Source organism: Hyalangium sp. (assembly GCF_045802625.1).
Classification (GTDB): domain Bacteria; phylum Myxococcota; class Myxococcia; order Myxococcales; family Myxococcaceae; genus Hyalangium.
Genome location: NZ_JBJMQP010000251.1, coordinates 1 through 44,867, shown reverse-complemented (window position 1 = coordinate 44,867; position 44,867 = coordinate 1). Strand labels below are relative to the sequence as shown.

Annotated in this window: 29 protein-coding genes and 1 pseudogene; 17 read left to right on the top strand and 13 right to left on the bottom strand. The window is 68.1% G+C overall.

The genetic code is table 11. The annotated features are described in order from the left end of the window. The 3 genes from ACJ8AT_RS39135 to ACJ8AT_RS39125 form a co-directional block, all read right to left on the bottom strand. Positions 1-776, bottom strand: a 776-nt coding sequence (locus ACJ8AT_RS39135; RefSeq protein WP_407743098.1) for a molybdopterin cofactor-binding domain-containing protein, incomplete at its 3' end; no start/stop codon positions are given. Positions 777-780: 4 nt separating this feature from the next. Continuing rightward, entirely contained in the window at positions 781-2,232 is a 1,452-nt protein-coding gene (gene xdhA, locus ACJ8AT_RS39130) for a xanthine dehydrogenase small subunit (RefSeq protein WP_407743097.1), read from the bottom strand. A 66-nt stretch (positions 2,233-2,298) separates the two neighbouring features. Then, on the bottom strand, positions 2,299-2,712 hold the full coding sequence (locus ACJ8AT_RS39125) for a DoxX family protein (RefSeq protein WP_407743096.1): 414 nt from the start codon (positions 2,710-2,712) through the stop codon (positions 2,299-2,301). A gap of 116 nt (positions 2,713-2,828) precedes the next feature. On the opposite strand from ACJ8AT_RS39125, the gene ACJ8AT_RS39120 reads away from it, so the two are divergent. After that, positions 2,829-3,920 carry an AI-2E family transporter gene (locus tag ACJ8AT_RS39120; protein WP_407743095.1) on the top strand — a complete coding sequence of 364 codons (1,092 nt, stop codon included), beginning with the start codon at positions 2,829-2,831 and terminating at the stop codon, positions 3,918-3,920. A 33-nt stretch (positions 3,921-3,953) separates the two neighbouring features. Here the strand turns inward: ACJ8AT_RS39120 and ACJ8AT_RS39115 are convergent, their stop codons facing one another. Then, positions 3,954-6,152: a dipeptidyl-peptidase 3 family protein gene (locus ACJ8AT_RS39115; RefSeq protein ID WP_407743094.1), complete on the bottom strand. Its 2,199-nt coding sequence runs from the start codon at positions 6,150-6,152 to the stop codon at positions 3,954-3,956. A 543-nt stretch (positions 6,153-6,695) separates the two neighbouring features. Between ACJ8AT_RS39115 and ACJ8AT_RS39110 the strand changes: the two genes are divergently transcribed. Next, a complete protein-coding gene (locus ACJ8AT_RS39110; RefSeq protein WP_407743093.1) occupies positions 6,696-7,877 on the top strand; it encodes an OprO/OprP family phosphate-selective porin in 1,182 nt (393 codons plus the stop codon). 75 nt (positions 7,878-7,952) lie between these two features. On the opposite strand, the gene ACJ8AT_RS39105 is transcribed toward ACJ8AT_RS39110, so the two are convergent. Next, positions 7,953-8,459, bottom strand: coding sequence for an ureidoglycolate lyase (locus ACJ8AT_RS39105; protein ID WP_407743092.1), 507 nt, complete (start codon positions 8,457-8,459; stop codon positions 7,953-7,955). 188 nt (positions 8,460-8,647) lie between these two features. Here ACJ8AT_RS39105 and ACJ8AT_RS39100 point away from each other — a divergent pair, with 188 nt between their 5' ends. Then, positions 8,648-9,577: a DUF2381 family protein gene (locus tag ACJ8AT_RS39100; RefSeq protein WP_407743091.1), complete on the top strand. Its 930-nt coding sequence runs from the start codon at positions 8,648-8,650 to the stop codon at positions 9,575-9,577. 9 nt (positions 9,578-9,586) lie between these two features. After that, the gene (locus tag ACJ8AT_RS39095; RefSeq protein WP_407743090.1) at positions 9,587-10,090 is read left to right on the top strand and encodes a serine/threonine protein kinase; all 504 of its coding nucleotides are present in this window, start codon (positions 9,587-9,589) and stop codon (positions 10,088-10,090) included. A gap of 126 nt (positions 10,091-10,216) precedes the next feature. Here the strand turns inward: ACJ8AT_RS39095 and ACJ8AT_RS39090 are convergent, their stop codons facing one another. Next, on the bottom strand, positions 10,217-11,926 hold the full coding sequence (locus ACJ8AT_RS39090; protein WP_407743089.1) for a lamin tail domain-containing protein: 1,710 nt from the start codon (positions 11,924-11,926) through the stop codon (positions 10,217-10,219). A gap of 326 nt (positions 11,927-12,252) precedes the next feature. Between ACJ8AT_RS39090 and ACJ8AT_RS39085 the strand changes: the two genes are divergently transcribed. From ACJ8AT_RS39085 to ACJ8AT_RS39075, 3 genes are all read left to right on the top strand, one after another. Continuing rightward, positions 12,253-13,398: a hypothetical protein gene (locus ACJ8AT_RS39085; RefSeq protein WP_407743088.1), complete on the top strand. Its 1,146-nt coding sequence runs from the start codon at positions 12,253-12,255 to the stop codon at positions 13,396-13,398. Between the two features lie 44 nt (positions 13,399-13,442). Beyond that, complete coding sequence (locus ACJ8AT_RS39080; protein ID WP_407743087.1) at positions 13,443-14,477, top strand: serine/threonine-protein kinase; 1,035 nt, start codon at positions 13,443-13,445, stop codon at positions 14,475-14,477. A gap of 77 nt (positions 14,478-14,554) precedes the next feature. Continuing rightward, positions 14,555-14,965 carry a TfoX/Sxy family protein gene (locus ACJ8AT_RS39075; RefSeq protein ID WP_407743086.1) on the top strand — a complete coding sequence of 137 codons (411 nt, stop codon included), beginning with the start codon at positions 14,555-14,557 and terminating at the stop codon, positions 14,963-14,965. Here ACJ8AT_RS39075 and ACJ8AT_RS39070 read toward each other — a convergent pair. Then, the gene (locus ACJ8AT_RS39070; RefSeq protein ID WP_407743085.1) at positions 14,952-16,595 is read right to left on the bottom strand and encodes an AMP-binding protein; all 1,644 of its coding nucleotides are present in this window, start codon (positions 16,593-16,595) and stop codon (positions 14,952-14,954) included. The genes ACJ8AT_RS39075 and ACJ8AT_RS39070 overlap by 14 nt on opposite strands. A 138-nt stretch (positions 16,596-16,733) precedes the next feature. On the opposite strand from ACJ8AT_RS39070, the gene epsC reads away from it, so the two are divergent. Together epsC and cysK are read left to right on the top strand one after the other, a co-directional pair. Next, complete coding sequence (epsC, locus tag ACJ8AT_RS39065) at positions 16,734-17,579, top strand: serine O-acetyltransferase EpsC (RefSeq protein WP_407743084.1); 846 nt, start codon at positions 16,734-16,736, stop codon at positions 17,577-17,579. A 40-nt stretch (positions 17,580-17,619) separates the two neighbouring features. Next, complete coding sequence (cysK, locus tag ACJ8AT_RS39060) at positions 17,620-18,531, top strand: cysteine synthase A (RefSeq protein ID WP_407743083.1); 912 nt, start codon at positions 17,620-17,622, stop codon at positions 18,529-18,531. 10 nt (positions 18,532-18,541) lie between these two features. Here cysK and ACJ8AT_RS39055 read toward each other — a convergent pair whose 3' ends face one another. Beyond that, positions 18,542-19,804: an FAD/NAD(P)-binding oxidoreductase gene (locus ACJ8AT_RS39055; protein ID WP_407743082.1), complete on the bottom strand. Its 1,263-nt coding sequence runs from the start codon at positions 19,802-19,804 to the stop codon at positions 18,542-18,544. 254 nt (positions 19,805-20,058) lie between these two features. Here ACJ8AT_RS39055 and ACJ8AT_RS39050 point away from each other — a divergent pair, with 254 nt between their 5' ends. The 3 genes from ACJ8AT_RS39050 to ACJ8AT_RS39040 all read left to right on the top strand — a co-directional run bounded on the left by ACJ8AT_RS39050 (position 20,059) and on the right by ACJ8AT_RS39040 (position 22,248). Continuing rightward, positions 20,059-20,757 (top strand): MBL fold metallo-hydrolase, encoded by a 699-nt coding sequence (locus ACJ8AT_RS39050; protein ID WP_407743081.1) that lies wholly within the window; start codon positions 20,059-20,061, stop codon positions 20,755-20,757. Positions 20,758-20,830: 73 nt separating this feature from the next. Then, the gene (locus ACJ8AT_RS39045) at positions 20,831-21,433 is read left to right on the top strand and encodes a rhodanese-like domain-containing protein (RefSeq protein WP_407743080.1); all 603 of its coding nucleotides are present in this window, start codon (positions 20,831-20,833) and stop codon (positions 21,431-21,433) included. Further along, positions 21,430-22,248 carry a sulfite exporter TauE/SafE family protein gene (locus ACJ8AT_RS39040; RefSeq protein ID WP_407743079.1) on the top strand — a complete coding sequence of 273 codons (819 nt, stop codon included), beginning with the start codon at positions 21,430-21,432 and terminating at the stop codon, positions 22,246-22,248. Before ACJ8AT_RS39045 ends, ACJ8AT_RS39040 begins: the two co-directional genes overlap by 4 nt. Here the strand turns inward: ACJ8AT_RS39040 and ACJ8AT_RS39035 are convergent. From ACJ8AT_RS39035 to ACJ8AT_RS39020, 4 genes are all read right to left on the bottom strand, one after another. Further along, positions 22,235-24,715: an ELWxxDGT repeat protein gene (locus ACJ8AT_RS39035; RefSeq protein ID WP_407743078.1), complete on the bottom strand. Its 2,481-nt coding sequence runs from the start codon at positions 24,713-24,715 to the stop codon at positions 22,235-22,237. The genes ACJ8AT_RS39040 and ACJ8AT_RS39035 overlap by 14 nt on opposite strands. A 181-nt stretch (positions 24,716-24,896) precedes the next feature. After that, on the bottom strand, positions 24,897-32,927 hold the full coding sequence (locus ACJ8AT_RS39030; protein ID WP_407743077.1) for an immunoglobulin-like domain-containing protein: 8,031 nt from the start codon (positions 32,925-32,927) through the stop codon (positions 24,897-24,899). A gap of 540 nt (positions 32,928-33,467) precedes the next feature. Further along, on the bottom strand, positions 33,468-37,883 hold the full coding sequence (locus ACJ8AT_RS39025; protein ID WP_407743076.1) for an immunoglobulin-like domain-containing protein: 4,416 nt from the start codon (positions 37,881-37,883) through the stop codon (positions 33,468-33,470). A gap of 265 nt (positions 37,884-38,148) precedes the next feature. Continuing rightward, positions 38,149-39,696, bottom strand: coding sequence for a sigma 54-interacting transcriptional regulator (locus ACJ8AT_RS39020; protein WP_407743099.1), 1,548 nt, complete (start codon positions 39,694-39,696; stop codon positions 38,149-38,151). Positions 39,697-39,951: 255 nt separating this feature from the next. Between ACJ8AT_RS39020 and ACJ8AT_RS39015 the strand changes: the two genes are divergently transcribed. From ACJ8AT_RS39015 to ACJ8AT_RS38995, 5 genes are all read left to right on the top strand, one after another. Continuing rightward, a complete protein-coding gene (locus ACJ8AT_RS39015; protein WP_407743075.1) occupies positions 39,952-40,506 on the top strand; it encodes a peroxiredoxin in 555 nt (184 codons plus the stop codon). A gap of 6 nt (positions 40,507-40,512) precedes the next feature. Beyond that, positions 40,513-41,037, top strand: a complete 525-nt coding sequence (locus ACJ8AT_RS39010; RefSeq protein WP_407743074.1) for a carboxymuconolactone decarboxylase family protein — start codon at positions 40,513-40,515, stop codon at positions 41,035-41,037. A gap of 398 nt (positions 41,038-41,435) precedes the next feature. Next, positions 41,436-42,260: a class I SAM-dependent methyltransferase gene (locus ACJ8AT_RS39005; RefSeq protein ID WP_407743073.1), complete on the top strand. Its 825-nt coding sequence runs from the start codon at positions 41,436-41,438 to the stop codon at positions 42,258-42,260. A 207-nt stretch (positions 42,261-42,467) separates the two neighbouring features. Further along, positions 42,468-43,754 carry an AHH domain-containing protein gene (locus ACJ8AT_RS39000; RefSeq protein WP_407743072.1) on the top strand — a complete coding sequence of 429 codons (1,287 nt, stop codon included), beginning with the start codon at positions 42,468-42,470 and terminating at the stop codon, positions 43,752-43,754. Between the two features lie 15 nt (positions 43,755-43,769). Beyond that, positions 43,770-44,342: an imm11 family protein gene (locus tag ACJ8AT_RS38995; RefSeq protein WP_407743071.1), complete on the top strand. Its 573-nt coding sequence runs from the start codon at positions 43,770-43,772 to the stop codon at positions 44,340-44,342. 303 nt (positions 44,343-44,645) lie between these two features. Here ACJ8AT_RS38995 and ACJ8AT_RS38990 read toward each other — a convergent pair. Next, positions 44,646-44,867 (bottom strand): annotated as a pseudogene (locus tag ACJ8AT_RS38990) (IS630 family transposase); the annotation flags it as partial.

Genomic DNA, 44,867 nt, shown 5'->3' with positions numbered 1-44,867 from the left:
GCCTGCGTCTCCTTGCCGCCGAAGCCGCCGCCCATGCGCGGCACCTCCACCGTCACCTGGTGCCGCCCCACGCCCAGCACGTCCGCCACCTTCTCCTGCACCTCCGAGGGGTGCTGCGTGGAGGACCACAGGCGCACCGCTCCGCCCTCCTCCGGCACCGCCAGCGACACCTGCGTCTCCAGGTAGAAGTGGTCCTGCGCTCCCGTCATGCACTCGCCCTGGATGCGCACCGGCGCGGAGAGGAGCGCCGCCTCCGGCTCGCCCCGGCGGATGACGTGCGGCGCGGGGTGGTTGCTCGGGTGCGGCAGGAAGGCGCCCTTCTCCAGGGCCTCACGGAGGGTGAGGCAGGCGGGCAGCACCTCGTACTCCACCGTCACCAACGCGGCGGCCTGCCGGCACAGCGCCGCGCTCTCGGCCAGCACCAGCGCCACGGACTGCCCCACGCAGTGCACCGCGTCCGTCGCCAGCAACGGCTCGTCATTCACGCCCTTCACGGGGCAGATGTCGTTGTGGCCAGGAATGTCCTGGGCAAAGAGCACCGCATGCACCCCCGGCAGCGCCAGGGCGCGCGTGGCATCCCGGCGCACCACTCGTGCATGAGCGTGGGGCGAGGCGATCACCCACCCCGTCAGCATGCCCGGCGGCGCGGGCAGATCGTCCACGTAGAGGGCCTCGCCGCTGGTGTGCTTCAGCCCGCTCTCGTGCAGGGCGGGGGCGTGCAGGGGGCTCTGGGACTCGGAGGGCTTCGGGGCAACTTCAGAGGGTATGGCGACCATCACATCACCTCACCTGGACCGTGGCGGCGTGGTGCTCCTGGAGCCGAGGGGCGGACTCGCTGAGCGTCTCCTGGAAGAACCCCCGGAGCAGGTTCTTTGCTACCTGCCCCCGGTACCAGGCCGAGCCACGATGATCCGTTCTCGGAGTGAAATCCTCATCGAGCCGGGCGAGCACCGCCTCCACGCTCGCCTCCGTCCAGGGCTGCCCCACGAGCCCCTCCTCGGTGCGCCGCGCACGGGCCGGCCGGGCACCCATGCCCCCGTACGCCAGCCGCGCCTCGGTGACTCGCCCCGCCCCGTCCACCACCACCCGGAAGCCCGCGGACACGGAGCTGATGTCCAGCTCGCGGCGCTTGGAAACCTTGTACGCGATGGTCCGCGCCCCCGAGGGCTGCGCCGGCACATCCACGAAGGCGAGGAGCTCCCCGCGCTTCAGCGCCGTGCGGCGGTAGTCCACGAAGAACTCCTCCAGCGGCATCCTCCGCTCGCCCGCGCGCGAGAGCAGCACCGCCTCGGCGCCCAGGGCGATGAACACCGGCGCCAGGTCTCCAATCGGAGAGGCCGTGCACAGGTTGCCGCCCACCGTCGCGCGGTTCTTGATCTGCCGAGCGCCAAAGTAACGGATCATCCGCTCCAGCGCCGGGCTGGCCTTGCGTGAGTAGTCCTCCAGCTCCGTGAGCCGCACCGTGGCGCCCACACGGTGTCCGCCCAGGCGCGGCTCCAGCGCCCGCAGCTCGGGCAGCGCCTCCAGGGACACGAGCAGCGGCGGCTCGGCGTAGCGCTTCGTCACCTCCAGCGACAGATCCGTCCCGCCCACCACGAAGCGCGCCTCCGGGTGCGCATCCAGCACGTCCCACAGCGTCTCCAGCGTCGCGGGGGTGAAGAAGCGCTGCGCCCCCGCCGAGTAGGCCAGCTCCATGGACTCGGGCTTCGTCTCCGCCAGGGCGCGAGCGAAGCGATCCTTCGGCTCCAGGCCCGCCACTCGGGCGGCGGCCTCGCGGATGGGGCGGTAGCCGGTGCAGCGGCAGAGGTTGCCGCACATCTGCGCGTCCAGCTTCCAGGGCTCGTCGAAGTCCTTGCGGTGACAGGCCTCCAGCAGCGCCATGGCCACCCCCGGCGTGCAGTAGCCGCACTGCGAGCCCAGCTCGGTGGCGAGCACCTTCTGCACCGTGTGGTACTCGCCGCGCTCCTTGAGGGCCTCCACGGTGTAGACGCGCTTGCCCTGCACCATGGGCAGCAGCAGCAGGCACGAGTTGATGGCCCGCAGCGCCTGCCCGCCCTTGCCGTCCTCCTCCAGCACCGCCACCGTGCAGGCGCCGCAGTCTCCCTCCGCGCACCCTTCCTTGGTGCCCGTCAGGTGGGCGCGCTCGCGCAGGTAGCGCAGCACCGTGGTGGTGGGAGAGAGCCCCGACTCCTCCACGAGCCGGTCGTTGAGATAGAAGCGCAGCCGATCCATGTGTCTCCTGGCCGCCCCGGAGCGGCGGGTGCGGCGCAGTCTACCCCGGAGGCGGCTGCCTCCTCACTACCGGGTGAAGTAGATCGCCGCCAGACTGACCAGGAAGTAGGGGGCAATGCCCGCCGCCCCCGCGTAGTCCTTGGCCACGCGCTGGCCGAACACGAGCGACAGGAACGTCACCCCCGCCAGCATGCTGCCCGCGCAGGCCACCTGGGAGCTCCCGGTGGCCACCAGCAGGAGGACTCCCACGGCGCACAGGGCCCCGGCCACCACCTCCATCACGGTGAGTGTGAGCAGCAGGGGCTTCCCCAGCCCTCGGAGCACCGGCACCTTGGAGAAGAGCTGGGTCTGCCAGCTCAGGTTGCCCTTCCAGTCGAACACTTTATCCAGGCCGGACTGGAGGAAGGTGATGGCCAGGTAGGCGACAGGCAGGACCTGCAGCATCCACAGGTGGAACCGGGGCGAGTCGAGCGGCGGCATGGCCTGACTCTACCCGGCTCGCGTCCATTCCCAAGCCTCTCGTCACCGTAAGGAAGTCACCGTTTGCGGCGCTCTCCCCTTTCGCCTGGGGAAAGGGCCCCTAATGTCGTCCCCCTATGGCTTCGGACATCGTCGCCCGGCGCGTCTTCGCAGGCCTCATCCTGCTCTCCATCGTCCTGCTGGCGATCATCGTCCAGCCGTTCGCCAAGGGCTTCTTCCTGGCGGCGGTGCTCGCCGGGGCGCTCTATGGGCTGCACAAGAAGCTCACCCGCGCCTTTCGCGGACGGGCCAACCTCTCCGCGGGGGTGATCTGCTTCGGCGTCATCATCGCCCTGCTGCTGCCGCTCACCGGCTTCACCGCCTTCCTCATCAGCGAGGCCGCCGACGGCGTGCGCTTCATCCGGGAGACGCTGCGCACGGAGGGCGTGGAGGGGCTCAAGGAGCGCCTGCCCCAGCCGGTGCGCAAGCTCGCCGACACGGTGATGGACCGGCTCCAGGTGCAGGAGGTGCAGCTGGACGAGAAGATCCAGGAGCAGGTCAGCTCGCAGGGAGGCACCGCCGCCAAGGCCGTCACCGGGGCGGTGGCGGCCACCGGCTCGCTCGCCTTCCAGACGGTGATGATGCTGATCGCCTTCTACTTCTTCCTGGTGGAGGGCCGGAAGCTGGTGCTGTGGCTCGAGAGCGTGTCACCCCTCAAGCGCGGGCAGGCCGAGGAGATCCTCCGCGAGTTCCGCCTCGTGGCCACCTCCGTGCTGGTGTCCTCGGTGGCCACGGCGGGAGTGCAGGCGGTGGCCGCGCTCGTGGGCTACCTCATCGCCCGGGTGCCGGTGCCCTTCTTCTTCGCCGCGGTGACGTTCTTCCTGGCGCTCGTGCCCGCCGTGGGCGCGGCCGTGGTGTGCTTCGCCGCCGCGGGGCTGCTGCTGCTCACCGGCCACCAGTGGATGGCCCTGTTCCTGGCCGTCTGGGGCGTGCTGGTGGTGGGCCTGGTGGACAACATCGTCAAGCCGCTGCTCGTGAAGCGAGGCCTGGACATGCACGGGGCCATCGTCTTCTTCGCGCTGCTGGGAGGCCTGGCCGTCTTCGGGACGGTGGGCCTGCTGCTCGGCCCGCTGATCGTCTCGTTCTTCCTGGCGCTCATCCGCATCTACGAGCGCGACTACGGCCGGCCCTCCCCCCGGCCCGCGGATCCGCCTACCCCGCCCGTCTGAGCCGGGAGTGGGACGGACCGGAAGCCTTGGGCCTCAGTGGGCCGCGCCCGCTTTCTTGAGCGCGCCGCGCTTGGCGGGGGCGGGCTTCGTCGCGGGTGCCGCGGCGGCGGGGGCCGTGCGCCCCAGCATCTTGAAGGCCTCCTTCAAGGCATCGGGTGAGCTGGCCAGGCGCGCGGCCGTCTTCGTGGCCTCGGCGGGAGACAGCTTCCCGAGCACGCTGCGCTCCAGGTTCTGCTCGATGAAGCCCTGCGCCGGGTCCACCTTCAGGTCCGTCACCTGCCCCTCCGCGTCCACCACGGGCACCAGGCGCGACGCGTTGATGAAGAGCACGGACGGCACATCCGCGGCCTTCACGCGCTGGGCCACCTCGTCGCGCAGCTTCGGATCGAACTTGATGCCCTTCTGCGTCACCAGCTCGCGGATGCCCTCGTAGTCGCCGGTGGCCTTGATGACCATCAGCCGGGTGAGCAGCTCGCCCACCGCCTCGCGCATCTTGTCGTAGTCCTCCACCACCCAGTAGGCGCGCCCATCCTGCGTCACCTGCTTCACCGCGCCCTTCTCCATCAGGAAGTTCACCGTCATGTGGTGGCCGCGCTGGTGGTCCTCCTCAATCTCGTCGCCCTTCTCCACGCGCGACAGATCCGTGAGCCCCTCCACCAGGAAGTCCCGGTACATCTGCTGGGCGATCTTCAGCGCCTCCGGAGACAGCTCCACCAGCGCCGGATCAAACGCATGCCAGAGCGCCACGAGATCCGCGCGGGCCTCCTCCAGCGTGTTGTCGTACTCCTTGAGGTAGAACTCGGGCGGGTTCTTGCCCAGCTTCTTCTTGTCCACCTGCCCCGAGGCGTGGCCCAGCACCTCGTGGAAGGCGACCAGCCACTTGCGCGCGGTGACGGAGTACTTCTCGGCCTGGGCGCGCTCGTCGGGCGTGCGGGAGAACTCGAGCGCCAGCGGCAGCCGCCGCAGCGCCGACGCCGCGTCCATCACGTTGGCGACCAGGATGCTGGTGCTGCCGTACTTCTCGCGGATGTTCTGCTCGTTGGGCAGGTTGATGCCCGCGGGCGGATTCGGGTTGGTGGCGACCAGGTCCACCGCCTTGGCCACCGGCAGCGCCACCTTCTTGCGCTTGTACACATCCGGCCAGGGCAGCCGATCCTCGAAGTACTGGGCGCGCTGGGCCAGCAGCTCCATGATCTTGTTCTCCGCGGCGTTGCGGTAGTTGATGAGCGCCTCCCACTGGCCCTTCTGCCCGCGCGCATCCACGTACGTCTCGATGAAGCCCAGGTTGCCATCCACCACCGCGTCCACCTTCAGCCAGGCGATGTTGTAGGCCTCCCAGTCCTTGGGGTTGCCCGTCTCGAAGTAGTGGATGAGCTTGGCCAGCACCGGCTTCTGCTTCGGGTTGGCGGACTTCATCGCCTCGGTGAGCGCGGCGTTCACGCGCGACAGCGGCTCGGCGTAGAGCCCCGGGGGGATCTTCTTGCCATCCCCGGCGCGGAACACCTGCTCCACCAGCTTCCCGTCCTCCTTCACCACGCGCGAGTTGAGCGGGTTCTTCTCCTGGAAGTGCTCCAGATCCTTCAACGTCACGCCGGGCCCGTAGGCGGTGTTGGACGAGGCGGTGAGCAGATCCTGCCCCGGCGGCGGCGACTTGGAGGTGAGCGAGGGCTCGAAGGACGCATCGAAGAGCGTCGGCTTCAGCCCGCTGACCCAGGTATGCAGGGCGAGCTCGTCCTTCACGCTGAAGGGAGCCCCCGCGCGGAAGGCCCGGACGGCGGCGGCCTCCAGCTCGCCCGCGGTGAACTCGGGGACGAACTTCTGGCCCGTGATCTGATCGTGGTTGCCCATCTGCCCATAGAAGCGCGTGAGGTACGCGGTGAGCCGCTTGTCGAACAGGCCTGGGCCCCCCGCGCCCTCCTGGCCGAAGAGGTAGACGCCCTCCAGCAGCCGCTTCGCATCCACCAGCTTCCAGCCGAGCTGATCGTAGGCAATGTCCTCGCCCGCATGGGCCGCCAGCGTCATGTACCACGCGACGCGCTTGTCCTCGGCGGACAGCCCGGAGATCCCCGGCGCGAAGATCTGCGCGATGGCCTGGTTTCCCGTGCGCGCCTTGAGGAACTGGGTGGCCCCCGCCGGGGTGCTCGTCTTCGAGGGCTCGGCGGGCTTCGCGGGCTCGGCAGGTTTGGCCGGCGGCGCAGCGGAGAGCACGGAGACCAGGAGGAGGAGGTACATGCAGGCTCCCAAGGAAGGACGGACCTTCGCAGTTAGCATCCGTCCTCCTCGGGTTCCAGTTTGAGGCCACACAGAGGGCCTCGCGGTCCTCCGCGGTGGACCGTCGAGGCGCGGGCCGCTGCTCCCTTGACAGCGAGCGAGCCCCCAGGCACCGTGAGGCACGCTCATGCACTCCACCGCCTTCGCCATGTGTTGCTGTCAGGCACTCCCGGTGGGCGCACGTGCGCCGGTCGCCTGACACTGGACGACCGAGCTGACTCTGCAGAGCCCACCATCCGCGAGGAGAGGTGGGCTTTCGAGTCTCTGGACCCTGATCTCACCTGACACCTCGCGGTCGCTTCCTGGCCGGGCACTTCCCCCAGGAGGCGTGACTTCCCCACCCGACGAGAAGAGGTCTTCGTGAGACGCCGCATTCCTACCGAAGTACGCCGCAGTTCCTGGTTCAAGCGCGCAGCCTTGGGTCTCTGGCTGTTGTCCGCCGGAGGAGCCTGGGCCCAAGGGGAGCCCGCGCCAGCACCGGCACCCTCGGCTTCCTCTTCCGGGGTGATCGCCCGCGCCTCCTCGGAGGGCTTCTCGCTGTCCTCCGAGGACAAGTCCTTCCAGATCAAGCTCCGCGGCTATCTCCAGGCGGATGGCCGCTTCTTCCTGAGCGACACCGATCGGCCCGGCACCAGCACCTTCCAGCTCCGCCGCGCCCGGCCGTTGCTCGAGGGAACCCTCTTCGGGGCCTTCGACTTCCGCCTCCTCACGGACTTCGGCGGAGGCACGGCCACCGTGCAGGATGCGTACCTGGACATCCACCCCTGGCGTGCGCTGCGGCTGCGCGTGGGCAAGTTCAAGCCGCCCGTCGGGCTCGAGCGCTTGCAGTCCGCCACCAACACCCTCTTCATCGAGCGGGCCCTGCCCACCAATCTGGTCCCCAACCGCGACATCGGGCTGCAGCTCCACGGAGAGCTGCTGGAAGGCACGCTCACCTACGCCCTGGGCGCCTTCAACGGCGTCCCCGACGGAGGCAGCGCCGACGCCAACTCCGACAACAGCTTTGATCTCGCCGGGCGCGTCTACACGTACCCGCTGCGACGCACCTCGTTGCATCCGCTCCAGGGGCTCGGGCTGGGCTTCGCCGCGAGCCATGGCAGACGGCTGGGGACCACCGCCGCCCCGGCACTCGCCTCCTACCGAGCCACCTCCCAGCAAGCCTTCTTCAGCTACCTGACGAGCACCACGGCGGCGGATACGGTGTTCGCCAGTGGCGAGAACCTCCGGCTCTCGCCTCAGGGGACCTGGTTCTGGGGGCCCGTGGGGCTGCTCGCCGAATACGTCTCCTCCGCTCAAGAGGTGAGGCGCGGGACGGAGCGGGCCCGGCTGCGGCACCAGTCCTGGCAGGCCACCGCCGCCTACGTGCTGTTCGGGGGGGATGCCTCCTACGAGGGAGTCCGCCCCACCCACCCGGTGAATCCTTCCGAGGGAGCCTGGGGAGCCGTCGAGCTCGATGCCCGGTACTCGGATCTGCGCGTCGATCCCAACACCTTCCCCACCTATGCGGATCCGGCGAAGTCCGCACGTGAGGCGAAGAGCTGGGGCATCGCCGCCAACTGGTACCTCAACACCAACGTCCGCATCGCCCTCAACTTCGATCGCACCACGTTCGAGGGAGGAGCCGCCGACGACGGCAATCGCATCCCCGAGAACCTGCTCCTGTCCCGCTTCCAGGTGAGCTGGTAACGCGCGCCGAATCCCGGGCTGCCACCCTCGAGCGTGCGAGGGTGGCAGCCCCTCGGAGAGCGGTCGCGCCACATATCAATCGCTGGTCACCCGCAGGGGCGTTGAGAGGGGGCGCTCCTCGCAGTCGAGCGCGGTGCCGTCCTCCCACGCCAGCATGAGGAACTCCGCCGGCCCATCGAGCGCGATGATGGGGTGGTGCCAGACGCCCGCGCGGTAGTTCACGCCCTGCCCCGGGCCGCACACGAACGCGCGCAGCTGGGAGAGCTCCGGCTCGCCGCGGGCGTCGCTCGGGCACACGACGACCAGGAAGCGCCGGCACGCCATGGGCACGAACATCTGAGTGGAGCACGGGTGGCGCTCGACCAGGCGCACCTCGAAGGGCAGCGCCTTGGCCACCGAGCGGAACACCGCGAGGTTCGGCTTCGCCTCGGGCCGGGTGCTGGCGAGCTGGGCGATGTAATCGTAGCGGGTGGCCGTGCCCTGGTTGGCGCTGGTCCCGCCTCCCAGGTCCAGCCCGATGACATCACCGAACGGTGCGAACGCCTCTTTCGTGAGGGGCTGCGCCCGAAGTGCTTCGCGCATGCTCGATACTCCTACAGCAGTAGATCCGGGCGCAGCATACGACACAGTGAGCCCCCCAAAGCCCGTGGCTGCAAAGATCGCGTGTCTCTTCCGCTACGCCGCGCTTCCTGAAGATCGTCTCCAAAGCCGCCCAATGCCACCCTCTGAGGTTGTGCGCCTGCCGCCCTTCCTGCTAGGTTAGGAGCGTTATGCGCGACTTCCCATGTTCCCGCCTCATACTGCTTGCTGTGCTCGTGGCTTTTGCCGCCAGTGCCGGGGACCGAGAGCCTCAGATCCGGAATGTCACCTTTCCCTGGCGGCCAGACCGGCTTGCTCGCCTCGTGTACGTCGCGGGAGAAGTCGCCACCGTTCTGCACTTCGAGAAGGACGTCGACCTGGCGCGCACGAAGATGGAGGGTTGGGAGGGTCGCTTTGAGCCCCTCGCGGTGGCCGGTAAGGTGGTGGTGCTGGTGCCGCTCTATGATCTGACTCCAGAGGACCGCCTGCCGCTCGTGGTCACGTTGGTGGACGGAACGCAGGTCCCGTTCACCGTCACGGCGGACAAGGCGACCGTGGACCATCAGGTGAACCTGTTTTGGGACCCGGAAACCATGAAGTACCTCCGGGCGGACTTGGACAACGCACTGAAGAGGGAGCAGGGCTACCGGGAAGAGAACGAGCGTTACGCACGAGAGGAGAACTCACCGGATCATGCTCTGGCCGCACTCCTCGCGACAGGCTCTGCCCAGCAGACGCTTTTCCGGCGTTGGCGGACCTATGTCTTCAAAGACACGGAGTACTTGGACTCCGAAGCCGTTGCCACCGTCTATTCCGGCAAGGGGAAAGTGGCCGTCGTTGTGAGGATCGAGAATCACGGCACCCGTGCTTGGAACCTGGATGAGGCGCGATTGACGTCAGCGGATGGCTTCTGGTTGCCCGAGACGAAGAAGCTCAACTGCGCCGTGCGAATGACGCCCCGGTCAATTGCTCCCGGTGCTACCGGTGCGGTGGCCGTTGTCGCGGATAGGAGCGCGTTTGTCTCGGAGTCCGGGCTCGAAACCTTGGCGCTTCAGCTCATTCGCGACGACGGGATCGTGCAGGTCTTCGTGAAGTTGGACCCGTCGCTCGCCCGCGAGTAAGAGCCCGACATGCGGATCATCAAGCGCACCCCGTTGTGCCTGTGCGGCGCCCTCCTGCTTATGACGTCCGTTGGCTGCCCGGCCACCGGAACTGGGCGGGTAGCCCTTCGTCCAGACGGGACCCCCGGCCACGAGGAGTGCCCCGAGGAAGCCCTCAAGGCGATGCGGTATCTCCAGATCTCTGTAGGTGACGGCGGCCTTGTGACACTCGATGTGAACCAGACCGACACCACTCCCGTCACTCTCTATGAAGGGCCGGTTGAGAGCATGCTGGATGAAAATCTAGGTCCTCTCGAACCGCCAACGCGGCTGTACGGCCGGGTTTGGACCGGTGGCCCCCAGGTCGTCATTCGCTACTACGCAGCCCAGCCCCCCGGGGGAAACAGGGTGCCTATCTGCGCGGTAGCCCGGCTCGCGAAGGGCCAACTCAAGAAGCGCCCTGACTCCAAGCCGGGGACAGCGATCCTCGAATTCTCCGTGGCAGGGGTCTACGTCGTCGATGAGTTCCGGTGAGATCTACCAGCAGTTGAAGAGAGCCCTGTGAGTTGGAGCAACCGCTCGTGAAGACAAGAACGCCCGGGGCCACTGCCCGCCCCGGGCGTCCTCGGCACTCACACTTCACTCAGGAGCAACAGACCGTCAGAAGGCGGTCCCGTTGGCGCGCTTGCCCGGCGAAGACGTGAGGCTCGACACGGAGGTGTGCAGCACGAAGCTCGCGCCGCTGGTGGCGTCCGGGCTCCGGTTGGCCGACACGCCATCGGTCCCGCCGAGCGTCGAGCTGAACGTGGCGCTGTCCACCGTCGTCCCCGCCGAGCTCTTCACCGTCACGCTGTCTCCGGCGTTGGCCAGGTTGAGCATCCCCGTGGACGCGGCCACCGCGTTGGTCAGCCCCACCGGGATGGCCGAGGCCCCGCCGAAGACCACGATGGCCTTGCCCGCCGCCAGGCTCGTACCGCTGGCGAAGGTGTGGCGCACCGCCGTCCCGTCGGAGATCGTCCACCCGGACAGATCCACCGCCGTGCTGCCCGAGTTCACCAGCTCCACGAACTCGCCGTTCACGTCCGAGCCCGGCTCGTTGATCATCACCTCGTTGATGAACACGCCGCCCGAGCCGCCACCGCCCGAGGTGGTGATGGTGAACGCCGCGTTGCTCGTGTCGGTGACGGCGGAGTTGGACGCGTCACTCACCCGCACCTTCGCGGCGGTGGTGGCGCTGCTGGGCACCGTCCACGCGTAGCTGCCCGTGGACGCCGCCGTGCTCGAGGTAATGACCGTCCAGGTGCTGCCATCCAGCGTGTACTCCACCTTCACGTTCGTCACGCCCGAGGACGTCCAGGTGATGCTGTGGCTGCTGCCCCCCGCCCAGCTCTCGCCGCCGTTGGGCGAGCTCACCGTGACGCTCGCGCTGGTGGTGTCCCCGGGGATGAGGAAGTCCTTGATGATGCCCATGTGCTGCATGTTGGTGGCGCCGCTGTCGGTGCTCAGCGCCGGGGAGATCTCCGAGAGGGGCGAGTACACGCGCGTGTCCGCCACCAGGCCCCCCGAGAAGCTGCTCGCGCCAATCACCGTGGCCGTCTTGTACGCGCTCAGATCGCCGTCCACGATCACGTGATCGTACGGCTTGGCTCGGGTCGCGTTGGTGTTGTCGTTGCCGTTGCGGTCCGCCGGGTAGGGGCTGCTCTCGGAGGCCACCGAGGAGAAGGTGGTGAGGCACGCCTCGGTGCGGGTGTCGGTGTTGAAGTCACCGCCGATGGCCAGGAAGTCCCCTACCGGCACGTTGGCCTTGATGAGGTTGACCAGGTTGGTGGCCTCCGTGTTGCGCACGCTGCTGCTGCTGGTCAGCAGGTGCACGCTCACCACCCAGAGATCCTTGGGGCCCGGCACGTCGATGCGCGCCCACGTGAAGGCGCGGTTGGACACCTGGGTGTCCGTCCAATCTCCCGCGGCGAGGATGGGCCAGCGGCTGATGACGCCGTTGGGGATCTGGTACGTCGTGCCCGCCGCCCGGTAGTACGAGAAGCTGGTGCCAAAGGCCGTGTTGACGAAGCCGCGGATGGCGGTGGCCGAGTTGTCCCCGTAGTTGAACTCCTGGAGCATCACCACGTCCGGGTGGGTGCCCTGGAAGATGCGGATGCCCTCTCCCGGGTCATAGCTCTGCAGGTTGCCGCTGGTGATGTTGGCGGCCATCAGCCGCATCGGCACGCTCACAGCCTGCTGGGCCGACAGGGTGTCCGTGTCCGCCCGGTCCACCTCCGTACCGCCACAGGCCACCAGGGTCAGTGAGAGCAGGGCCGCCAGAAATCGGCGGTCCAGGAGCGTGTGCCTCGACGAGGGTTCAGTGATTCTCACGATGGATTGAGTCCTGCCCCGGAACCGGAGCGATGGGGGGGTGCACGGAGAACAGCTTTCTCCGGGTGGAGGGGGAATTCCTACTCCACCGCTCTTCTTTATCACCACGGTCCGACTTGACGTTGCGTGCCGCTCTGGTGAATTCGTGACGCACGGGGGTGAGGTCACCCAGGACCCCGCCCGCCTGAGGCGGCGCAGGATTTTCACGGCCTTGTCCGTCCGGGAACGCTTCGCGCAAGCCTTGCGGGTTGGATGGGACCTTTCGGGAAGGTGCCGGCTGGCATCGCCATTGCTGTGTCCAGGAGCAAACCCCCCGTCCCCCCTCTATGAGCCCGCCCCCGCCCGTCCATCCGAGTCCTGATCTGCGTCTGGTTCCTGTCGAGATTGCTCCCGAGACCTTCTGGGTCGGAAAGCGCGAGCCCGGCAGCATCTTCTTCGCCAACCCGTTCCTGCGCCGCTTCCGCGGCATGGATCCCAAGACGCAGCGGCAGAACGAGTTCAACCTCCTGATCGATCCCGGCTCGAGCAGTGACTTCTCCACCATCCACACCAAGGTGGTGTCGCTGATCGGCGGAATGGATCGCCTGTCCGCCCTCTTCATCAACCACCAGGATCCGGACGTGGGCTCGTCAGCGGCCATCATCTCCGCACGCTACTCGCCGCGCGCGGGCATCGTCTGCTCGGAGGACACCTGGCGGCTCATCGTCCACTTCAACCTGCCGCGCAACCGCTTCATCGCCACCGAGAAGTTCGCCCGGGGGCTCAACGTGCCCACCGGGCACACGCTGCTGCCGGTGCCCTCGCCCTTCTGCCACTTCCGCGGCGCGGTGATGCTCTATGATCCGGAGACCCGGGTGCTCTTCTCCGGCGATCTGTTCGGCGGGCTCACCGACGCGCACGCCCAGGGCCTGTGGGCCGAGGAGTCCGACTGGAAGGGCATCCGCGCCTTCCATCAGATCTACATGCCGGTGAACGCGGCGCTGGCGCGCGCGGTGGCCGCCATCCGCCAGCTCCAGCCGGCCGTGGAGCTCATCGCTCCCCAGCACGGGCGCATCGTGCGCGGGGCGCTCGTCCAGCAGTTCCTGGAGCGCATGGAGCGGCTGCAGGTGGGGCTGGACATCATGGACGAGGCCCAGGACCGCACGCACCTGCAGGCGTGGAACTCGGTGGTGGACCGGGTGCTGACCCTGGCGCGCGGCTACCTGGGCACCTCCGTGGAGAGCAAGCTCTCCAGCAGCTCGGAGCTGGCGGACACGGCCGCCTTCGATGGCAAGAGCCTGAAGGTGAACCGGATGGGCAAGTGGACCCTGGAGCACGTGGTGGCGCTGCTGTGCCAGGGCGAGCCGCCGGAGATCGCCGGCCCCATCCTGGTCGAGGCCACCAGCGCCGCCGCCGAGTACAACCTGCCCACGCCCCACGTGGACATCGAGGGAGACGCAGGGCACGGCCGGCTCTCGCCGCTCAATGGCTGACGCGTGCCACTCCCCCGGCTTCAAGACATGACGTCCCCACGGAGATGCCTGTGAAGGCCACGGATGACAACTCGGCAGTGAGCTACCTGGGTGGCGAGGAGACCTGGCCGCGCCCCTCCTTCGCTCGCACGCCTTCCGGCACCCTGCTCCAGGGCGCGGTGACGCCCGTTCCTCCCGAGCCGCCCCCGGCCGTGCGCGGCCTGGTACCAGGGCAGGTGCTGGCGAGCCGCTACCGCGTGGAGCGATGGCTGGGCGCTGGCGGAAGCGCGGCGGTGTACGCCGCCACGGACCTCAAGGTGGGCACGTCCGTGGCCCTCAAGCTGCTGACAGCCTCCAGCCATGAGTTGGCGCTCGTGGCCCGCTTCCGCCAGGAGCTGAAGCACACGCAAGTGCTCGAGCACCCCAACATCCTGCGCCTGCGCGAGGTAGGGACGGATGGTGAGCGGCACTTCCTCATCTCGGAGCTGCTGCAGGGGATGGATCTGCGGCACGTGCTGCTGGCGCGGCGCCCCACGCTCGCCGAGTCCCTGCGCTGGCTCACCCACGCGGTGTGCGCGCTGGAGCACGCGCATGGGCGCGGCGTGCTCCACCGGGACGTGAAGTCCGGCAACCTCTTCATCACCCACACGGGCGTGCTCAAGCTGGTGGACTTCGGGCTCGCCAAGAGCGCGCACGTGGCAGGCCTGACGACGCAAGGCGCGGTCTTCGGCACGCCCGAGTACATGGCCCCGGAGCAGGCCGTAGGTGAGCCCGTCTGCCCCGCCACGGACCTGTACGCCCTGGGAGTGGTGGCCTACGAGTTGCTCACCGGCCAGCTCCCCTTCCGTCACACCCAGCCGATGGCGCTGATGTTCCAGCACGTGCAGCAGCAGCCCGCGCCCCCGCGCACCCTGAACCCACAGCTGCCCGAGCCCTTCGAGCGGATCGTCCTCAAGCTGCTCGCCAAGGCGCCCGAGGCGCGCTACCCGAGCGCCTCGGCGCTGCGGACCGCCCTCCAGGAGCTATGGCCGCTGGTGCTTCCCGCCACGTCCCAGGCCGGACCCACGCGCACCGCGGCGCCGCGGCTCGAAGTGGCGTAAGCACCATCACGAGGGAGCTTCCCTACCCGCCCGGTAGGGCTATGGTGCGGGCCTTCTCAGCCGTGGAGGACTGGCACATGCCGAAGATGGACAGCCTGGTGGAGTACACCCTGGAGTTGCTGGAGCCGCTCGGGCCGGTGCAGGCGCGCTCGATGTTCGGCGGGTGGGGCTTCTATTCGAGCGGGTTGATGTTCGGGGTCATCGTCGATGGCCGCTTCTACCTGAAGGCGGATGAGCTCACGCACCCGCTGTTCGAGGCGGCGGGCTGCGAGCGCTGGTCCTACGACAGCGGCAAGGGCAAGGGCGCCACCCGCATGCCCTACTGGACGCCCCCCACGGACGCCAGCGACGACGCCCATGCCCTGCTGCCGTGGGCCCGGCGCGCGGTGGAGGCAGCCCAGCGCGCGGCGGCGAAGAAGGCGCCTCGCGCAAAGAAGGCCGCCGCGAAGAAGAAGGCAGGCGCCCCCCGCTCGCTCAAGCGGTCTTGATGGCGGCGGCGGACTGGAGCCCCAGCTCGCTCACGGACACCTCTCGCATCCGGAACTTCTGCACCTTGCCCGTCACGGTGAGGGGGAACTCCTCCACGAACTTCCAGTAGCGAGGAATCTTGAAGGTGGCGATCTTCCCGGAGCAGAAGGCCACCAGCTCCGCCTCGGTGAGCGCCACGCCCGGCCTGGCCTTCACCCACGCCATGACCTCCTCGCCGTACTTCTCGCTCGGCACGCCGATGACCTGGGCCTCGCTCACACCCGGGTGGGTGTGGAGGAACTCCTCCACCTCGCGCGGGTAGATGTTCTCGCCGCCGCGGATGATCATGTCCTTGATGCGGCCGACGATCTTCACGTAGCCCTCCGCATCCATGGTGGCCAGATCCCCCGTGTGCATCCACCCGGCGGCGTCGATGGCGCTCTGGGTGGCCTCGGGGTTGTTCCAGTACCCCAGCATCACGCTGTAGCCGCGCGTGCACAGCTCGCCCGGCTCCCCCCGAGCCACCACCGCGCCCGTCTCCGGGCTGACGATCTTCACCTCGATATGCGGGTGCACGCGGCCCACCGTGGACACCCGCCGCTCCAGCGGATCCTCCAGCCAGCTCTGGGTGGACACCGGCGAGGTCTCCGTCATGCCGTAGCAGATCGTCACCTCGCGCATGTTCATCCGCGACTGCACCTGCTTCATCACCTCCACCGGGCACGGCGAGCCAGCCATGACGCCGGTGCGCAGCGTGGACAGGTTGAACTCCCCGAACCGGGGGTGATCCAGCTCCGCGATGAACATGGTGGGCACGCCGTAGAGCGAGGTGCAGCGCTCGGCCTGCACTGCCTGGAGCACCGAGAGCGGCTCGAACGCCTCGCCCGGCACCACCATGCACGCGCCATGGCTGGTGCACGCCAGGTTGCCAATCACCATCCCGAAGCAGTGGTAGAAGGGCACGGGGATGCACACCCGATCCGCCGGGCCGTAGCGCAGCGTCTCCCCGATGAAGAAGCCGTTGTTGAGCACGTTGTGGTGCGACAGCGTGGCGCCCTTGGGAAAGCCCGTGGTGCCGGACGTGTACTGGATGTTGATCGGATCATCGAACTGGAGCGAGGCCTCGCGCTCGGCCAGCTCGCGCTCGCTCGCCTTTGACGCCTGGGCGAGCAGCCTCTCCCAGTCCTCCTCCAGCACCAGCGCCTGCCGCAGCTCCGGGCAGCGGGGGCGGACCTCCTCCACCATCTTCCGGTAGTCGGACTGCCGGAAGGCTCGCGCCAGCAGCAGCACGCTCGCGCCGGACTGGCGCAGCACGTACTCCAGCTCCGCCGTCTTGTACGCGGGGTTGATGTTGACCAGGATCGCTCCCAGCCGCGCCGTGGCGTACTGGGCCACCACCCACTCGAAGCGGTTGGGAGACCAGATGCCCACCCGGTCTCCCTTCCCCACGCCCAGCGCCAGCAGCCCGAGCGCTGCCTGCGTCGTCAGCTCCCAGAGCTGCCGGTACGTGGCCCGGAAGCCCTGCGACAGCACCACCAGCGCCTCCTGGCCGCTGTAGCGCTCGACGGTGCGGCGCAGGTTCTCGCCGATGGTGTCTCCCAGGAGCGGGGTGCCGCTGGTGCCGTGGACATACGAAAGGACGGAGGACATGGCGGATCCTCCCCACGAGCCACGAGCGCTCGCAAGGCACCTCCGGACCCGGGTGAGCAAAGCAGAGCGGAGGTTCGTCCGTTATAGTGGAAAAACCTCCGCCACTTCCACTGTCCTTGGGTTAAGGTCCGCTCCCCCATGGTTGCCCCTCACGACAAGTTGCTCGCGGTCCTGCTGGAAAGCCGCCAGCGGCAGTGCTTCCCCACGGAGATCCGCAGCGCGGCGCCCGAGTTCGTCCAGCACGTGCTGGGGCTGCTCTTCCCCCACTTCGCCAGCCAGCTCGAGCGCAACGCGGCCGCCATCCAGCGAGACGTGATGGCGGTGGAGGCCCACCTCGTCCGGCTGCAATCGCTGCTGGAGCCCCTCTACCCGGAGATGGACTCCACCATCCCCCAGCGCTTCATGGAGCAGTTGCCGGACATCTACACCTGTCTGCGGCAGGACGCCGAGGCCATCCACGAGGCGGATCCCGCCGCGCGCAGCGTGGACGAGGTGATCCTCACCTACCCGGGCTTCTACGCCATCGCCATCTTCCGAGTGGCCCACGCCCTGTACACCCTGGGCATGCCGCTGTTGCCGCGGCTGCTCACCGAGTTCGCCCACCAGCGCACCGGCGTGGACATCCACCCGGGCGCCACCATCGGCCGGCGCTTCGTGATTGATCACGGCACTGGCGTGGTGATTGGCGAGACGACGGTGATCGGCGACGGGGTGAAGATCTACCAGGGCGTGACGCTGGGCGCGCTGGTGGTGCAGAAGAACCTGTCCGACAAGAAGCGCCACCCCACGCTGGAGAATGACGTGGTGGTGTACGCCAACGCCACCATCCTCGGCGGAGACACCGTGGTGGGCCGAGGCACCGTCATCGCCGGCAACGCCTGGCTCACCCAGAGCGTGCCACCCCAGTCCATCGTCACCCGCCGCACCGAGGTCCGCCACCGCAACAACGACGCGGATCTCGGCGAGATCGAGTTCCACATTTAAATAACCCCTGCGCAGTCACCTACCCCGCGAGGCCCACCCCATGAAGGCAGCCAACATCCTCCAGACCATCGGCAACACGCCCCACGTCCGCATCAACCGGCTCTTCCCCTCGCGCGTCGAGGTGTACATGAAGCTGGAGCGCGCCAACCCGGGCGGCAGCATCAAGGACCGCATCGGCCTGTCGATGATTGAAGACGCCGAGCAGCGGGGCATCCTCAAGAAGGACAGCGTCATCATCGAGCCCACCTCGGGCAACACGGGCATTGGCCTGGCCATGGTGGCGGCGGTGAAGGGCTACAAGCTGATCCTCGTCATGCCCGAGTCCATGAGCCTGGAGCGGCGCCGACTGATGGCGGCGTACGGGGCCCAGCTCGAGCTGACGCCGCGCGCCGGGGGCATGAAGGGCGCCATCGCGCGCGCGCAGGAGCTGGTGGCGCAGACGCCGGGCGCGTGGATGCCGCAGCAGTTCGAGAACGAGGCCAACATCACCGTGCACAAGCGCACCACGGTGAAGGAGATCCTCGCGGACTTCCCCGAGGGGCTCGATTACATCATCACGGGCGTGGGCACCGGCGGCCACATCACCGCGTGCGGCGAGGAGCTGAAGAAGGTGTGGCCCAAGCTGAAGGTGTACGCGGTGGAGCCGTCCAAGTCGCCGGTGATCGGCGGCGGCGCACCGGGGCCGCACCCCATCCAGGGCCTGGGCGCGGGCTTCATCCCGAAGAACCTGCACACGGCGGCCATTGACGGGGCCATCGCCATCCCCGAGGAGGAGGCGTTCGACTTCGCCCGCCGCGCCGCCAAGGAGGAGGGCATCTTCGTGGGCATCTCCTCGGGCGCGGCGCTGGCGGCGGTGAACCGCAAGCTCTCGGAGATCCCCGACGGCAGCCGGGTGCTCACCTTCTGCTACGACACGGGCGAGCGCTACCTCTCCATCGAGAACCTGTTCTGAGCGGGGCGCCTCACGCGCGCCCGCGCAGCATGAGCCCCCAGTAGAGCCGCGGCAGGCCGTACTTCTTCATCAGCCACATGTCGCGCCGCTCCTGGAAGGTGTTGATGAGCGGGAAGCTCGGAGTGGGCTTCCCCTCGTAGTCGAACTCGGCCAGCAGCAGCTTGCCGTACCCGGTGGTGAGCGGGCACGAGGCGTAGCCGTCATAGCGCGCCTGGGGCTCGCGGCCCGCCATCACCGCCAGCAGGTTCTCCACCAGCACCGGCGCCTGCTTGCGGATGGCGGCGCCCGTGCGCGAGGTGGGCAGATCCGACGCATCCCCGAGCGCGAACACCTCCGGGTAGTCTGGGTGCTGGAGCGTGAACTTGTCCGCCTTCACCCAGCCCTTGTTCGGACCCTCCTGCCAGGCCAGCGGCCCGCGCTGGATGAAGTCCGGCGCGCTCTGCGGCGGCGTCACGTGGAGGATGTCATAGGGGATAACGGCCTGGGCCTTGCCTCCGTCCTCCCGAGGCACCTCGAAGAGGGCCTCGCGCTGCGGCCCGCGCACCTCCACCAGGTTGTGCTGGAAGCGGGTGTCGATGCCGTAGCGCTCCACCACGCCCTGCAGCACCTGGGCGAACGGCTGCACCCCGAAGAGGGCCTTGCCGCCCGAGCCGAAGATGATCTTCGAGCGCTCCCGCTTCCCCGTGCGCCGCAGGTAGTCGGCCGCCAGGTACATGATCTTCTGCGGAGCCCCGGCGCACTTCACCGGAGTGCTCGGGTGCGTGAAGAGCGCGGTGCCACCCCGGAAGTCCTGGATCATCCTCCACGTCTTCGGCGCCAGCTCGAAGTCGTAGTTGCTGGAGACATGAGGCGTCTTCAGCGCCTCGCGCAGCCCGCGCACCTTATCCCAGTCGAGCTGGATGCCCGGCGCGACGACCAGGTAGTCGTAGCTCACCCGCAGCCCCGAGGAGGTACGCACCTCGCGGGCCACCGGGTCCACCTCCTCCGCGCGCTCCTGGATCCAGCGGGTGCCCTTGGGGATGAAGTCCGCCTCCTCGCGCACGCTGTCCTCCGCCCGCGCCGCCCCCGCGCCCACCAGCGTCCAGAGCGGCTGGTAGTAGTGCTTGCGGGAGGGCTCGATGATGGCCATGTCCGTCACCCCCTGGCGCCGCAGCCGGGCCGCCACGGTGATGCCCGCCGTGCCGCCTCCAATCAGGAGGACGCGGAAGTGTTCGCGCGCTCGCACCACGACCAGCGGCGCGGCGGGAACCAGAGCAGTCTCTACGGTCGTCATGGGAGCTCCAACTCCGAAGCCGTGCGGGTTCGTCCTCGACCCCTTCGCTGGAGCATGGCGCGTGCCAAGGGACTCCCCGGGGCCATGCCCTGGGGTGAGCCACGGACGCCCTGGCAAGAAACGTTGAAACGTTTCACGAAACGTTCCAGCAACGGGGGCGTGTCACTTCCACCTGGAGCGTCTCCCCCTCGGCGCCGAGCTTGGGCACCCTGGCACGCGGCTGGCACTGAGCCCGCGGCAGGAGGCAAGACCCCATGCTCTTCCGTCAGCTGTTGGACCCTGAGACCTCGACGTACACCTACCTGGTGGCAGACCCCATCTTCGGCGAGGCCGCTCTCATTGATCCCGTCCTGGAGCAGGTCGACCGGGATCTCACGCTGGTGAAGGAGCTGGGGCTGACGCTGACCCACGTCCTGGAGACGCACGTGCATGCGGACCATGTGACGGGCGCGGGCCTGCTGCGCGAGCGGACGGGCTGCCAGGTGGTGGCCAGCATGAAGGGGGCCTCCTGCGTGAATGTCCACGTGCGGCACGGAGAGCAGGTGCGGGTGGGCGGACTGGCCTTCTGGGTGCTCGCGACGCCGGGGCACACGGATGACAGCTTGAGCTACCTGGTGGGCGACTGCCTCTTCACCGGCGACGCGCTCCTGGTGCGCGGCACGGGGCGGACCGACTTCCAGAACGGGGACGCGGGGCAGCTCTACGACTCCATCACCCGGGTGCTCTTCCTGCTTCCGGACGAGACGCGGGTGTACCCCGCCCACGACTACCAGGGCCGCATGATGACGACCCTCGGCGAGGAGAAGCGCTTCAATCCGCGCCTGGCCGGCAAGGATCGCGCCGCCTTCATCCAGCTCATGTCGGGGCTGCACCTGCCGCCTCCGAGGAATCTCGAGCTCGCGGTGTCCGCCAACCGCGCCTGCGGCCTGCCCGCCGAGCTGTCCCAGCACTGAGCCCCAGCGAGCCCCCTTCCACCGTCTACCTGGAACCGGCCCGCTCCACGGGAGCGGAGCCCGGGAGGTCCTCATGCACGCCGCTTCCATCCACTCCGTTCACCCCCGAGCGCTGGGCACCCTGCCCCCCTCGGTGCGCCGCATCGATGTCCGCGAGCCCGCCGAGTTCCAAGGAGCGCTCGGGCGTCTGCCACGCTCCGAGCTGATCCCGCTCGCCACCCTTCCCGGCACCGCGGCGGTGTGGCCTCGCGGCGAGCCGCTGCTGCTCATCTGCCGCTCGGGCGCACGCTCCATGAAGGCGGCGCAAATCCTGGCCGAGCTGGGCTTCACCTCGCTCTACAACCTGGAGGGGGGAATGCTGGCGGCGCTCGAGGCGGACGTCGAGGTCGAAGGGCAGGCCATCACCCTGCGCATGAGCCCAGGACAGGCGCGCGACGCCCTGTGCGCCGCGGTCCGCGAGCTCTATGGCCCGCGCACTCCGCCGCCCTGCGAGAGCCTCTTCGAGGTCCCCTCCGGCTTTCCCGCCCCGGATCGCTTCGCGCTCCTCCAAGCGCTCAACCGGCTGGGCGCGCGAGCCCGGGCGGACGGGCTGTCCCCGGAGGCCATCGAGCACACCGTGCGACGGATGAGGGAGTTGGTGGCGCTGATGGAAGACTGGAGGAGCCCGGCCTCATGACGACGCTCCTGCTGGGCGCCGTGCTGTCACTGCTGGCGGGCGTCTCGCTCGGGTTGCTGGGCGGCGGCGGGTCCATCCTGACAGTGCCCATCCTCGTGTACGTGCTCGGCATGAGTGCGCGCGGCGCCATCGCCACCTCCCTGGTGGTGGTGGGGGTGACGAGCGCCATGGGCACGCTCTTTCACGCCCGGGCCAGGCGCGTGGAGTGGCGGGTGGGCCTGCTCTTCGGCGGGGCGGGCATGCTGGGCGCGGCCATGGGGGGCCGCGTGGGGAAGTTCGTCCCTCCGGCGCTGCTGCTCGTCGCCTTCGCGGCCATGGTGCTCGCCACCGCCCTGGCCATGCTGCGCAAGCGCTCGGCTCCGGCAGCGGCGCCAACGCAGCCCGCGGTCCAGCGCCTGCTCGCGGTGCTGCGCAACGGCTTCGGCGTGGGGCTGTTGACGGGGTTGGTAGGCGCGGGCGGCGGGTTCATGGTGGTGCCCGCGCTGGCCCTCTTCGGTGGGCTGCCCATGCCGAGCGCGGTGGCCACCTCGCTGCTGGTCATCACGCTCAACTGCGCCTCGGGCGTGTTCAGCGCGACGCTGGGCGGTGCGCCCGTGGACTGGGCGCTGGCGGGAGGCATGTCCGTGGCCTCCGTGGTGGGCTCACTCGTGGGAGCCCGGCTGGGCCGCGGCCTCTCCCCCGAAGCGCTGCGCAAGGGCTTCGCCTGCTTCATCGTGGCGCTCGGCGCCTTCATCCTCGTGCGCGAGCTGGCCACGCTCCTACATGGGCCCTCCCTGCGAGCTGTCGCCCTGGCTGGCAGCCTCACCCAGCCGTGAGCCTCCGCGCCCGCCGGCGAGCCCACAGCGGCAGCACGGCCAGCCCCAGCCACCACAGGCTCCCGCTGGAAGCTCCGGCCTGACAGCCACCCGCCGCGCTGCTGCCGCCCTCCAGCACCGTGACGGTGAAGGTGCAGCTCGCCGTGTTCTGCCCCGCGTCCTTCGCCGTGGCGGTGACCACCGTCTCTCCCACCGGGAAGGTGCTGCCGGGCTCCTGGCTGTAGCTCACGGTGGTCGCGTCCAGGTTGTCCGTCGCGGTCGCCTCGGGGAAGTGCACCACCGCGCCCTCTGGCTTGGAGGCCACCCCCTGCTGAGGCCCCGGGCAGGTGATGACCGGCGCCTCCGAGTCCACGTTCCTTACCTGGAAGCTGCACGTGGAGCTGTTGCCCGCCGCATCCTTGGCCGTGATCTTCACCTCCGTGTCCCCCACCGGGAACAGGCTCCCGGGGGGATGCTCGGTGATCACCTCGGGGTTCGGGGTGACGGCATCCTCCACCGACAAGCTGTAGTTGAGGGGAATAGGCTCCGCGCTCGTGGCCGGGAACACCATGTCTCGCGGGCAGGTGAGGCGCGGCGCCACCGTGTCCTGGACGGTGAGCGAGAACTGGCACGGGGTGGAGTTCTTCCCATCGCTCGCGGTGACGGTCACGAGCGTCGTGCCCAGCGGGAAGATGCCCCCGGACCGGTGGTTGTAGTTCAGCGTGACGTCCGGGGACACCGCGTCGCTGGCCACCACGAAGTAGTTGGCCAGGGCCCCCGCCGGCCCCGTGGCCTCCTGGACCACAGCCTTGGGGCACAGCAGCAGCGGCGGCGTCTTGTCCTGCACGTTGACGTGGAAGGTGCACGCCTGACTGTTGCCCGCCGCGTCCCGCGCCGTGATGGAGACCACCGTGTCCCCCATGGGGAACAGGCCCTCGGGCGGCCAGCTGAAGCTCATCGCGGGCGGCGTCACCGCGTCATCGAACACCTTGGAGGGCGGCAGGGAGAAGAAGGCGCCCTGCGCGCTGATCGCCTCCACCTCCTGGTTGCTCGGGCAGGTGATCACGGGCGCGAAGCAGTCCACCTCGTTGAGCGGGATGACGAACAGCTCGTCGCCGAGCGTCGGGTGCGTAGCCACGAAGAAGAGCTTGCCCCCCGAGATGGTCATCAAGCGCGGCTCCGAGCTGGCGCTCTGCGGGTTGATGTCCGTCAGCTGGACCGTCCCCGCTCCATCGCTCTTCCACAGCTCGCTGCCCGAGATGCCATCATTGATCTGCGCCAGCAGCCCCCCGGGCCCGGCCGTCAGCACCGGGTTGAGCGGGCCGCTGGAGCCGGGGATGAAGTCGCGCACCAGCGTCGTCCCCGCCGCCGTCCCATCGCTCTTCCAGGGCTCCAGCCCGCTCTGCCCGTCATTGGCCAGGAAGAACACCCGGTCTCCCACGGCGGTGAGCTGCTGGGGATCCGAGTCGAAGAAGCCAGCCTGGAGGTCCTTGACGAGCTGCGTGCCCGCCGCTGTCCCATCGCTCTTCCACAGCTCGGCGCCGTACACATTGTCCCGGAGCCGGAAGAAGAGCGTGCGGCCCGCCACGGTCAGCTCCTGGGGCGCATCGTGCGAGGCGTCGAAGGCCATGGGCGCCACGGGCCCCGTGCCCGCCGCCGTCCCATCGCTCTTCCAGAGCGTCGCGTTGAAGTCCGTCCCATCCGTGGCGGTGAAGTAGAGCACGCCCTCCATCACCCTGAGCGAGCCCGGCAGGCTGCCGTTGACGCCGGGGCGGATGTCCTTCACCCGCACGGTGCCCGCCGCCGTCCCATCGCTCTTCCACAGCTCGGCGCCGCTGGAGCCGTCATCCGCCGCGAAGAACACCTGCCCGTTCATCGCCGTCAGCCCGGACGGAGAGGAGCTCCCGGCGCCGGCGACAATGTCCCGCACCAGCCGGGTGGTCGCGGGCGTCCCGTCACTCCTCCACAGCTCGAAGCCCGAGCTCCCGTCGCTCGCGCTGAAGAACAGCGTGGGGCCCACGGCGATGAGCTCGGCCTCGAGCGCCAGCCCCTGGCTGGGGAAGCTCTTGAGCGGCAGGGTGCCCGCGGCCGTCCCATCGCTCACCCACAGCTCCACCGAGTTGGACGAGGTGGAGACGGTGAAGAACAGCCGGGAGCCCACGGCGGTGAAGTGCCCCAGCGCCGCGGTCGTCTCCCAGGCCGGAGGCCCCTTCACTCGCACGGCGCCCGAGGCCGTCCCGTCACTCTTCCACAGCGCCAGGCCGTTGGAGGACTCGCTCACCGCGAAGAAGAGCGTGCCCCCCACATCCACCAGCAGCGAGGGCGCTGGCAGGGGCGAGCCGCTCGCGCTGTCCCGCACCAGCACGGGCGTGACGCAAGGCTCTCCTGGAACCGTCGCCGTGCCGCCGGCGGCTCCCCGCGCGGGCAGGAGCAGCCCCAGCACAGGCAGGAGGAACAACAGGTGTGCGGCGCGCCGGTGGAGGCACATGGTTGCGCTCTTCTCCAGGACTGAGCCCCACCCCCTGTCTACCTCACTCCCCCCCTCCATGGGAGCCCCGCGCGGAGCACTGGCCCACCCACCGCCCGTCGGGGGTTACCCCAGAATACACAACGGCCGGTGCCCTCTGCTCCGGGCACCGGCCGTCTGGGACTTCTACCGTCTGGAGGGACTAGCGGCCCGCCAGGGTGTCAGCCTGCGAAGAGAACGACGGCGGCGTCTCGTTCGGGTTCACCGGCACGTACACCTTGCACGTGCCCGTCGCAGTGTTGAACGAGCTGTCGTCCGCCTTGTAGCCCAACGTGTACACGCGGGTAGTCCCGTTCGTGTTGAGCCGGACACGAACCTGGATCTTGCCGTTGTTGATGACGACGTCGCCCGGATCCATGTTCGGATCGTTCGAGGTGACCTGCAGATCGTACGCCCGCTGATTGATGTCCAGGTAACCCTCGCACAGATCCCACAGGTAGCCCGTGCACTCAGACAGCTCCACCGTCCGCATGGAGTTGTCCACCGGGAACGCCTTGATCGCGGGCTTCTGCTCCAGCTTCGGCGCCAGGTTGTCGATGACTTCCACCGAGCGCGTCAGCGGATCCGCCCAGTTGAAGGCGCCGTCACGCACGTCGTACTCGAGCGTGTACACGCCCGGCGACTGCTTGTTCACGTCGCCGAACACCTGGACCAGCGGAGACACGTCGCCGTAGCACTGGTCGTCGCCCGTGGCACCCAGCTCCACGTACGGATCCGGATCCACCTCGACCTCGTTGCCCGGCTTGGTCGGATCGTGCGTCGGCAGGAAGCACTGGGTCTTCACGTTCTCCGGCCCGTTGAGGTACAGCACCGGCTTGAGCGTGTCCTGCACGTACACCGAGAGGATGGCGCCCTGGATGTTGTAGCTGTCATCCCAGGCCAGGTACTGCACGTAGTACAGACCCTCGACCTCCGTCGTCGGGCCAGGCCCGAAGTCGTCCGGATCGATGTCGCCGGGGATGCCGTCGCCATCGTCGTCGCCGCTGTTGTACTGGTGCACCACCAGATTGCCCTGGCACGTGTCGCTCGCCGTGGCGCCCGGGTTCGACCACACGTTGCCAATCGCGTGGCCCGTGCACTCGTAGTGGATCTCCGGATACAGGTCCGTGTACCCGTTGACCGACAGCACCGGCGTGCCCGTGTCCACCACCGTGAAGTGGCGCGAGGCCCCGTTGGTGGTCTTGTTGCCGGCCGGATCCGTGACCGAGTAGGAGACGGTGTAGTCACCCGGCACCCTGGGCAGCGTGGCCGGCGTGGCCACGATGTTGGCCGTCAGGTCGCCGTAGCAGGCGTCCGTGGCGGTGACCCCCAGCGCAGGCTGCACGCCGCACTCGATCTCCTCAGTGGCCGGGCCCACCACCGAGAGCACCGGGGCCGTGGTGTCCTTGACCTTCACGTCACGCGACGCGTGGGCCGTGTTCCCGAACTTGTCGCGGGACTGGTACTTCACGATGTAGCTGCCCTCGGTGTGGTTATCCACGCCGTTGAACTCGACGAAGACCCCGCTGGACACATCACCCTGGCAGGCGTCCAGCGCCGTGGCACCCGGATCCACGTACGGGCTGCCGCACTCGAGCTGCACCGGGTTCGGCTGGTTGAGCGAGATGACCGGCGCCTGCGTGTCCGTGATGTTCACGTTGCGCACCGCCTCGTTCGTGTTCCCGCTGGCGTCTGTCGCGTGGTACTTCACCAGGTAGAAGCCCGTGGCATCCGTGTTGACGGGGTTGTCCGTGGTGACCGGGGCCGGACCGGAGCACACGTCCTCGGCCGTGGCACCCAGATCCGCGTACGTGCCCTTGCACTCGACGGTGACGGCAATGTCGCCGTTGACCGTGATGGCCGGGCCCACCGTGTCGGTGATCTGCACGTCGCGGGTCACCGTGGGCGAGGTGTTGCCCACCGTGTCATGAGCCGAGTAGCCGAGCACATAGTGGCCCGCCACCCGCGTGTTCACCGAGCCGCTAACCGACACCGGCACCGAGCCCACGCACGTGTCGGTGGCCGTGGCCCCCGGATCGTTGTACGGGCTGCGGCTGCACTCGAGCACCTGGCTGGCCGGGCCGTTGAGCGAGATGGTGGGCGGCTGGTTGTCGTTCATCGTCACCGTGCGCGCCACCGGCGAGACCGTGGTGTTGCCGGACGGATCCGTCACGCTGTAGGTGACGGTGAAGTTGGCCGGCTGGCTCGGGTTGGGCGTCTGCGTGGCGACGATGGCGGACGTCAGATTCCCGGCGCACGCGTCAGAGGCCGTGGCGCCCGGATCCGTGTAGGTGGTGCCGCACTCGTACGTGGTGGTGGTCGAGCCGAGCACGGTGAGGGTCGGCTTCTGCGTGTCCTGCACGTGCACATCGCGGCTGACAGACGGGGCGCTGTTCCCCGCCGAGTCGGCCACGTTGTAGACGAGCGTGTACGGGGTCGTCCTGGGCCCGTTCGTGTTCACCGTGCCGCTGACCGTGATGGAGGCGTTGAGGTTGCCCTCGCACACGTCCTGGGCCGTGGCGCCCGGATCCACGAACGGAGTACCGCACTCCAGGTTCACAAGCGCCGCGCCTTTGAGCGCCAGCGTCGGCGCCACGTTGTCGTTCACGTGCACCGTGCGCACCGTGGGCGAGGTGGTGCTGTTGCCCGACGGATCCGTCACGCTGTAGGTGATGGTGAACTGGCCCTTCTGGTTGGTGTTGCCCGAGCGGTTCACCTGGATGGCGGCCGTCAGGTCGCCGGCGCACGAGTCCGAGGCCGTGGCGCCCGGATCCATATAGGTGGAGCCGCACTCGAACGTCTGATCGAGCGGGCCGGTGACCGAGATGGTCGGCTTCTGCGTGTCCTTCACCTGCACCGCGCGGGTGACGGCCGCGGCAGCGTGGCCCGCCGTGTCGGACACGTTGTAGGTGAGGTTGTAGCTGCCCACCGCGGCCGCGTTCACCGAGCCAGACACCGCCACCGCGGCGTCCAGGTTGCCCGCGCACACGTCCGTCGCGGTGGCGCCCGGATCCAGGTAGCTGGAGCCGCACTCCACCACCTGCGTCGCCGAGCCATTGAGGGCCAGCGTCGGCGGCAGCGTGTCCTGCACCGTCACCGTGCGGTCCACCGTCACCGTGTGGTTGGACGGATCCGACACGCTGTAGTGCAGCGGGTAGGCGGCCGGCACCTTCTCGTTGACCGTGCCCGTCTTGGAGATCTGGGCCGTCAGGTTGCCAGCGCACGCGTCATTGGCCGTGGCGCCCGGATCGCTGAACGGCGTGCCGCACTCCAGCGTGGGGCTGGCCGAGCCGTTGAGGGCAATGCTCGGCGGCAGATCATCCACCACCGTGACGGAGCGCACGTCGGAGGAGGTGACCGAGTTGCCAGACGGATCGGCCACGCTGTACTTGATGCTGTAGCTGCCCGCCGCGTGGGAGTTGACGCTGCCCGTCTTCACGATGGCAGCCGTCAGGTCGCCGGCGCACGCGTCAGAGGCCGTGGCGCCCGGATCAGCGTACGTGCCGCCGCCGCACTGCACCGACTGGCTGAGCGGCCCCAGGACGGTGATGGACGGGGCGCGCGTGTCCTTCACATCCACCAGGCGGTTGAGCGGCGAAGCGGGATTGCCCGCCGGATCCGTCACGTTGTAGGTGACCTGGTAGGTGTTCGGGGCCATGTTGTTGACCGAGCCCGTCGTCGTGATGCTGCCGGAGATGTCGCCGAAGCACGCATCGGTGGCCGTGGCACCCGGATCGGTGTACAGGTCGGCGCACTCGATAGTCTGGGAGGACGGGCCGAGCAGCGCCAGCGTCGGCTTCTCGTGGTCGTTCACTTTCACCTCGCGGGTGGTCAGCGAGGTGAAGCTGTTGCCCGAGTGATCCGTGGCCGTGTAGGTATACGTGATGGTGCCCGGCTTGCTCGGGTCGCCCGTCTTGGTCGAGCTGACCGTGGGGTTGAGATCGCACGCGTCCGAGGCCGTGGCGCCCGGATCCACATAGGCCGAGCCGCACTCGAACGAGTCGGAGAGCGGGCCGTTGACCGTGATGCTCGGCGCCAGCGTGTCCTGCACCTTCACGAAGCGGTCCGCGGAGACGCTGTGGCCGCTGCCGTCGTTCACCACGTAGGTCAGCTTGTAGGGAGTAGCGGACGGCGTCTTGTTGTCGACCGTGCCGCTCTTCGTGATGGTGGCCGTCAGGTTGCCGGCGCACTGGTCGCTGGCGGTGGCGCCCGGGTCGGTATACGTCGAGCCGCACTCCAGGGTGGAGTTGGTCAGGCCGTTGAGCGCCAGCGTCGGAGGCAGCGTGTCGCTCACCGTCACCGTGCGGCTGGCGGACGAGGTGCCCACGTTGCCGGACGGGTCCGTCGCCTGGTAGCCGATGATGTAGTTGCCCGGCGCGCTCGGGTTGGCCGTGGAGGTGGCCACCGCCGGCAGCACCCCGGCGCACGCGTCCGAGGCCGTGGCGCCCTGATCCTGGTACGCCGGATCACCGCACTCGACCGGGACGTTGAGCGGGCCGTTGATGGTGACGACCGGCTTCTTCGTGTCGGCCACGGTCACCATGCGGTTGACCGCATCAGCAACATTGCCCGCTGGATCCGTCACGCTGTAGGTGAGCTGGTAGGTCTTCGGATCCTTATTGTTGACCGAGCCCGTCGTCTTGATGCTGCCGGAGATGTCCCCGAAGCACGCATCGTTGGCCTTGGCACCCGGATCGGTGTACGGGTCAGCGCACTCGATGGTCTCGGTCGCCGAGCCATTGAGCACCAGCATCGGCTTCTCGTGGTCGTTCACTTGCACCTGGCGGGTGGTCAGCGAGGTGAAGCTGTTGCCCGAGTGATCCGTGGCCGTGTAGGTGTACGTGACGGTGCCCGGCTTGCTCGGGTCGCCCGTCTTGTTCGAGCTGACCGTGGGGTTGAGATCGCACGCGTCCGAGGCCGTGGCGCCCGGATCCACGTAGGCCGAGCCGCACTCGTACGAGTCGGAGAGCGGGCCGTTGACCGTGATGGTGGGCGCCTGCGTGTCGCTGACCTTCACCGTGCGGCTGGTCGAGGCGACATGGCCATGGCCGTCATCAGCGCTGTAGGTGAGCGGGTAGTTGTTGGGGACCTTGTTGTTCACGCCACCGGACACATCCACGTGCAGGGTGCCGACGCAGTGATCGTTCGCCGTGGCCCCCGGATCGTTGAAGGGCGAGCCGCACTCGAGCGGCATGGTGGCGGCACCGTTGAGGGAGATGGTCGGCGGCTGCGTGTCCTGCACCGTCACCGTGCGGCTCCCCGAAGAGGTGCCCACGTTGCCGTACGGGTCCGTCGCCGTATAGGTCACCGAGTAGTTACCCGTCGCGTTCGCGTTGGGCGTGGAGGTCGCCACCGCCGGCAGCGCTCCAACGCAGGCGTCGTTGGCCGTGGCGCCCTGATCCGTGTACCCGTCGCCGCACTCCACCGTGACCGCGGTCTGCCCGGTGATCGTCACCGTCGGCGGCTGCGTGTCCTGCACCGTCACCTTGCGGTCCGCGGAGACGCTGTGGTTGGCGTTGTCGCTCACCACGTAGTGCAGCTTGTAGGGAGTAGCGGACGGCGTCTTGTTGTCGACCGTGCCGCTCTTCGTGATGGTGGCCGTCAGGTTGCCGGCGCACTGGTCGCTGGCGGTGGCGCCCGGGTCGGTATACGTCGAGCCGCACTCCAGCGTGGAGTCGGTCAGGCCCAGCAGCGTCAGCGTCGGCGGCAGCGAGTCCTGCACCGTCACCGAGCGGCTGCCGGTCGAGGTGCCCACGTTGCCGGAGGGGTCCGTCGCCGTGTACTTGACGCTGTAGTTGCCCGGCATGTTCGTGTTGGCCGGGGGGTTGGCCACCGCGGCCACCACACCGGCGCACGCGTCGCTCGCCGTGGCGCCCGGATCCGTGTACGCGCCGCCGCACTCCACCATCTGGCTCGGCGGGCCCGAGATGGTGACGGACGGCGCCTGCGTGTCGCTCACCGTCACGGTGCGCGTCACCGGAGTCGCGGCATTGTTCTTCGCGTCCTTGACGTTGTAGGTCAGCGTCTGGGGGGTGTTCAGCAGCTTGTTGTCCAACGTGCCCGTCCTGACGATGGAGCTGGTCAGGTTGCCGTAGCACTGGTCATTGGCCGTGGCGCCCGGATCGTTGAAGGTCGCGGCGCACTCCAAGGGCACGTTGGCCGAGCCCACCAGCGTCAGCTTCGGCGCCAGCGTGTCCGCCACCGTGACCGAGCGGTCGCCGGAGTAGCCCGCGTTGCCCGACGGATCCGTCGCCTTGTAGTTGATGACGTACCCGCCCGGCACGGCCATGTTGATCGTGGTGCTGTAGACCGACGTCGGCAGGGCGCCGGCGCACAGGTCCGAGGCCGTAGCGCCCGGATCCGTATACGTGCCACCGCACTCCACCGTCTGGCTCACCGGGGAATTGAGCGTCACGGCTGGCTTGGTCGTATCGCGCACAGGCACGGTACGGGTCGTCTGCCCGGTGTGGCCCGACGTGTCCGAGACGGTGTACGTGAGCTTGTAGTCACCCACCGCCGTTGTGGTCACCGAGCCGGTCTTCACGATCTTGGCCGTGACGTCGCCTTCGCACTGATCGTTGGCCGTGACACCCGTATCGGTGTAGCCCTGCAGGGCGCACTCCACCGCGCTGACTGCGGGGGCCGTGATGACGGGCGCCAGCGTGTCGGCCACGGTCACGTTGCGCGTCACCGTCGGGGACTTGTTACCGGCCGAATCCGTGGCGTAGTAGTTCAGCGGGTAGAGCTTGGGCGTACCCACGTCCACCGTACCGGTCTTCGTGATGCTGCTCTGCGGCAACTCGCCCGAGCACATGTCGCTCGCGCTGTAGCCCGGGTCGGTGTACGTGCCGCCCTTGGTGCACTCCACCGACTGATTCACCGGCGCAACCAGCGACACCGTCGGAGCCACCTTGTCCAGCACCGTCACGGTGGCCGAGCACACCGCCGAGTTGTTCTTCTTGTCCGTGCACGTCAGCGTCACCGTCGTGTTGCCGATGTTGTACGGCCCGGCCGGGCTCTGGACGCAGCCCACCAAATCGCCATCCTGATCCGTCGAGCCGCCGTTGATGTCGGCCGTCATGCCGCACTGGTTCGTCGCCGACACCGTCTTGTTCACGCAGACCGCGACCGGCGGATGGTTGGCCGACGGAATATGGGGGATCTTGCAGAACGAGGTGCACGCGCCGATGGTGCCGGAAGTATCCGCCGAGCGGCCGTTGTTGATGCCGTTGTCGCACTCCTCACCGAACGCCGTGTCCACGTGGCCGTCGCCGCACCAGTTGTTGTGGCACGACCACGAGCACGTCTCACTGGGCAACTGTCCACCGCTGGCCGGCGCGCCGTTGATGCCATCACCCTGGTCGCACTCCTCACCTGAGGGGATCCATTCGGGCGAGCCGCAGCCACCGCCGTAGGGCGCGGCGCCGCGCACCAGGACGTACGGCGTGCCCACGAAGGGCGTCTCGTTGCCATAGTCGTAGATGAAGTCGCTGTAGACCTTCTGGCCGGGAATGGGCACCGAGGGGTCGGAGTTCATCGCGAGCGCCACATACGAGAAGGTGCGATCCGGATAGGTGGTGAACACCGTGCCCGTCGAACACCCGTCGTTGCCCACGAGCAACCCGTCCCACATGTTCCGGGAGATGACGTCGTTGCTCATCTGGAAGATGTGCCCGTTGTCGGCGCACGTCGACAGGCCCTGCACCTTGAAGGTGCCGAACGGCTCCAGCAGCGCCACCGCCGTGTTGGGCGGGGCGCTGTTGTAGGCGCAGCCCAGCGCGATGTACATGCCCGTGCGGTACTGCACGGTGTTGAGCACGAAGCTGACGGCGCTGTTCACCAGATCAATCTGGCCGTTGGAGCTCGGGGCCCCAGCAACGATGGCCACGTCGCCGTCGACGATGGCGCCCCAGGTGGCGCGGGTGTCGATTGCCACCTGGTATGCGTCCGGGCCTGCCTGGCACGCCGCATCGCCAATGATGATGGCCTGATAGGACATGAACTGATCGGCCGTCATGTCGTGCCATTGCGCCGGAGTCACCACTTCGGGCGTCAGCCCCCCCCAGGCGTAGACCGCCTGAGCCTCGGGGCTGTTCAGTCCGTCGGCCACGCTGCTGCCGAGGATGAGCACCTTGTTCCCGCTGCGGATCTCCTGCCTCGAGCTGTGCGCGCTAGCCGGGGTCGGCTCAGGCAATGGCGCACCATCTTGCTGGCCGCAGGAGCTGGCCGCCAATGCGACCATCACCAGCGACGCTCCCCATACGCCTTTGAGTTTCATACGGTACATCCCCCACGGCATGAAGTACGACGGTCTAAAGAACAAAGCGCTCGGCATCCCAGACTGCTGACTCACGGCCCTGGAGATTCACTCGCAGTCGATGATGTGGGCGCAACCGGGTGGTCCGATACCTCACGCTCGCATCCTCACGCTGAGAGCTCCATCTTCAGCCGTCCCGCAATTTTCCCTTTTAAGCAGAGACAGGCAAGCAGATATTTTCTCGTTTTATTTGAAATCCAGGGAAAAGTAGCACAACAACAGACATCAGCGCACCCTGTCGCCGATCTTTTGAGCCCCACCTAAGGTGCAAAGCGTCACACTGCGGGGCTCTGGCATCTATTTTGTCCTGAAAAGAGTTGCACCCTGTTCCTGATCGTGGATCAGCCGAGGCCCCCGAGCGCCTTGCCGTGCCCGGGAGTCTGGGCTCGGGCCCGCTGAGGCCCTGCGCGCTCACGGCTACGGCGCGCTGGCCAGCGGAGCCGGCGCCGTCACCGTGTAGCCCGCCCCCGCGCCGCTGTCGGCCGCCGTGCCGCCGTCCGTGGTGGGCACGCGGATCCGGCACACGCCCGTCCGCGCATTGCCCGTCTGGTCCTTCAGCTCGAAGGCCACCCCGTACACGCGGCCATCCCCATCGCCCCGGCGCTCGGCGCGCACCTGGAAGGTGCTCGTGCCGGTGATGACGATGTCCCCCGTGGTGCTGCCATCCGTGTCACCGGCCGCATCCTCGGGCTCATCGCTGTAGATGGAGAGGATGGTGCCGTTGTTGACCTGCGCATACCCGTCGCACGCGTCGGTGGCGGTGACACAGTCGGCCAGCGAGAAGCTGCGCAGCGTCTGATCCGCCGGCGACACGGTGACGTCGTGGAACTCGAACGTCGGCGCCTGGGTGTCCACCACCTGCACGGTGCGGGTGAGCGGCGTGGCCTTGAGCTGCGTGCTGTCCTGCACGTTGTAGGTGAGGGTGTAGCTGCCGCGCGTCCAGGCATTCACGCTGCCCGTGGTGGAGACGTTGGCCGTCAGGTCGCCGTAGCACGCGTCATGCGCGGTGGCGCTGAGATCGACGTAGGTGCCGCTGGCGCACTCGTGCCGCACGGTGGCCGGCCCCACCAGCGACAGCGTGGGCGGCAGGCGATCCACCACCTTCACCGTGCGCAGCGCCATGGTGGTGTTGCCGGACGCGTCCCACACGCCGTACTGGATGCTGTACGTGCCCACGGCCTTGGCGTTGGCGCCATTGCCGTAGGTGTGGAGCTGGCTCGTCATGTCTCCCTGGCACGCGTCATACGCCGTGGCGCCGAGCTCGGTGTACGTGTCCACGCCGCACTCCAGCGTCATGTTGGCCTCGCCGTTGATCGTCACCACGGGCGCCTTCGTGTCCATCACGGTGACGCTGCGGGTGACGCCGGCGGCCGCGTTCCCGGAGGGATCCTTGACGTTGTAGGTGATGGGGTAGGTGCCCGGCGCGACGATGTTCTCCGTGCCCGAGATGGTGATGCGGCTGGTGATGTCCCCGGCGCACGAGTCCGAGGCCGTGGCGCCCAGGGCGACAATGGCATCCCGCGAGCACTCCATCTGCGGCGTCGCCGAGCCATTGAGGGTGATCGTCGGCGGGCGCGTGTCCACCACGTGCACGTCGCGCACCTTCTCGGTGACGAGCCCCTGGCCATCCTGCACGCTGTAGCGCACCGGATAGGCGCCCGGCGCGCTCGTGTTCACGGTGCCGGAGATGAGGACGGCCTTCGACAGATCGCCCGAGCACAGATCGTTGGCCACGGCGCCCTGCTCCACATAGGTGTCCACTTTGCACTCCAGCGACGGGCTGGTGGCGCCATTGAGGTAGAGCTCCGGGGCCAGGGTGTCCTGGACTTTGACCTGGCGCACGGCGGTGGCCACCCGGCCGCTATTGTCCGTCGCGCGGTAGGTGACGGAGTACGTGGCGGGGGCGTTCGAGTCGATGTACGGGTGCTCGATGGTGACGGGGACGGAGATCTCTCCCGAGCAGCCCTCCACGGCCGTCGCGCCCGGCTCGGAGTACCAGTCGCGCTTGCACTCGAGCGGCAGGGGGCTGGCGCCGTTGAGGGTGAGGACGGGGCCCTGGGTGCTCGTCACCGTCACGGTGCGTGTCACCGCCGTGGCGGCGTTCCCGGAGGGGTCCGTCGCGTTGTAGGTGAGCACGTAGGAGCCCGCCTGGGCGGCGTTCACCGAGCCGGAGATGGTCACCCGGTTGCCCACGTCCCCCTGGCACGCATCCACCGCGGTGACGCCGGGCTCGACGAACGGCTCGGAGCAGCCGAGCGTCATCGTGGCCGAGCCCTTGAGAGCGAGGGCCGGCGGCACCGTGTCCGTCACCTTCACCGTGCGCGTCGCCGGGACCGCGGCATTGCCGGACGGATCCGCCACGGTGTAGCTGCGGGTGTAGGTGCCCAGCTTGGCCGTGTCGACGGTGCCGGTGGTCACCACCTTGGAGCTCAAGTCCCCCACGCACACGTCGGTCGCGGTGGCGCCCTCCTCTACGTAGGTCGAGCCGCACTCCAGGGTGGAGCTGGCCGCGCCATTGAGGGCGACCGTGGGAGCCTGCGTGTCCGCCACGGTGAACGGCGCGGAGCAGCTCGCCGAGTTACCCGAGGTGTCCTTCGCGGACCAGGACAGCGACGCCGTGCCCAGCGGGAAGCTGGCCAGGCCCGGAGAGAGCACCGTCACCCCGGAGCACACGTCCGAGGCGCTCGCCGTGCCCACGCCACTGTTGGAGGCGCCACCGTTCACGCACTCGGCGGTGGTGGCCGCCGGGCAGGTGATGGAGGGAGGCAGCGTGTCCGCCACCTGCACGTGGGTGGTGCAAGACGAGGTGTTCCCCGCGGCGTCCTTGGCCGTGTACGTGACGGCCGTGTCTCCGAGCGGATAGGAGGCCAGGCCAGGACCGCTCACGCTCACCGTGGAGCACGTATCCGTCGCATCCGCCCCGCCCGCCGACACCGTGGCCGACTGGTTGCCCGAGCACTCGGCCTGCACGGCCGGCCCACAGGTGATGGAGGGCGGATCGCAGTCACGCACGTTCACGCTGGCGGAGCAGCTCGCGCTGGCGAAGCTGTCGGAGGCCGTGAGGTTCACCGCGCTCGCGCCGATGGCGTACGGGCCTGCGGGCGACTGGGCCAGGGAGATGGCGTCTCCGTCCGGATCATACGAGCCATGGTCCACGCTGACTTGAGCGGTGCACGTCGCCGGGCTGGCGCAGACGCTCTGGTCCTGGCACAGGGCCACCGGGGGGTGGTTGCCCGTGAGGACGGTCAGATCGCTCAGCACCGGGTCCGCCGCGAAGTTCACGGCGCGCAGCGCGGCCTGGACCTCGAGGTAGCGGCCCTGAAGGCCGGCAAAGGCCTGGTTGTTGGTCACGGTGGCGAAGGCCTGCGAGCCCAGGGCCTCGCGCGTATTGGCGGCCCTCACGGCCACGGTGATGCCGGTGTCGGTGGGCGTGGCGCCCTGGGGCTCCTGGTTCCAGCGCACCGTGCCCCAGTTCGTCCCGGCCACGGCGCTGTCATGGATGACGTTCCACGTTCCCTGGCGCAGGACGAAGCGGTTGTGCTCATAGCCCGTCATGTCCCCGTACGTGAACGAGATGCCGCCCGCGGGGAAGTTCTGGATCGAGCTGGAGACGGAAGGGGTGATGACGGCCAGGGTGTCGACTCCAGAGGAGGCGACCCAGATCTTCCCATCCGCCGCCACCGCCACGCCCTCGGGCTTGGCGCCCACGAACCAGTTGCCCTTCGCGACGCCGTCGGCGCCCACGCGCAGCACGCGGCTGCTCGTGTAGCACGCCGCCCAGATGTCCCCCGCGGCATCCAGCGTCACGCCATGGGTGCGGCCACTGCACCCGCCGCCGCTGCCCACCTGTTGAATGGTGTGCGCCGGGAAGTTCGCCTGCACCAGGCCGACGGCCGAGTCCGTATCCGCGCCCAGCCACACCACCCCGTTGGGATCCACGACCATGCCGTAGGTGGGCACTGGCGAGGTGAGCGTGTCCACCACGTGGCTGCCATCCGGCGCGTTCGGATCGATCTTCCGGATGAGCCGCAGCGTGCTGCTGTCCGACATATAGAGGTAGCCGCCCGGCCCGATGGCCAGCGCGGCGATGTTGGAGCTCGAGCCCGTCTCGGCCTTCAGATCGAAGCTCTTCAGCACCGCGCCGCTCTGCCCATCCAACCGGTAGAGCTTCGAGGACGAGAAGCCCGCGCTCCAGACGTTCTGCCCGGCGTCCACCACGAGCGCGCGCGCCGACTCGCCCACGGGCGCGAAGGTCTTCGTCCACAGGATGCACTCGTCCGTCTGGCCCGGGAACTCGGCCGTGACGCTGGCGCTCTGATCGATGGTGCCGTCCCCGTTGAGGTCGGCGGAGGTGTCGATCTTCCCGTTGCCGTTGCGGTCCACGCACGAGGCCAGCGAGCCGGCGTACTTGGTGATGGAGGCGGTGATGCTCGCGCAGCCGTTGCGGTTGAGGACGTAGGCGTCACCGCGCGCATCCACCGCGATGGGCCCCGGGGAGTTGCACGAGTCGCGCGGCGGCCGCACCGCCGGCACCGAACCATCCCAGTTGCTCGTCAGCACGGAGTCATAGCGGGCCACCTGCTTGCCCGTGCGCGTGTCCACCTTGGTGACCGTGCCGTTGTTGGTGTTGGCCACCCAGACGAACGGCGGCACGGTGGCGCCCGAGTCGAGGCGAAGTTGATCCGGATCGGGTGCTCCGGCCCGAGTCCCTCGAAAGGCCCCGAGCGCGAAGTCCGCGTCCGTGGTGAAGGTCCTCTGCTCGGCGTTCACCAGGTCTTGCGCGCGGGCGACTCCCGGCAAGGCCCAGAGCAAGCTGCTCAGTACGACGTACAACGCTGCGCGGATTCTCATAACAGCGTGCCCTCAGGGTGGAGACTGCGTGGCTGCCCCCCCGTGTAGACGGGCGCTCTGGCGCTCGCTCCGCTGCACGTGGAGCCGCTGCGAATTGTAGCGGCACGCCTCGCGCAAAGGCAGTCACCCTCTTCACTCTTCTCTGTGTGAAGAAGGGCGCCGCGCTCTCACCGAATCGCTACCACGACAGGATTTTTTCGACGCGCATCTCTACTCAAGGCGTAGGGCGATCGTCACCCACCCCGGGTCAGCTCAGACCTTCGATGGTGAAGTGTTCCTGTCGCGCGATGCCCAGCTTCTTCATGCGGCTCTGCAGCGTGGAGGGCTTGAGCCCCAAGAGCTGCGCCGCGCCGCCCGCACCGTAGATGCGGCCCTTGGTGAGCGCGAGCACTCGGAGGATGTGCTCGCGCTGCACCGCCGCGAGCGTGGGCACCGCCTCGGGCTTGAGCGCGGGAGCGTGCACGCGCGGCGTCTCGGTGGGAGCCCGCGCGGGAAGATCGAACGCATCCTCGCCCAGCTCTGAGCCGGACGAGAGGATGGTGGCTCGCTCGAGCACGTTGGCCAGCTCGCGCAGGTTGCCGGGCCAGGGGTACGCCGCGAGCCGCTCCAGCCCCTCGGGTGTCACGCGCATGCCTCGCCGCCCCGTGCGCCGCGACTGCTCCTCCAGGAGGAAGGCGCACAGCTGTGGCAGATCCTCCATGCGCTCGCGCAGCGGCGGCAGGCGCAGCGGGAAGACGCTCAACCGGTAATAGAGATCCTCTCGGAAGCGCCGCTGGGCAATGGCCTGCTGCAAGTCCACGTGCGTGGCCGCCAGCAGCCGCACGTCCGCGCGCACCGTGCGATCGCTGCCCACCGGCTCGAACGTCTTCTCCTGCAACGCGCGCAGCAGCTTGGCCTGCAGCTCCACCGGCAGCTCGCCCACCTCGTCCAGCAGCAGCGTGCCGCCGTGGGCCATCTGGAAGCGCCCGGCGCGATCCTTGGTGGCGCCGGTGAAGGCGCCCTTCACGTGGCCGAACAGCTCGCTCTCCAGCAGCCCGGCGGGAATGGCCGCGCAGTTGATGGTGACGAAGGGCTGATCCGCCCGAGCGCTCCAGCGGTGGATGGCGCGTGACAGCCGCTCCTTTCCCGTGCCCGTCTCTCCCAGCAGCAGCACCGGCGTGTCCGTCTCCGCCACCTGCCGCGCCCGCCGCGCCAAATCCCTCATCACCGGGCTCAGGCTCGTCTCGAGGATGCCCTCCGAGTCTCCGCCGAGCTGGGACTCCAGCAGCTTGGCGTGCTCGTGGTCCTGGCGGTGCAGCCGCTCGAAGGCAGCCTTCTGCTCCGCGTTCTGCAGGGCCGTGGCCAGCAGCTGGCCGTACACCTCCACCAGCTCCACCACGCTCTGTGGATACGTCTCGCACTCGGCGCGATCCAGCGTGAGCACGCCGTAGCGGCGCTCGCCCGCGTACAGCGGCACCACCATGCACGAGTGCCCCGGCGGCAGATCCAGCACCCCGTCGAACGGATCTCCCTCGCTGGTGTGGTCCTCCTCGGTGAAGGCCCGCGCCCGCCGCGTCTCCAGCGCCTGGCGCACCTGGGGGAACTTCGCCAGATCCAGCACGTGCCCGCGCACCTTCGCGTTGGCCAGCGGGCCACGCGCCGCCACCGCCACCAGCCGCTCATCCTTCAGCAGGAACAGCGTGGCCAGATCGAACCGGGTGATGCGCGTCAGCCAGTCCAGCCCCCGCCGGAGCAGCTCGGACACGCTCTCCTCGGTCGCGGCCAGCTCGACCAGATCTCTTGCTTCCTTGCCCATCAGAGGGGCCGCCGTGATGTGCTCTTCCGCCATGCCCCACGAATAGTCGCTGCCCACCGAAATTTCAGTGGTGAAACGCACCGATATTTCGTTATTCACCCATGGGGCGGCGCCCTTCAGAAGGGTTGCGTGAATAACCTCCTGAAAAGACTGGACCCGTTTTTCTGGCACGGCGCCTGCTCTAGTGGTAGCTGACAAAACCCTTTCGGGCCTGTCCACAGGGGCCGGGCCTCCTACCCCCACAAGGAGTCGAGCATGCTGACCGTCGGCGACAAGCTTCCCCATTTCTCCGTGAAGGCCACCGTGAGCCTGGACAAGGGCAAGGAGTTCACGACCATCACCCAGGACACGTACAAGGGGAAGTGGATCATCCTGTTTGCGTGGCCCAAGGACTTCACCTTCATCTGCCCGACCGAGATCGCGGAGTTCGGCAAGAAGAACAAGGACTTCAATGACCGCGACGCGGTCATCCTGGGCCTGAGCACCGACAGCGAGTTCGTGCACCATGCGTGGCGCACGCACCACCCGGACCTGAAGAACCTGCCCTTCCCCATGCTGGCGGACATGAAGCACGAGCTGTCCAACGCGCTGGGCATCCTGCACAAGCAGGAGGGCGTGGCGCTGCGCGCCACCTTCATCATCGACCCGACGGGCATCATCCGCCACGTGTCGGTGAATGATCTGTCCGTGGGCCGCAACGTGTCCGAGGTGCTCCGCACGCTGGACGCGTTCCAGACGGACGAGCTGTGCCCGTGCAACTGGCAGAAGGGTGAGGAGACGCTCACCAAGAAGCTGGCGAAGGCGGGGTAGTGGCTCATGGCCTCGATCGAAGTCGTTCGCAGTGAGCTGGCGGACGCCCACAAGGACACCCGCCTCAACATCCAGTCGGTGCTGGAGGGTGGCAGCCTCACCCCCGAGCAGCGCTGGGGCGTGGCCGTCGCGTGTGCCTTCGCTGCCCGCAACGAGCGGCTGAAGGAGGCCATGCTCAACGAGGCCGAGAAGGCCCTGGCCACCCCCGAGCCCGTCATCGAGGACGCGCGCGCCGCGGCCTCGCTGATGGCGATGAACAACGTCTACTACCGCTTCCGCCACATGGTCGGGAAGGAGAGCTACTCGTCCAAGCGGCCGGGGCTGCGGATGAACCGGCTGGCGCAGGTGGCCACGAACAAAGTGGACTTCGAGCTGATCTGCCTGGCCGTCAGCGCCATCAACGGCTGTGAGATGTGCATCCAGTCCCACGAGAAGGTCGTCCTCGAGGGCGGCCTCTCGGAGGATCAGGTGCACGACGCTGTGCGCATCGCCTCGGTCATCCACGCGGCGGCGGTGGGCCTGGAGTCGTAAGCCTCGCTAAAGCCTTGCAGTGCCGAGCGCCCTCGGGTGGAGACACCTGGGGGCGCTCTGTTTTTCACGCGGACCGAGCGGGCCTCATCCGCTGGTTGGGCATTCCTTCTGGTATGGTCCCCTCCACTCACCAGCAGCGAAGAATCAGGGGGGACAAGAACATGACCTCAAGCGCCTCTGTGAACAGCCAGCCCAATCCCTCAGCGCTCTCCCAGGCTCCTGGAGGTGGCGCGGAGGGCCGTGGGCTGATCGACAACGCTGGTGTGGCCTGCAGCTCCCAGGCAACCTGCGTCATCTGCGGTGCGGAGGGGGTGCTCCTCCACCAGGGCCTTCGGGATTGCCTCTTCGGCGCTCCGGGGACCTGGAATTTCAAGCGTTGCACCAACGCCCGGTGTGGCATGGGCTGGGTGGATCCGATGCCAGTCCCCGGCGATGTGCGTAAGCTCTACGAGGCTTACTACACCCACGACTCACAGCCTGACGATGGCAATGATGCGTATTCCACCCGTGGCTGGAAGGCTGTCGTCAAAGGCGCGCTCGCCCGGGTCTTTTTCTGGAAAGCAGACAACTTCAAGTCGGATCTTCTCTTCTTGCAGGGAAGACAGCCTGGACGGTTGCTTGAACTGGGCTGCGGCAGCGGAGCTTTCTTGCGCGCGGCGGCCAAGCTCGATTGGAAAGCCACGGGCCTCGACTTCGATCCAGCGGCCGTCGCCGTCGCGAGCAAGATTCCCGGAGTGGAGGCGCGGGTCGGCGAGCTCACGGAGCAGGGTTTTCCCACGGGTTCGTTCGATGCCGTCGTGATGAACAACGTCCTCGAGCACGTTCACAATCCGGTCGAGATCATCACCGAGTGCCGTCGCGTCCTGGCTCCGGGTGGGCGCCTCGTCGCCGTGACACCGAACATGGAGGCCTATGGCCACGACATCATGGGCCCGGACTGGCGGGGTCTCGAGATTCCGCGCCACCTCTACGTCTTCACCGCCCCCGCGCTGATCCGCCTGGGCAGGCGCGCGGGCTTCGAGCGTGTCAGAAGCTTCTCCTCGGCGGGAGGCGGAGCGGGCTGGGGAATCATCGAGGCCTCCTACCAGATCGCGGAAGCCAACGGGCGAGGCTACAAGCGACAGCCCAACGGCGCCCGGAACATCCTGCGCCGCGAGTTCGTGGAGAACGCCCTGGGCCGCACCAAGGGCGAGTGGGTGGTCCTGCTCGCCGATGTTGCGTAGGCCCTGAAGCACGGAGGTCCAGCCGCTCGAGCCTCCGTGGAGTACGCTGGGGACTACGGAGGTCTTACCGGTAAGACTTCCGTAAGGCCGAGCGTGAAGTTCTCGTAGGTTGGCCCCCCTCGCTTCGAAGGGTGTCTCATGGCTTCTCGTCGGCTCACTGTCATGCTCCTCCTCTGGGGGCTATCCACTGCTTGCAGTAGCACGCGCGTGGTCCGCCTCGACCCAGGTCATGGCGAGCCCTTCGTCCACATCCCTGGCACGGACGAAGCCGGGCCGGTGGAACTGGGGCAGGAAGAGTTCACGCGGACCATCGCCAAGAATGTCCGGGAGCAGAGACCTCCGGGCAATCCGGAGAAGGCCGCGAGGGATCTGTTCCAGGCCTCACCCCGCAGTGGCTGGTACCGGTACACCCAGCACGAAGGTGTCGTTCCTCTGGACGGACCGCCCCCAGCTTCTCAGTTGGCGGAGGTGGATGCGCGAGTGACCCAGGAGTATCTGCGGTTCTGCGCGGCCATCGGAAAACCGGGCGACTGCCGGAAGGTGCTGATGAACAGCCCCGTCCTCACCGGGGATGGCCGCTACGCCCTGGGCATGTCCTTCGCCATCGAAGAGATCGTTCCGGAGATGATGCAGTCCTTCAAGGACATGGCCGACCCGGAGGCGATCAAGGCGGCGCTCTACTGGACCATGACGATCTACGCCGCGATGTGGCTGGTGCCCGAACCGGTGTTCTCCAAGGGGCTGGCGACGGTGCTCACTGCCACCTTCGTCTGCTACATCGGAGTGGACACGCTCTGGACGCTCATCCAGGGCTGGCGGCGGCTGATAGAGGAACTGGATCACGCCACCTCGTTCGCGGCGATCCGCGAGGCCGGGAAGAAGTACGGCAGAGTGATGGGGAAGAATGCGGCGCGTGCATTCGCCCTACTGCTCTCAGTGGCCATCGGGCAGACGGCCTCGAGCTTCGCGGCCAGGGTGCCCACCCTGCCCGGCTCGGCTCAAGCGTCAGCGACGGGCGCGGCGCAGGTGGGAATCCGACTGACGGAGGTGGCGCAGGTGGAGTCCGTGGCGGTGTCCGCCGATACGGTCACCATCGCCCTCGCGCCCAACGCTGTTGCGGCAACGGCCCAGAGCATTCGCGGGACGGCTGCCAGTCCGGTGGATGCAGAGGGGCCCGAGCACCACATCGCCACCGACAAGTGGCCCGATGCCACCCACAGCGGCGGTCCATGGACACCCAGGTTCAGGAAGCTCTTCGACCGGGCTGGCCTGTCACTGGACGATCCCGCCAATAAGGTGCGCGTCAAAGGGCACAAGGGCCCCCATCCCGAGGAGTACCATCGGGAGGTCTACCGAAGGTTGAACGACGCGGTGGAGGGCTGTAGCAACATGAGGCAGTGCCGCGAGGCGCTGACCGCAGAGCTCAAGAAGCTGGCCCAGGAGATCGCCACCGAGGGCACTTACCTCAACAAGCTGGTCACTCGGACCCCATGACGCCAGGTGCCTTCCATGCCGGTGCGGTACTTCGACCTGTTCGATGACGTCTCCATCCCCGAGCGCTGGGAACTGGGTGACCCTGTCGATCAATCGGGCCAGGAAGTGGGCAACCCCTGGATGTTCCGAAAGGGAGTCCCCGTGCACGTTGATGGGCGTCTCAAGGTTCCCATCGATCGGCAGGGCAAGCCGCTGGACTTCTCCCTTGCGGGCGTCGGGGTTACCCCCGTCGTTCATGCGAAGGTAGCCACGCTCCTGGCCAAACTCGCGCCTGACGATGTGCAGTTCGTTCCGGTGGACGTTGAAGATCGGACCGATGAGTTCTTCATCCTCAATGTCACTCGGGTCGTGAAGTGCATCGACGACAAAGCGTCCGCCGAGGTCCAATACTGGAAGCCTGAGGACGGACGCTCGGAGAAGACGGGGAATTATCGAGCCGTCCATGGCCTGCGCATCGACCCATCCAAGGCCGGTGGCGCCAAGGTGTTCCGCCCCTGGGGATGGCTGGTGGTGCTCCTCGTCTCCGACGAGATCAAGGGGGCACTGGAGCGCATCGGGGCCACGGGGACGAAGTTCAAAGAGGTTTAGAGTTTAGGCGGGTAGCGGAATCCGTGCGAAGCGGTGCAAACTCGTGTGGCGCACGCCACCATTCTTTCCGCGAGGCGCGGCAGCGCACAGATGGTGAGGCGCGAACTCTATGCGGCCACCCGGTCCAGATCCACAGAGGCGGCCTACAGCGGCTTCAGCCAGTTTGGCGGGCTCGATGGGTCGAACACGAGACTCACTTGGGGAGCGAGCTCAAGCTCTGCGCGCCAAGTCCTTCCCGAATTGGGGTCCTGAACCTCAAGATCGAACTGGCTAGTGGAGTGTCCACGAAGTTGTTGGACATAGTCAGGCAAAGTGGCGGTCCACCCACGCGTGCATCTTGGAGCGGGTCCAGGACCAAGTGAACGGGTGCGCGTAGAGGCGGTTGTACTCGGGCCAGCTCGCATTGAGGTGAGCCATGAGCTCAGCGCGGCTGGCCCACTCCCCTCGCTGGAGGTAGCGCGCTGCGAAGGCGCGGAGGAGCAACTCGGCCTGATCGAGCCAGGAGGCATGGGGCGGGGTGTAGAG

Coding starts and splice junctions, on each gene's coding strand:
- xdhA (WP_407743097.1), bottom strand. CDS start 2,232: ATGGATCGGCTGCGCTTCTATCTCAACGACCGGCTCGTGGAGGAGTCG.
- ACJ8AT_RS39125 (WP_407743096.1), bottom strand. CDS start 2,712: ATGCCGCCGCTCGACTCGCCCCGGTTCCACCTGTGGATGCTGCAGGTC.
- ACJ8AT_RS39120 (WP_407743095.1), top strand. CDS start 2,829: ATGGCTTCGGACATCGTCGCCCGGCGCGTCTTCGCAGGCCTCATCCTG.
- ACJ8AT_RS39115 (WP_407743094.1), bottom strand. CDS start 6,152: ATGTACCTCCTCCTCCTGGTCTCCGTGCTCTCCGCTGCGCCGCCGGCC.
- ACJ8AT_RS39105 (WP_407743092.1), bottom strand. CDS start 8,459: ATGCGCGAAGCACTTCGGGCGCAGCCCCTCACGAAAGAGGCGTTCGCA.
- ACJ8AT_RS39100 (WP_407743091.1), top strand. CDS start 8,648: ATGCGCGACTTCCCATGTTCCCGCCTCATACTGCTTGCTGTGCTCGTG.
- ACJ8AT_RS39095 (WP_407743090.1), top strand. CDS start 9,587: ATGCGGATCATCAAGCGCACCCCGTTGTGCCTGTGCGGCGCCCTCCTG.
- ACJ8AT_RS39085 (WP_407743088.1), top strand. CDS start 12,253: ATGAGCCCGCCCCCGCCCGTCCATCCGAGTCCTGATCTGCGTCTGGTT.
- ACJ8AT_RS39080 (WP_407743087.1), top strand. CDS start 13,443: ATGCCTGTGAAGGCCACGGATGACAACTCGGCAGTGAGCTACCTGGGT.
- ACJ8AT_RS39075 (WP_407743086.1), top strand. CDS start 14,555: ATGCCGAAGATGGACAGCCTGGTGGAGTACACCCTGGAGTTGCTGGAG.
- ACJ8AT_RS39070 (WP_407743085.1), bottom strand. CDS start 16,595: ATGTCCTCCGTCCTTTCGTATGTCCACGGCACCAGCGGCACCCCGCTC.
- epsC (WP_407743084.1), top strand. CDS start 16,734: ATGGTTGCCCCTCACGACAAGTTGCTCGCGGTCCTGCTGGAAAGCCGC.
- cysK (WP_407743083.1), top strand. CDS start 17,620: ATGAAGGCAGCCAACATCCTCCAGACCATCGGCAACACGCCCCACGTC.
- ACJ8AT_RS39055 (WP_407743082.1), bottom strand. CDS start 19,804: ATGACGACCGTAGAGACTGCTCTGGTTCCCGCCGCGCCGCTGGTCGTG.
- ACJ8AT_RS39050 (WP_407743081.1), top strand. CDS start 20,059: ATGCTCTTCCGTCAGCTGTTGGACCCTGAGACCTCGACGTACACCTAC.
- ACJ8AT_RS39045 (WP_407743080.1), top strand. CDS start 20,831: ATGCACGCCGCTTCCATCCACTCCGTTCACCCCCGAGCGCTGGGCACC.
- ACJ8AT_RS39040 (WP_407743079.1), top strand. CDS start 21,430: ATGACGACGCTCCTGCTGGGCGCCGTGCTGTCACTGCTGGCGGGCGTC.
- ACJ8AT_RS39035 (WP_407743078.1), bottom strand. CDS start 24,715: ATGTGCCTCCACCGGCGCGCCGCACACCTGTTGTTCCTCCTGCCTGTG.
- ACJ8AT_RS39020 (WP_407743099.1), bottom strand. CDS start 39,696: ATGGGCAAGGAAGCAAGAGATCTGGTCGAGCTGGCCGCGACCGAGGAG.
- ACJ8AT_RS39015 (WP_407743075.1), top strand. CDS start 39,952: ATGCTGACCGTCGGCGACAAGCTTCCCCATTTCTCCGTGAAGGCCACC.
- ACJ8AT_RS39010 (WP_407743074.1), top strand. CDS start 40,513: ATGGCCTCGATCGAAGTCGTTCGCAGTGAGCTGGCGGACGCCCACAAG.
- ACJ8AT_RS39005 (WP_407743073.1), top strand. CDS start 41,436: ATGGGCTGGGTGGATCCGATGCCAGTCCCCGGCGATGTGCGTAAGCTC.
- ACJ8AT_RS38995 (WP_407743071.1), top strand. CDS start 43,770: ATGCCGGTGCGGTACTTCGACCTGTTCGATGACGTCTCCATCCCCGAG.